The sequence below is a fragment of the Cryptosporangium japonicum genome (genome assembly GCF_039524755.1).
Lineage (GTDB): Bacteria > Actinomycetota > Actinomycetes > Mycobacteriales > Cryptosporangiaceae > Cryptosporangium > Cryptosporangium japonicum.
Genome location: NZ_BAAAGX010000021.1, coordinates 1 through 44,592 on the forward strand (window position 1 = coordinate 1; position 44,592 = coordinate 44,592).

Sequence of the window (44,592 nt, forward strand, 5' to 3'; positions counted from 1 at the left end):
ACAACTGTGCCAACGTCCCTGCACAGCACAGCTAGAGCCGGCGCAGCTGGGACGCGATCTGGGCCCGGGCCCGGCGCTGGCCGCCGCGGGCCTCGATCGCGGCCGACAGCTCACGCAGCGTGCCCGCCAGTCGGGCGCGGTCCACCGGCCAGCCGAGCCGCTCGCACTCGTCGGCCCAGTCGGCGGCTCCGCGGTGCCCGCGCGCCCGGTTGCACCGCCCGCACGCCGCGACCTCGTTCTCCAGCCACGACGGACCGCCCTTGACCCGCGGCACCAGATGATCGGTCGTCGGGCGCACCAGACGGCCGAACTCCCGGCCGCACCAGACACACGCCGCACCGTCGCGGGCCATGCGCTCGGCCAGCCGCTCCGCGCGCGCCGGCTCTCCTGAAGTACTCATCAGCTCCATTCAACGCACTCCGTGCGCACCCGCATCCCGACCTCTTGACACCGGGGCGGGCCGGATCCGACCCTGTTGCGGAGGGCGCACCGCGTTCTGCATTACGCACACCCTTCTGTACGACGCCAACCCGGAGGGGTTCGCATGATTCCCGTCTGCCCCCTGGACGACCTTCCCCCCGGCGAGAGCCACCGGCTCGACCTCACTCCCCCGATCAGCGTGTTCCGCACCGACGACGGTGAGCTCTACGCGCTCGACGACACCTGCACCCACCAGGACGCCTCGCTGGCCGACGGCTGGATCGAGGAGTGCGCGGTCGAGTGCCCGCTGCACGCGTCCCGCTTCGACCTGCGTACCGGCAAGCCGGACGGCCTGCCGGCGAAGACCGCGGTCCGCACCCATCCGGTCGTGGTCGTCGACGGCGTCATCCACGTCGTCCTCCTGAGCGCTACGGAGGCCCGGTCATGACCAGAGTGATAGTCGTCGGCGCCGGCATCGTCGGCAGCGCGATCGCCGACGAGCTGACCCAGCGCGGCTGGACCGACGTGCTCGTCCTCGACCAGGGTCCGCTCTACGCCACCGGCGGGTCGAGTTCGCACGCGCCGGGTCTGGTCTTCCAGACCAACCCGAGCAAGACGATGACGAACTTCGCCCAGTACACGGTGGAGAAACTGGGCGGCCTCGGCGAGCGGGCGTTCCGGCCGGTCGGCGGCCTCGAGGTGGCCACGACCCCGCAGCGGCTCACCGAACTGCACCGCCGCGCCGGTTTCGCGACGTCGTGGGGCCTGCCCGGCGAGGTGCTCGACCCGGAGCGGGCCGCGGCGCTCCACCCGCTGCTCACCCCGGACAAGATCCTCGGCGGTTTCCACACCCCCACCGACGGCCTGGTCGACGCGGTCGGCGCGGTGACGCTCCAGGCCGAGCGCGCGATCGCCAACGGCGCGCGGTTCCTGGGTGGTCACCGGGTCACCGCGGTGCGCCGGACGCCCGGCGGCCGGGTCGCCGGCGTCGACACCGACCGGGGCAGCTTCGACGCCGACGTCGTGATCGGCGCCGCCGGCTTCTGGGGCCCCCGGTTCGGCGCGCTGGCCGGCCTGACCGTTCCGCTGCTGCCGCTGGCCCACCAGTACGCGAAGACCGGCCCGGTGTCCGCGCTGCCCGGCACCGGCACCGCGCCGATCCTCCGTCACCAGGACGCCGACCTCTACTTCCGCGAGCACGGCGACCGCGTCGGCATCGGCTCGTACGCGCACCGGCCGATGCCGGTGGAGCGCATCCGGGACCACGACGAGTCGTCGGTGATGCCGAGCATCGAGGAGTTCACGCCCGCGGACTTCGACCCCAGCTGGGACGACGCGGTCGCGCTGCTGCCCGCGCTGGCCGAGACGAAGGTCGAGGAGGGCATCAACGGGATCTTCTCGTTCACCGCCGACGGGTTCCCGCTCCTCGGCGAGCACCGCGAGTTACCGGGGCTCTGGATCGCCGAGGCCGTCTGGGTGACGCACTCCGCCGGCGTCGCGAAGGCCGTCGCCGAGTGGATCGTGGACGGACAGCCGAGCGTCGACGTCCACGAGTGCGACCTCTACCGGTTCGACCCGGTGCAGCTCACCGACTCCTACGTGCGCACCCGCGCGGAGCGCAACTTCGTCGAGGTCTACGACATCCTGCACCCGCTCGACCCACCGGCCGACCCGCGGCCGCTGCGCGTCAGCCCGTTCCACCCGCGGCAGCGGGAACTCGGCGCGGTGTTCACCGAGGGTGCGGCCTGGGAGCGTCCGCTGTGGTTCACCGCCAACGACGGCCTGCCCGAGGCGGCGGGCGTCCCCGAGCGCGACGACTGGTCGGCCAGACACTGGTCGCCGACCGCGGGCGCCGAGGCCCTGGTCACCCGCGACCGGGTCGCGATGTACGACATGACGCCGCTGAGCCGGCTCGAGGTCACCGGCCGCGGCGCGCTGGCCTTCCTCCAGCGGATGACGACGAACAACCTCGACAAGGCACCCGGCGCGGTGACGTACACGCTGCTGCTGGACGCGACCGGGGGTGTGCGCAGCGACCTCACGGTGGCCCGGCTGGCCCCCGACCGCTTCCAGGTCGGCGTCAACGGCCCGCTCGACCTCGACCGGTTCCTGCGCCACGCCCCCGACGACGTGCACGTCCGGGACATCACCGGCGCCACCTGCTGCATCGGGCTCTGGGGTCCGCGGGCCCGTACCGTGCTCGCTCCGCTGACCCGCACCGACGTCAGCCACCAGGCGTTCGGGTACTTCAGGGCGAAGCACCTGGCCGTCGGCGACGTACCGGTCGACGCGCTGCGGCTGTCCTACGTCGGCGAGCTCGGCTGGGAGTTGTACACGTCGGCCGAGCTGGGCCTGCGGCTGTGGGACACGCTGTGGGACGCCGGTCAGCGCCACGGCGTGATCGCGGCCGGGCGCAGCGCGTTCAACAGCCTGCGGCTGGAGAAGGGCTACCGGCTCGCCGGCACCGACATGACCACCGAGCACGACCCGTACGCGGCCGGGCTCGGGTTCGCGGTCCGGACGGACAAGGACTTCATCGGACGCGACGCGCTGGACGCGCGCGGCGAACCCGCACGACGCCTCACCGTGCTGACGCTCGACGACCCCACCGCCGTGGTGCTGGGCAAGGAGCCGGTGTACCGCGACGACGCTCCGGCCGGGTACGTCACCAGCGCGTCCTACGGCTACACGATCGGGCGCTGCGTGGCGTACGCGTGGCTGCCGGCGTCGCTGCGGCCCGGGGACGCCGTGAGCATCGGCTACCTGGGCACGCGGCTGGCCGCCACGGTCGGCACCGAGCCGCTCTTCGACCCCGAGATGAAACGGATCCGGCGCTGATGACCGCTATCGACACCCCGAGTCTGATCAGCACCCTGCCCGGCCGCTACTACACCGACCCCGCGGTCTTCGCGGGCGAGCAGGAACGCATCTTCGAGACGATGTGGTTCTGCGCGGTCCGCTCCGACGACCTGCCCGGCCCCGGCTCGTTCCGCACCGTGCGCATCGGCCGGGAGAGCGTCGTCCTCGCCCGCGGCCGGGACCAGGCGATCCGCGGTTTCCTCAACGTCTGCCGGCACCGGGGCGCGCAGCTCTGCGCCGACGAGGAAGGCACGGTGGGGCGCGCGTTCCGGTGCACGTACCACGCCTGGACCTACGACCTGACCGGCAAGCTGGTCGCCGCGCCGAACCTGGCGAGCATGCCCGACCTGGACAAGAAGGCCTACGGGCTGGTCACCGTGCACACCCGCGAGTGGCTCGGCTACGTCTGGGTGTGCCTGGCCGACGAACCGCCGGACTTCGCGCACGACGTCGAGGGCGCGGTCGTCGAGCGCCTCGGCGACCTCGAGAGCCTCGACGCCTACGACGTCGCGTCGCTCAAGGTGGGGCGCCGGATCCGCTACGACGTGGCGGCCAACTGGAAGCTGATCGTCGAGAACTTCATGGAGTGCTACCACTGCGCGACGATCCACCCGGAGCTCACCGAGGTGCTGCCGGAGTTCGCCAACGGGTACGCCGCGCAGTACTACGTGGGGCACGGCGCGGAGTTCGGCGCCGACGTCCAGGGCTTCACCGTGGACGGGTCGGCCGGCCTGGACCGGATCCCGGGCGTCTCCGCGGACCAGGACCGCCGCTACTACGCGATCACGATCCGGCCGCAGGTGTTCGTCAACCTCGTGCCCGACCACGTGATCCTGCACCGGATGGTGCCGCTCGCGGCCGACCGGACGGTCGTCGAGTGCGACTGGCTGTACCTGCCGGGCGTCGTCGAGTCCGGCCGGGACGTCTCCGCGTCGGTCGAGCTGTTCCACCGCGTCAACCAGCAGGACTTCGAGGCGTGCGAACGCACGCAGCCGGGGATGAGCTCACGGGTCTACACGAACGGCGGCGTGCTGGTGCCGAGCGAGCACCACATCGCACAGTTCCACCACTGGGTGCGGGAGCGGCTGGCGTGAGAACGGGCGGAGACGGGCTCCCCCGTGGCGCCCGTCTCCGCTCGTGCCACCCGTCAAGCCACCCCTATCCATCCGCATTCGCGACGGATGCGACACCGTCATGTCGGGTACCGGACGCTTGATCGACCCCTGTCCGGTGGTCCCGCGACCGGTCGCTCCCGGTGTACAGACCGAGCAGCGACAACGCCGCCGGCAGCAGCACTCCGCGCACCACCGTGGCGTCCAGGAGGATCGCGACGGCCGCGCCGACGCCGAGCATCCGGTACTCGATCGCGCTGAGCGTGACGAAGATCGAGAACGCCGCGGTCATGATCACCGCGGCGCTGGTGACCACCCCGGCGCTGGCCGCGATCCCGCCGACGATCGACCGCCGCTCGCGGATCCGGCTCAGGATGAACAGGTGGTAGTCCATGCTCAGCCCGAACAGCAGCACGAACAGGAACAGCGGTAACCAGCTCACGATCCCGCCGTAGCCGCTCGCGTACTGGAACACGAACGTGAGGACACCGCAGGCGGCGGCGATCGAGAGCAGGTTCAGCACGATCGAGGCCACCGCCAGGCGCACCGAGCGGAACACCGCCAGGATCAGCAGGAACGCCAGCACCAGCACGAACGCCAGCACGACGGGCGCGCGCCGGGTGAGCTGGTCGGTGAAGTCGGCCGCGAACGCGGTCCGCCCGGCGACGGCGAAGCGGTACCCGCCCAGCGCCGCGGGAAGCGTGGTCGTCCGCAGTTCACGCAGCGCCCGGTTCGCGGCGTCGTCGGTTCCGCCGAGCGGTACCCGGGCCAGTACCGCGTCGCCGTAGCGGATCACCGTGACGCGGTCGAGGCCGCGCAACGCCGTGCGTACCCGTTCGAGGTCCGGTGCGCCGGTGTCCGACCAGACCACCACGCGCGCCGGCGAGGCCGCGCCCGGGAACGCCGCGTCCATCCGGGCCGCCGCGTCGATCGCCGGGACGCTACGCGGCAGGCTGTCGGTGACCGCGGCGTCCTGCAGGTGCAGCCCGGTGGCCGGGGCCGCCAGCAGCACCAGGAGCACCGCGGCGCCGCCGCCCCAGGCCAGCGGCCGCCGGGTGACCGCGGTGGCCAGCCGGGCCCAGGCCGCCGACCCGGTGCCGGCCGCCCGGCGCCGCCCGACGAACGGCATCCGTCCCCACTCGACCCGCGGGCCGAGCGCCGCGAGCACGGCCGGGAGCACGGTGAGCGCCCCGAGCACGGCGATCGCGACGACGAGCACGATGCCGACGGCGGCGCCGCGGAACACGTCGATGCCGACGAAGAACAACCCGGACAGGCACCCGATGACGATCAGGCCGGACACCAGGATCACCGAGCCCGAGGTCCGGCCGGCGATCCGCACCGCGGTGGCGGTGTCCCGCCCCGCCGCGCGTTCCTCACGCACGCGTCGCAGCGAGAACAACACGTAGTCGACGCCGACCGCGACGCCGATGAGCAGCACCATCGTCGTCGCCGCGCTGTTGACCGAGAGCCAGTGGTCGACGACCTGGAGCAGGCCGAACGTCGCCAGCAGGACAGTGGCGGTGAGCAGCACCGGGATGCTCGCGGCGACCAGGGCACCGAACACGACGAGCAGGATCGCCACGGTGAGCGGCAACGAGATCCGCTCCGACCGGCGGACGTCCGCCCCGATCGCCCGGTCGACGGCCGTGGAGAGGCTCCGGTCACCGGCCACGACGATCCGCGCGCCCGGATACCGCTGCGCGACCCGCTCGACGGTCGCGGCGACCGCGTCGGCACGGACCGCCGCCCCCTCCACCGGCCCGGCGACCTGGTAGGTGATCAGGGCGGACCCCGCGGTCAGCCGGGTGGGGTCGTCGGCCGGCGACCAGACCTGCGCGACCTCGGCCGTGCGCAGAGCGGTGACCACGGCGGTGACCGCGGTGCGGAGCTCGGCCGGGTCGTCGGACTGGACGAGGACGGACTCCTGGATGCCCTGGACGCCGTCCTGGGCGTCGAGCACCTCCTGGGCCCGCCCGGACTCCCCGGGGTCGACGCTCCGCGCCCCCGGGCCGGGGATCAGGCCGCTGACGAGGACGGCCGCGGCGACGAACCCGAGCCAGCCGAGAATCACGGCGAGCCGATGTCGCGTCGCCCAGGCGGCGAGCCGCTCGACCACGGGCACGCCGGAGACGGATTTGCGCAGACCAGGCACGACCTGGTGTCCTTTCCACGGGAGACAGCGTTCGTGAGAACTCGCCGCGAGGCGAGGAGTGCTTCTTCCGACCGGGCCACCGAGTTGCCGCTCGGTGGCCCGACCTCTACTCGACTTCGGTCAGCACCCGTTCGAGCCGGGTCATCCGGGTGCGTAAGTCGGTCAGCTGACCGGAGAGGTCGGCCAGCTGCCGGTTGGACTCCTCCTGCCCGCGCAGCACCTGCGCGGTGAGGTCGCGGTACTCGGCCTCCCTGGTCGGGGCGGCTTTCGCGCGCCAGGTGCCGAACAACTGCCAGATCAGCACCGTGACGACGACCGTGAGGAACGTCGTGATCCCAAACGCCCCCACGGCCTCCGCGAGTTCATGTCCGTCCATGGTCAAGACTCCTTCGAGTCGGGGGTGAGCGTGGGCACGGCCGCGGCGATCGTGTCCGGGGTGAGGTGGAACGCGAACTCGGTGACCTCGTAGAACCGCAGCGCTTTGCCGTCCTCGGACAGCTCGAGCTGCGAGGTGACCAGACCGGCGGCCTGGAGCTTGCGCAGGTGCACCTGGAGCAACGGCCGGCTGATGCCCAGTTCCCGGGCCAGCCGGCTGACGTACGTGCGCTCGGCGCGCAACGCCGCCACGACCCGGAGGCGATGGGGGTTGGCCAGCGTCGACAGGACCGCGACCAGCTCGTCCCCGGTGGGTGGCGAACCGTACATGCCAAAAGAAGTTAGCAGGTGCCAACCCTGACGCGCATCAGGGTTCGGCCCTAGCGCGTCACCCAGGCCGCGGCGTCCGGCGGCAGGCGGTCACCGATCAGCTCCGCGCTGGCCAGGCACACGGTCGCCCGCGGCGGCAGCGGCACGGGCGCCGCGGAGAGGTTCACCACGCTGAGGAAACCGGGCCCCCGCTCGAACGCGACGACGTCCGGGCCGAACTCGTCGCGGAACCGGAACGGCGCGGTGCGCAGTGCGGGCAGCGCGCGGCGCGTCCGCAGGGCCTCCCGGTAGAACTCCAGCATGGACGCGGGGTCGCCGGTCTGCGCCGCCGCGGTCAGCGACGCCCACGACGCCGGCTGCGGCAGCCAGGTGTCCGGCCCGGGCCCGAACCCGAACGGCGGGGCGTCGCCGGACCAGGGCAGCGGCACCCGGCACCCGTCGCGGCCGCGGTCGGTGAAGCCCGAGCGGCGCCAGGTCGGGTCGCGCAGCGCGTCCTCGGGCAGGTCCTCCACCTCGGGCAGGCCCAGCTCCTCACCCTGGTACAGGTAGACGCCGCCGGGCAGGGAGAGCGTGAGCAGCAGCGCGGCACGCACCCGGCGGGCGCCGAGCGCCAGGTCGGCCGGGCGGTCGAGCAGGTCGGTGAGCTGACGGGTGGGGCCGCTCTGGTCGGCGCGGGCGTAGCGGGACAGGTGCCGGGCCACGTCGTGGTTGGACAGCACCCAGGTCGGCGCGGCGCCGACGGCCAGGTGCTCGGCGAGCGTCCGGACGATCGTGCGGCGCAGGTCGGGCGCGCGCCAGGGTGCCGTCAGGTAGTTGAAGTTGAACGCGGTGTGCAGTTCGTCCGGGCGCAGGTACCGCGACAGCCGCTCCGGCTCGTCCACCCAGGCCTCGGCGACGAAGATCCGCGGCGGATCGTAGGCGTCGGCGACCCGGCGCCACTCGCGGTAGACCTCGTGCACCTCGTCGCGGTCCCAGTGGGGGTGCGGGTCGGGCCGGGCGGTGCCCAGGTCGGGCAGGCCGGCCTGCTTGATCAGCGAGTGCGCGACGTCGATGCGGAACCCGTCGACCCCGCGGTCGAACCAGAACCGCAGCGTGTCGACGAAGTACGCGCGCACCTCGGGGTGGTCCCAGTTCAGGTCGGGCTGCGACGGGTCGAACAGGTGCAGGTACCACTGCCCGTCGGGCACCCGCGTCCAGGCCGGCCCACCGAAGACGCTCTGCCAGTCGTTGGGGGGCTCGTCCCCGCGGCCGCCGCGGAACAGGTACCGGTCCCGCATCACCCCGCCGGCCAGCGCTTCGACGAACCACGGGTGCTCGCTCGAGGTGTGGTTGGGCACGATGTCCAGCAGCACCCGCAGCCCGCGCGCGTGGGCCTCGGCGATCAGCTTCTCGGCGTCGTCGAGGGTGCCGAAGCGCGGGTCGACGTCGCGGTAGTCGCTGACGTCGTACCCGCCGTCGGCCATCGGCGACGGGTACCACGGGTTGATCCAGATCGCGTCGACGCCGAGGTCGGCGATGTGGGCGAGCCGGTTACGCAGCCCGGTCAGGTCACCGAGCCCGTCGCCGTTCCCGTCGGCGAAGCTGCGGATGTAGACCTGGTAGATCACGGCATCGCGCCACCACATCTAATGCTCCGCCGCCCGCACCCGCACCTCTTCCTGCCCCTCCTGGGCCAGTTCGGCGGCGGCGGCCTCGTCGCGGGTCAGGTTCTCGCCGGTGCGCGGGTCGAACAGGTGCATGCGCCGGGTGTCGACCCAGAACTCGGCCTCGGTGTTCTCGCGCAGCCGGGTCATCGAGTCGATCGACGCGACGACCTGGGTGCGCAGCGCCTCGCTGTCGAGTTCGGCGGCCAGCTCGGACAGCTGCTTCGCGATCTGCTCGGGCGCTTCGAACGGCAGGTAGGCGTACTGCGAGTCGCCGAGCCACTCGGTGACGTCCACCCGCGCCCGGAACGTCGACCCGTGGTCCTTGTCCAGGCCACGGGCCGACTCGAAGTACTCCGGGCGGATGCCGGCGAGCAGCAGGTCGTGCCCGGCCACCCGGCGGGCCAGCTCGTCGTCGAGGTCGAGCTCGAAGAACGGCAACCGCAACCTCGCGCCGTCCACCACCGCGGGCAGGAAGTTCATCGGCGGCGACCCGATGAACCCGGCCACGAACAGGTTCACCGGCTGCTCGTAGAGCTCGCGCGGGCTGGCCACCTGCTGCAGGACACCCTTGCGCAGCACGGCGACCCGGTCGCCGAGCGTCATCGCCTCGGTCTGGTCGTGGGTGACGTAGACCGTCGTCGTACCCAGGCGGCGCTGCATCCGGGAGATCTCGGTGCGCATCTGGCCGCGCAGCTTCGCGTCGAGGTTGGAGAGCGGCTCGTCGAACAGGAACGCGTCGGCCTGACGCACGATCGCGCGCCCCATCGCGACCCGCTGGCGCTGCCCGCCGGACAGGTTCGCGGGTTTGCGCTGCAGGTGCTCGGTCAGTTCGAGGGTGGCCGCGGCCTCCTCCACCCGCTGCCGGATCTCCTCCTCGGGCACGCCCTTCTTCAGCCGCAGCGGGAACGCGATGTTCTCGAACACCGACAGGTGCGGGTAGAGCGCGTAGTTCTGGAACACCATCGACAGGTTGCGGTCCCGCGGGGCCTTCTCGTTCACCCGGTTGCCGCCGATGAGCATGTCCCCGCCGGTGATGTCCTCCAGCCCGACGATCATCCGCAGCAGCGTCGACTTCCCGCAGCCGGACGGCCCGACCAGGATCATGAACTCGCCGTCGGCGATGTCGATGCTGACGTCGTTCACGGCTTTGAAGCCGTCGCCGTACTCCTTGACGATGTTGCGCATCTCGATGGCGGCCATGGCGGTTATCCCTTCACTGCGCCGGCGGTGAGGCCGGCCACGATCCGACGCTGGAAGGCGAGGACGAGGATGATCACCGGGATCGTGATGATCACGGAGGCGGCGGCGATGGGTGCGGTGGGCTGCGAGAACTGCGAGGCGCCGGTGAAGAACGCGAGCGCCGCCGGCACCGGGCGGGACGCCTCGCTGGAGGTCAGCGTGATGCCGAAGATGAAGTCGTTCCAGACCGCGAAGAACGTCAGGATCGCGGCGGTGGCCACGCCGGGCGCCGCGAGCGGCACGATGACCTTGCGGAACGCCTGCCAGGCGGTGGCCCCGTCGACCTGGGCGGCCTGTTCCATCTCCCACGGGATCTCGCGGAAGAACGCGGAGAGCACGTAGACCGAGAGCGGCAGCGAGAACGACAGGTAGGGGATGATCAGCCCGATCCACGTGTCGTACAGCCCGATCGCCCGCCACATGTCGAACAGCGGCGTCGCGATCGCGATGATCGGGAACACGGTGATCGCCAGCGCGACGCCGAGCACCAGGCGTTTGCCGGGGAACTCCAGCCGGGCCACCGCGTACGCGGCGAGCGTCGCGAGCACCACCGAGATCGTGGTGGCGATCAGCGTGATGCCGATCGAGTTGCGCAGCGCGGTGGTGAACAGGTCGGAGGAGAAGACGATGTCGTAGTTCTCCCAGGTGAACGACGAGGGCAGGAACTGCCGGTTGGTGATGTCGTCGCCGCCCTTGAACGACAGCGAGACGATCCAGAGCACCGGGACGACCGCGTAGAGGATGACGGCGAGGCCGCCGACGATCCACGCGACCTCCGCGCGACGGCTGGCCTTCATCACTTGCTCCCTTGCTGCTGCGACAGGTCGGTGCGGAACACCTTGATGAACAGGAACGCGATGAGGACGACGAGCAACGCGAGGATCACGCTGACCGCCGAGCCCAGGCCGACCATCACCCGGCTGATCGTCTGCCGGTAGGCGAGGAACGAGAGCGTCTCGGTGCCCTGCGACCCGGCGGTCATGACGAAGACGTTGTCGAAGATGCGGAACGCGTCGAGCGTCCGGAAGAGCAGCGCGACCATGATCGCGGCCTTCATGTTCGGCAGGATCACCCGTTTGAGCCGCTGCCACGGGGTGGCCCCGTCGACGACGGCGGCCTCGAGGTAGTCGTTGGGGATCTGGGCCAGGCCGGCCAGCAGCAGCAGCGACATGAACGGCGTCGTCTTCCAGATCTCGGCGACGCAGATCGCGAACAGCGACGACGCGGTGCCGCCGAACCAGTCGAAGTCACCGAGCCCGAACCACGGGTTGACGAAGCCGTAGGTGTTGCTGAACGCGTACTGCCAGGAGAAGGCCGAGACGACCGTGATGATGCCGTACGGGATGAGGATCGCGGTGCGCAGCAGCGTGCGCATGTACAGCGCCCGGTGCATGACGAGCGCCAGCGCGAACCCGAGGACGAGCTCGACCGACACGGTGACGACCGTGATCAGCACGGTGACGCCGAACTGACGCCAGAACAACCCGTCGCCGAGGATCGTGCCGTAGTTGGCGAGCCAGATGAACTCCCGGCCGTCGGGATCGGTGAGGCGGTAGTCGAAGAACGAGAGCCAGAGCGCGTTGAGGATCGGGTAGCCGGTGACCGCGACCATGACGACCAGCGCGGGGCCGGCGAGCAGCCAGCCGAGCCTCCGTTCGTGGCGGGCGCGGTCGGTGAGCGGCGGCTTGCCCTTGCGGGGCTTCTCGACGGCTTCCGGGCGGGCGATCGTGGTGCTCATCAGTCGCTCCTAGATCAGCCGCTGGTTGGACAGGACGTCTTCGAGCAATCGGGCCGTGCGTTTCGCCGAGCCCTCGGTCACCTCGTCCGGCGGGTGGAAGCCGGCCTGGATCGCCGCGGTGACGTCGCCGTAGTACGGGCTGACCGGCCGGGGCGTGGCCTGGTCCATGCCTTCGCGGATCGCGTCGGCCATCGGGAACCGCTCCCGGACCTCCGGGTCGTCGAAGACCGAGCTCAGCACCGCCGGGTCGCCGGCCGTGAACATGTACTGCTTCTGGTTGGCCGGCGAGAGCACGCAGCGGATCACGTCGACCGCGAGCTCCGGGTGACGGCTGAACGCGCTGATCGAGAGCCCGAGGCCCCCCGAGGGCGGTGCGCTCTCCCGGTCGGCGAGCACCCGCGGGTAGCGGGCCCAGCCGACGTCGTCGAGGAAGTTCTTCGGCAGTTGCCCCTCGTCGATCGCGGCCTGCGCGGCGGCCCAGATGTAGGGCCAGTTGACCATGAAGCCGCCGTCCGGCCGGGCGAACGCGGCCCTGGCGTCGTCCTCGCTGCCGGTGCTGAAGCTCGGGTAGGCGGCCGAGGAGCGCGCCAGCTTCCCGATGATGCGTGCGGCCTCGCGGCCCGCGGTGCTGTCCAGACCGGATTTGACCTGGTCGGCCGGTTTGCCCTCGGAGTCCTCGGTCAGGATCGAGCCGCCGGCCGAGGCGACGAGCGCGTTCACCCAGACCATCAGGCTCTCGTTGCGCCGGCCCTGCCCGGCCACGGTCACGCCGGCCTTCTCGGCGCCGTCGATGAGCTGGTCCCAGGTCACCGGCCCCGCGCCCGGGTCGACGCCGGCCTTGGCCAGCACCGACTTGCGGTACCAGAGCAGCTGGGTGTTGCCGTTGGCGGGCGCGGAGTAGAGCTTGTCGTCGTAGAGGCCCTGGGCGACCGGCCCGTCGAGCACGCCGTCGGTGAACTGGGTGCGCTCGGCGTCGGTGAACGGCCGGAGGAACCCGGCGTTGGCGAACTCGGCCATGAACGGCGGGTCGATCGACAGGATGTCCATCCCGCGGTCCTGCGCGGCGAGCCGGCGCAGGAGCTGTTCGCGGGCGCCGCTCGCGGTGTTCGGTAAGGCCTGCAGGTCGATCCGGTAGCGACCGCCGGAATCGGCGGCGCACTTCTCGACGATGGGTTGCTGGTTCGGATTGGAACTGTAGAACGTCAGCGTGGTCGGGCCGCCGGAGTCGCCGCCACCGCACGCGGTGAGCAACGACGCCGCCAGGGCCAGCACTGCCGGGACTACGAGCTTTCGCATCGTTCCGCCTCTCCCGCCACCATTGCCGAGAAGAACGTGACCTGGATCACTTTCGGAAACGCTTCCGAAAAGAGTGGGGCCGAACGACACACTGCGTCAAGGTCTGCATCGTTTCCGTTATGGACACGGTCGGAACCGCTTCCATACACTTCTCGGCCGTGGCGGGACGGAGCAGTCTGGCCGACATCGCGCGACTGGCCGGGGTCTCCCTCGCCACCGCGTCCCGCGCGATGAGCAACTCCTACGGGGTCGCGCCGGCCACCCGCGCCCGGGTGCTGCGCATCGCCGAGGAGCTCGACTACGTCGTCTCCCCCGAGGCGTCGCGGCTGGCCCGGGGGGCGGTGGGCCGGGTCGCGCTGGTGGTGCCCCATGTGGACCGCTGGTTCTTCGGCGCGGTGATCGGCGGGCTGGAGGCCGAGCTCAGCGACGCCGGCCTGGACGTGCTGCTCTACCACGTCGGCGACGCCGACGACCGGCGCGACTTCTTCCACCGGCTGCCCGCCCGGCGCAAGGTCGACGCGGTCGTCGTCGTCGCGTTCGAGGTGGCCGACGCCGAGCGCGAACGCCTGGAGCGGATGGGCGTGCTCGTCGTCGCGGCCGGCGGACAGGACGAGGTGTACCCGGGCGTCCGCATCGACGACCGGGAGGCCGGGCGGCGGGCCGTGGACCACCTGCTGTTCCTCGGCCACCGCCGGATCGGGATGATCTCCGCGGTCGACCCGGACCAGCCGGTCGCCGCCCGCCCGCACGGGCGCGACCAGGCCTACCACGACGCACTGCGTGACGCCGGGCTGCCGATCGACGACGAATTGGTCGTGACCATCGAGTGGAGCGGTGTCGCCGCCGCCGACGCGATGGCGGCGCTGCTCAGCCTGCGTTCCCCGCCCACCGCGGTGTACTGCCACTCCGACGAGCTGGCGCTGGGGGCGATCCGCACGATCCGCCGCGCCGGGCTGCGGGTGCCCGAGGACCTGTCGGTGATCGGCGTCGACGACCATCCGCTGGCCGAGCTCACCGACCTCACCACGGTGGCCCAGCCCGCCCGCGACCAGGGTGTCCGCGCCGCCCACCTGCTGCTGGCCCGGCTGCGCGGGCAGGGGTCGCCGCAGCACGTCGTCCTGCCCACCCGGCTGGTCATCCGCCGGAGCACCGCACCCCCACGGGAGGTCTGATGCGCTACGTGTTCCGGCCGACCGCTGTCGACGCCGCCGGGCTGCTCACCCTGCCGTGGGAGCGTCCGCTCACCGAGTGGGACCCCGACCTCCTGCTGGAGATCCCCCAGCGCGGCATCTCCCGGCACGTCGTGCGGTTCGTCGCCGAGGGCGAGCAAGTCTACGCGCTCAAGGAGATCTCCGAGCGGCTGGCCCGGCACGAGTACGCGTCGCTCACCGGGTTCGAGGAAGAGGGACTACCGACGGTGACGGTGGTCGGCGTCTGCGTGGACCGCCCCGACGACCAGGACGCGATCCTGGTGACCCGGTACCTGGAGTACTCGATGTCCTACCGGTACCTGTTCAGCACCCCGCGCGGCCGGTCCTCGGTCGAGCGGCTGCTCGATCCGCTGGTCGAGCTGCTGGTGCGCCTGCACCTGGCCGGCGTGTTCTGGGGCGACTGCTCGCTGTCGAACACACTCTTCCGCCCCGATGCCGGGCACCTGGCCGCGTACCTGGTCGACGCCGAGACCGTCGAGCGGTACCCGACGCTCACCGAGGGTCAGCGCCGCTACGACGTCGACCTGGCGAGCGAGCGGGTCGGCGGCGAGTTGCTCGACCTGCGCGCCGGGAACCTGCTGCCGGACGACGTGGACCCGATCGAGGTCGCGCTCAGCCTCCCGTCGCAGTACGACGCGCTCTGGGACGAGGTCACCAGGGAGGAGGTCTTCGCCCCCGACGAGCAGCGCTTCCGCGTCGCCGAGCGGCTGCGTCGCCTCAACGACCTCGGGTTCGACGTCTCCGAGGTGGAGCTGGTGACCGAGCCGGCCGGCAGTCGCCTGCGTGTCGACGTCCGGGTCGCCGAGACCGGGCACCACCGGCACGAGCTGTTCCGGCTGACCGGCCTGGAGGTCCAGGAGGGACAGGCGCGTCGGCTGCTCAACGACATCCGCTCGTTCCGCGCCTACCTCGAGCAGCGCGACGGCCGGCCGGTGTCCGAGACCACCGCGGGCCACCGCTGGCTGAACGAGGTGTACCTCCCGGTGGTGAACGCCGTTCCGCCCGGCCCGCTGGCCCCGGCCGAGGTGTTCCACGAGGTGCTCGAACACCGGTGGTTCCTCTCCGAGCGCGCCGGACGCGACATCGGCACGACGGCTGCACTAGGCTCCTATTTGGACTCAGGTTTGCCCGCGCACTTGCCTTCGGGGGCAGAATGAACCGGTCCAGGTACAGCGAGGGGGCGTCATGCGCGGACGGATCGGGCGGTTGCTGGCGGTAACACTGTTCAGCATCACCCTGCTCACCGTTCCCACCACCGCCCACGCCCTGGACCAGGTGCCCTACATCGACCTCACCCCGAAGGGCGGCGAGAGCCGCGCGGTGGCCGTCGCGTCCGACGGCGTCGTCCTCGGCAACATTGGGTCGGCTCCGGAGAGCTCGGTCTGGCGCGCGCCCGAGTACACCGCGCAGTCGCTGGGCCCGCTCGGCCCGCACGCCGAGGCGGTCAACAACGCCGGCGACGCGGTCGGCTGCACCGCGAACGGCACCGGGCTGTACTGGCACGACGGGACGATCACCTACATCGAGCGGCCGGGCCGCACCACCTGCCTGTACGCGATAAACGACGCCGGGCAGATCGCCGGGGCCTCGGCCACGCCGACCGGCGGTGAGCAGGCGTTCCTCTGGGAGGACGGCCGGTTCACCGACCTCGGCGCGCCCGCCGACCGGGCGTCGGCCCCGATCGCGATCAACAACCGCGGCCAGATCCTCGGCCGGACCTTCGGCACCACGGCGTCGGTGCCGATGCGCGCGTTCGTCTGGGAGGACGGCACGCTCACCGACCTCGGCTCGCTCGGCGGGCCGCAGACGATCCCGACCGCGCTGGCCGAGGACGGGTCGGTCGGCGGGACGTCGAGCGTCGACGCGACGACCGCGCACCCGTTCCGCTGGGCCGGCGGCACGATGACCGACCTCCTGGCCGGCACCGGCGTGACCGACCCGAAGGCCACCGTGGCCGCGCTCAACGCCCGGGGTGACGTCGTCGGCACGGTGTCCGACCGGCCGGTGCTCTGGCACGACGGCAAGATGTCGTTCCTGGCCGACGCGGGTGAGGCCACCGCGGTCAACGCCGACGGCGTGGTGACCGGCGTGGTGCGCGCCGGCGAGACCCCGACGGTGTTCCGCTGGCGCGACGGCGGGCTCGTGCTGCTGCGCAACCCGCCCGGCACCACCTACTGCTACGCGACCGGCATCACCGCCGACGGCCGCGTGGTCGGCAACGTCTCGATCGGCGAGGTCAACCACGCGGTGGTCTGGCTCTAAGGCGGTCTGGCTCTAAGGCGCGAAGTACCCCAGCCGGCGACTGATCTCCTCGCCGGTGGCCACCACGGCCGGGGCGATCTCGTGCAGGCGCTCCTCCGGGCAGCGGTAGGCCGGCCCGGAGGCGCTGACCGCCGCCACCACCGACCCGTCCGCGCCACGCACCGGTGCGGCGACCGCGTTCAGCCCGATCTCGTACTCCTCGACCGTCACGGCGTAGCCGCGCTGCCGGACGTCGGCCAGGTGCTCGTCGAGGACGGGCACCTCGACCAGCGTGGCCGGCGTGTACGCGTCCAGCCCGCCGGCCGCGTACGCGGCCTCGCGCTCGGCCGGGGTGAGCGCGGCCAGCAGCACCTTTCCGCTGGAGGTGGCGTGCAGCGGGGTGAGCTGGCCGACCCAGTTGTGCGTGGTGACGGTCGCGCGCCCGCGGACCTGGTCGATGTTGACCGCGTAGTGCTCACGCAGCACCGCAAGGTTGACGGTCTCGCCGACGGTGTCGGCCAGCTGCTCGCACGGCGCGTGCCCCTGCTGGACGACGTCGAGGCGCGCCGACACCGCGCCGGCCAGCCGCACCACCCCGAAGCCGAGCCGGTACTTGCCCCGGTCGGCGGTCTGCTCGACCAGACTGCGGTCCTCGAGGGTTTCCAGCAGGCGGAACGCCGTCGACTTGTGCACCGCGAGCTCGGCCGCGACCTCGCTGACCCCGGCCTCGCCGCGGCGCGCCAGGATCTCCAGGACGCTGATCGCGCGGTCGACGGACTGCACTCCCCCGGACGGCGGTGGGGCCTCCTCGGTGAGCCTCTCGCTGTTCCGCATGACGCAACTCTACGCATGTGCAATCCTGTTGCCGAGGAAGGAACTCGCTTCTCCTGGCGCAACGGAGGGGTCGCATTTGTTCATCGGCGGAAATTGGATCTCCGGTTCGGGCGGCAAGTCCGACGTTCTCAACCCCTTCGACCAGAGCGTCGTCGCCCAGGTCGACCACGCCGACGTCGGTGACGTGCACGCGGCCGTCGTCGCGGCCCGGAAGGCGTTCGGCGCCTGGGCCGTCACGCCCACCCGCGACCGCGCCGCCCTGCTGACGAGGGTCGCCGACCTGCTCGCCCGCGACAAGGACACGATCGCGCGCACCGAGACGCTCGACACCGGCAAGACGCTGGTGGAGAGCGGGCTGGACGTCGACGACGTGATCGCGGTGTTCCGGTACTACGCGGCGATCGCCGACAGCGACCCCGGCCGCCTGGTCGACACGGGTCAGCCGGCCGTCGTCAGCCGGGTCGTGTACGAACCGGTCGGCGTCTGCGCGCTGATCACGCCGTGGAACTACCCGCTGCTGCAGATCGCCTGGAAGGTGGCGCCGGCGCTGGCCGCCGGCAACACCGTGGTGATCAAGCCGAGCGAGGTCACCCCACTGACCACGATCCGGCTGGTCGAGCTGCTGGCCGAGGCCGGCGTGCCGGCCGGCGTGGTCAACCTGGTGCTGGGGGCGGGCGCGGTCGGCGGGGCGCTCGTCGAGCATCCGGACGTCGACCTGGTGTCGTTCACCGGCGGGGTGGCCACCGGGAAGCGGATCCTGCGCGCGGCCGCCGACACCGTGAAACGGGTGACGGTCGAGCTCGGCGGCAAGAACCCGAACATCGTGTTCGCCGACAGCGACTTCGAGACGGTCGTGGACTACGCGCTCACCGCGGTGTTCCTGCACTCCGGGCAGGTGTGTTCGGCCGGGGCCCGGCTGCTGGTCGAGGAGCCGCTGCACGACGCGCTGGTGGCCGAGATCGCGGCGCGGGCCGAGCGGATCGTGATCGGCGACGGGCTCGACCCGGCGTCGGAGACCGGACCGCTGGTCTCGGCCGCGCACCGCGACAAGGTCGAGGCATACGTGGCCGCGGGTCTGTCCGAGGGAGCCCGGCTGGTGGCCGGGGGCCGCCGGCCGGACGACCCCGCGCTGGCGAACGGCTTCTTCTACCGGCCGACGGTGTTCGACGGGTGCCGCGCCGACATGCGTATCGTGCGCGAGGAGACGTTCGGGCCGCTGCTCACCGTCGAGACGTTCGACTCCGAGGCTTCCGCGCTGGCCTTGGCCAACGACACCGAGTACGGGCTGGCGGGCGCGGTCTGGACGTCGGACGCGGCGCGCGCCGAGCGGGTGGCCCGGGGGCTGCGTGCCGGCACGGTCTGGATCAACGACTACCACCCGTACGTGCCGCAGGCCGAGTGGGGCGGGTTCAAGCAGTCCGGCAACGGCCGGGAGCTCGGGCCGAGCGGCCTGGCCGAGTACCGCGAGGCCAAACACATCTGGCAGAACACCGCCCCGGCTCCGCAGCGGTGGTTCAAGGGATGAGCACGTTCGACTACGTGATCGTGGGCGGCGGGTCGGCGGGGTGCGTGGTCGCCGCGCGGCTCTCCGAGGACCCGTCGGTCTCGGTGTGCCTGCTCGAGGCCGGGCCGTCCGACGTCGGCGACCCGAAGATCCTGCGGCTGACCGACTGGATGTTCCTGCTGGAGTCCGGCTACGACTGGGACTACCCGGTCGAACCGCAGGAGCGGGGCAACAGCTTCCTGCGGCACTCCCGGGCGCGGGTGCTGGGCGGCTGTTCGTCGCACAACTCGTGCATCGCGTTCCATCCGGTGCGCGAAGACCTGCTGGCCTGGGACCTGCCGGGGTGGTCGCCGTCGGACTGTGCGCCCCTGGTCGAGCGCCTGCGGGCCACCGTCGAGATCCGCACCGTGCCCCCGGCCGACACGTGCGGCGCCGCGGTGCTGGCGGCGGCGGCCGCGGTGGGGTTACCCACGGTGGACTTCAACACCGGTACGACAGTGGTGAACGGCGCCGGGTGGTTCCAGATCAACGCGTCCGCGGACGGTGTGCGCAGCTCGTCGTCGCACGCGTACCTCCATCCGGTGCTCGCGCGCCCGAACCTCACCGTGGTGACCGACGCGTGGGCGTCGCGGGTGCTGTTCGACTCGTCGCGGCGGGCCACCGGGGTCGAGTACCTGGCCGCGGACCGCGTCCACCGGCTGACCGTCTCCGCCCGGCGCGAGGTCGTGCTCTCCTGCGGGGCGATCGACACCCCGAAACTGCTGATGCTCTCCGGCGTCGGACCGGCCGCGCACCTGCGCGAGGTCGGCGTGGACGTGCTCGTCGACTCCCCCGGCGTCGGCGCGAACCTCGACGACCACGTCGAGGGCCTGGTGATGTGGGACGCGGCGAAGCCGATGGTGACCGAGTCGACCCAGTGGTGGGAGATCGGGCTGTTCGCGGCCACCGTTCCCGGGCTGGACCGGCCGGACCTGATGATGCACTACGGGTCGGTGCCGTTCGACCTGAACACGGTGCGCTGGGGCTACCCGACCACCGAGAACGGCTTCTGCCTGACGCCGAACGTGACGCGGGGCCGCTCCCGGGGCACCGTGCGGCTGCGCTCGCGCGACTTCCGGGACAAGGCGCGCGTCGACCCCCGCTACTTCACCGACGCCGAGGGGCACGACGAGCGGGTGATGCTGCACGGGCTGCGCCTGGCCCGGCGGATCGCCGCCCAGCCCGCGCTGGCCGGGTGGATCGCGTCCGAGCTGGCTCCCGGGCCGGAGGCCGTCACCGACGACGAGTTGCTCGACTACGTGCGCAGGACGCACAACACCGTGTACCACCCGGCGTGCACCGCGCGGATGGGCCGGGACGACGACCCGCACGCGGTGGTGGACACGTCGTTGCGGGTGAACGGCGTGCGGGGGTTACGGGTGGCGGACGCGTCGGTGCTGCCGTCGCTGACGACCGTGAACCCCAACATCACCGTGATGATGGTGGGCGAACGCTGCGCGGACCTGCTGGCGTCCGACGGCTAGCGGGGCGCGTCTACGAGGGCGGGGTCGGGCCGGAGCGGTCGCCGGGGTACGGGGCGCCGTGCGCCGGGGCGCCCGGAGCGGCCCCGTAGGGCGGGTAGGTGCCGCCGTACGGTGGCGCCGCGGTGGGCGTCGGCCCGGGCTGGGGGTTGAGCGGGCCGGTCGGGCCGTAGGGTCCGTACGGGCCGACGCCGTAGCGGGGCGGGGCCGCCGACCCGGCCGTCACGGCCATGACTGCGGCGATCACCAGCAGCCCCAGACCGACGACCGCCATCGTCAGCGCCTTGACGCCGTTCTCGAGCCCGTAGAGGTGCCCGTCGCAGGTCGTGACCGGCCCGCCGGACGTGGCCGAACACGTCAGCTCGACCGAGCTGCTCCCGCTGTCGACGAAGATCACGCCGATCCCGACCAGCGCGATGATGGCGAGACCGACGACCGTGAAGAGCCACTGGATGCTGCGCGCGAAGGCCTGCATGGGCGCGGATGGTAGGGCATGGGCGCGAGTCCCCGGGGTCAGAACCGTGCGGGTGCCAGCTGCGGGCATTCGGCCGCGACCGCCGCCGGTGGGACCGCGGCGAGTTCGGCCAGTTGGGCCGCCGGTCCGGGCCGCCCGTAGAGCCAGCCCTGGCCCGCACCGCAGCCGTGGGCGATCAGCGCCGCGGCCTGGAACGGCTCCTCGATGCCCTCGGCGACCGTGCTCATCCCCAGCGCGTTCGCGAGCGCGACGATCGCGGTGATCACCGGCGCCACCCCGGTGTCGGGCGTGAGCGTGGTGACGAACGCGCGGTCGATCTTGAGGATGTCGACCGGCAGCCGGTCCAGCCGCGAGAGCGACGAGTACCCGGTGCCGAAGTCGTCGATCGCGATACGCACACCCTCGGCCCGGAGGGTCTCCAGCGCGGCCAGCGCCACCGGGGCGTCGGCCTCGAGCATGCTCTCGGTCACCTCCAGCACGAGCCGCGTCGGCGGGAGCCCGGTGTCGGCGAGGATGCGCCGGACGTCGGGGACGAAGTTCGGGTCGTGCAGTTGCCGCCCGGAGACGTTCACCGAGATGCGGGGGTTCTCGGTGAAGTCCCAGTCCCGGGCCTCCTGGCACGCGACCTGCAGCACCCACCGGCCCAGGTCGAGGATGAACCCGGACTCCTCGGCGAGCGGGATGAACTCGACCGGCGGGATCGACCCCCGCTCGGGGTGCGTCCACCGCAGCAGCGCCTCCGCGCCGATCACGGCACCGGTGGGCAGGTCGACGATCGGCTGGTACACGACGACGAACTCCCCGGCGGGCAGCGCGTCGACCATCTCGCGGTTCTGCGCGCCGCTGTGCACGTCGACGAACGTGCGGGCCCGGCCGGCGATCTTGGCCTGCTGCAGCGCGTTGTCGGCCCGCCCCAGCAGCAACGACGCCGAGTCGCCGACGCGCCACTCGGCGATCCCCGCGGACGTGGTCTGGTCGTCGGGCAGCGTCGCGCGCAGGGCGTCGACGATCGCCGCGCCCTCGGACGCGGTGACCCCCGGGAGCACCAGCCCGAACTCGTCGCCGCCGGAGCGGGCCAGCACCGCGCCCGGCGGCAGGATCGAACGCCAGGCCTGGCCGGTGAGGCGCAGCAGACGGTCGCCCTGGTCGTTGCCCAGGATCTCGTTGACCCGCCGGAAGTTGTCGAGGTCGAGGAACGCGACCGAGACCGGCGTGCCTTCCCGGCGGGCGGCCTCGACCGCGTTGTCCAGCGCGCGCTGCAGCCCGCGGCGGTTCGCCAGCCCGGTCAGCGTGTCGGCCTCGGCCTCGGTCGCCTCACGCACCAGCCAGCCGATGATCACCGCGACCACCGCGTTCGTGCCGATCAGCGCCACGACGACGCCGGTGGGCACGGCGTCCCAGACCGTTCGTCCGACGATCAGGGCGGCGGCGATCACGACCTGGTACAGCATGCCGATCGGCCAGCTGAAGAAGAACATCGTGAACAGCGACGCCAAGGGGTAGATCGTGGCGTAGGCCTCGTCGCCGCTGACCGCGACGAGCAGCGTGACCGACCCGATCGCGCTCCCGATGAACAGGTGGAACGCCCATCGCGGCCAGCGTCGTCCCAGGCGGCCGACGAGCAGTCCGACGCCGACCGACGCGAGCCCGAGCACGAGTTCACCGGCGACGTGGGCGCCGGAGTCCTCGAGGAGCGCGATGACCGTCGCGACGATGCTCGCGGCGATGTAACAGGTCCCGGCGACGATCGACATCAGCCGCGGCGTGGCGACGACCGGGGCCTGCCACCAGCCCGCCGGGCCGCGTAGGCCACGCAGACACCGGCTCACCGGCGCTGCACCGGCGGGCGGCCGCGTCATCCACCGCTCCTCATCGTCGGTACCTATCGACGCGGGTCGGGGGGCTGTGAGGGATTCGGTCGGGTAGTTCTGCTCAGGCGTCGGGGTGGGCGGGGGCGACACGGTGTACGCATGAACCCGGATCAGGAGTCGGCGCGGGCCGAAGCGGCGCGGCGGGAATCGGCGCGGCGGGAATCGGCGCGGGGCGAAGCGGCGCGGGGCGAAGCGGCGCGGGCCGAAGCGGCGCGGGGCGAAGCGGCGCGGGCCGAAGCGGCGCGGGGCGAAGCGGCACGGGCCGAAGCGGCGCGGCGGGAACTGGCGCGGGCCGATGTGGCGGTGGTGGTGGCGGCGCGGGCGCTGTCGGTGGCGTCGGGGCGGGCGCGGGCCGCCCGGGTCGAGGCGGACCGGGCCGAGCAGCACGCGGCGGCGGCGTACCACGCGTGGGCTGGGGCGTCGGCGCATCGCGCTCGTCTGCTCGCCCGGCCGGTGGTGGCGGGTCCTGGTCTCGCTGGGCCTGGTTTGGCTGGGCCTGGTGTGGCTGGTCCTGGTGTGGCTGGGCCTGATTTCGCTGGTCCTGGTGTGGCCGGGCCTGGCTCGGCCGGGCCTGGGTTCGCTGGGCCTGGTTCGGGTGGGTTCGGTCCGGGTGGGGCTGGTTCGGGTGGGGTGCCGCCGTGGGTGGGGCCGGTCGGGGAGCCGGTGCGTGCCGAGGCGTCGGCCTGGTCGGTGCAGACCGTGCTGCTGGCGCTCGGCGGCGCCCTGCTCGCCGTCGCCGCGATCGTGTTCACCGTGGTCGCGTGGGGCACCTTCGGCATCGGCGGCCGAGCCGTCATCCTGGCCGGCATCACCGCGGTCACGTTCGCCGTGCCCGCGCTGCTGCACCGCCGCGGCCTGGCCTCGACCGCCGAGACGATCGGCCTCCTCGGCCTGGTGCTCCTGGCCCTCGACGGCTACGCGCTCCACCACGTCGGCCTGGTGCCGCCGGGCGGCCCGCGGTACACCGGGCTGGTCCTCGGCACCGTCGCGGCGGTGGCCCTGGTCTACCCCGTGCTCGTGCCCCTGCGCACGCTCCGCCCCGCCGGGCTCGTGCTCGCGCACCCGGCCGCGGTGCTGCTCGTGAGCCCGTCCCTCGACGTCGTCGCGGCTTACGCGGCCCTGGGCCTCGCGCTGGTCGGAACCGATGTCGCCGTCCGCCGCCACGCCCACGCCCCGGTCCTGCGCGGCGCCGCCACCGGCGCGGGCGCGGTCACCGCGTTTCTCACCGTGCTGAGCGCACTGATCGCCGCCGCGGCCCCCACCGGGGCGACCGCCGCTCCGGTCCAGCGTCTCGTCGGCACCCTGGTCCTCGTCGGCCTCGCCGCCGCCGCCCTCCTGGCCGCCGAAACCGTCGGCGCTCACCCGGCGGCACACCGACCGACCGCCCCGACCAGCAACGCGCCGACGGCGGCACACGGGCCGACCGCCGAACCTGTCGCCGCACGGACGGCGGCACGCGGGCCGGCCGCCGGGACCGGCGGCGGGCCGGCGGTGACCCACGGGGCGGCCGGCGGGGCCGTTGGAGCGCGGGCGGTGGCGCGTGGGCTGGCCGCGGGGGTCGCGGTGCCGCTCGTCGTCATCGGGCCGGTGATCCAGTGGCTGCGCTTCGGCCCCGACGGCTGGGGTTCGACCGGGGTCGCGCTGGCACTCACCGCCGCCGCGGCGGTCACGCTCGCGCTGCGCACCCCGTGGCGCACCGGCACCGGAATCGCCTCCGCGGTGCTCGCGGCCGTCGCCGGGCTCTCCCCCGTCGCCGCCGTCGGGTTCACGCTCCTGGCTCCCCTGGTGAGCCCCGAACTCGTCTGGGGCGCGACCTCGGTGACCCAGCCCGTCTGGGCCGTCCCCGACACCCGCCCCAGCCCCGACCTGGTCACCGCACTGCTGGCCCTGACCGTCACCACGGCCCTGCTGCTCCTCGCCCTGGACCGCAGCGGCACATCGCGCGGCGGAGGAATCACGCGCTCGGCAGCGACCGGTGCGGCACCGCTGGGCGTCGGCGCCGTGGTCGTGCTGACCCCGGCCGCGTTCGGAGCGTCGATCTGGGCGACCCTGCTGGTCGTGGGCCTGGCGGCGGTGGCGGCCACGATCGCGGGCCTGGTCCGGCGCGAGCCGGTCCTCTCCTGGCTCGGCGGTGCACTGGCCGCGCACGCGGTCGTCGTCTCACTGGCGTCCCGCGACGCCACGCTCGTCACGCTCGGCCTCGTCGCCGCGCTCTACGCGATCGTGGCCGTGCGCGCCGACGGCACGCGCCAGGTGATCGCCACCGGACTCGCGCTCGGCACGCTCAGCGGCTGGTCCGCGGCCGTCGCGACCGCGATCGCGGCGGGCACGGTCACCGCGGGCACGATCACCGCGGGCACGGCCACGGCGGGCGCGGATCCGGCGGGCGCGGCCGGGTGGGCCGGGTGGGCCGGGGGTCCGGGGCCGGCCGGTGTCGCGGTCGGGCTGTCCGCGCTGGTCGCGCTCACGACCGCGCGGTTGACGCGCGACCGGCGCCCGTCGTCCGCCACCGTGGCCGCGATCGTCGCCGGGGTCGGCGCGTACACCGGCGCCACGCTGGCCTCCGCCGTGCCCGGTCCCGGTGGGCTGCTCGAGCTGGTCGACCGTTCAGTGCTGGCGATCCTGGCCCTGACCGCGGCCGCACTGGCCGCCACCGCCGTCCACGCCGCCCTCCCCCGCCGCGCGGACATCGCCGGGTCCCAGCCGGTCACGCCCACCGCCCCCGGTGAAGAGGCCTCCATCGCCCCGGCTGGCACCGCACCCACCCCAAGCGGGACCGCACCCACCCCAAGCGGGACCGCACCCACCCCAAGCGGGACCGCACCCACCCCAAGCGGGACCGCACCCACCCCAAGCGGGACCGCATCCACGACCCCGTGTGGGACCGCGTTCACGACCCCAGGTGGGACCGCGTTCACGACCCCAGGAGGGACCGCGTTCACGACCCCAGGAGGGACTGCGTTCACCGCCCCAGGTGGGACCGCGTCCACCGCCCCGAGGGGGAGTGCTCCCACCGCTGGTGGCGGAAGGCCCTCCGCCGCTGGAGGCGGGCTGGGCGTGGGGCCGGCCGGGCGGTCGGGGTCGGTGGCAGCGGCGGCGCCCGGGATCGCCGTCGCGGCGTTGGCGCTGGCGCCGACGGTGCTGGCCGTGGTGGTCGGCCCGCTGAGCTGGGTGACCGCCGTCTGGCGCGGCGCACCTGCCGACGCCGCTCGGCTCGGCCCGGCGCTGACCTACCCGGGCACGGTGCTCGACTCGATCGTGCTGCTGATCGCGGCGGTCGTGCTCATCGGGCTGCGGTGGCGCGTCGACCGACGCACGGCTCGATGGTTCGTCGCTCCCGCCCTGGCGCCGGCGCTCGCCACCCTGGCCCCCGCGCTGCACGCCCCTTGGCCGATCGCGCTGACCATCCTGCTGGCCCTGGCCGCCATCGGCACCGTCACCGCCTGCGTCCCCCTCCGCTTCCCCACTCCGAGATCAGCCACCCGGACCCCGACCCACGCGAACGAAGCCGCCGCGATCCCGACCACCCCTCACACAGCCAGCCCGCACACCACCCTGCCGGCCACAGCCATCCCGACCACCGTCACCCCGCACACCACCAATACGAATGTGACCACTCCGACCCCGATGACCCCGACCCCGGCCGCCCCAACCCCGGCCGCCCCAACCAACCCCGGCACCGCCATCCCGGGCACCGCCATCCCGGGCACCGCCATCCCGGGCACCGCCATCCCGGGCACCGCCCTCCCGGGCACCACCATCCCCGGCACCGCCACCTCCAACACCTCCGACCCCGCCATCCCCAACACCTCCAGCCCCGCCAGCCCTGCTGGCACCGCCAGCACCGCCAGCACCGCCAGCATCGCCAGCACCGCCAGCACCAACCCCCTCGGCACCGGCGCCCCCGGAACCGCCACCCCCAGCACCGCCACCCTGTTCGGTGACTCGAGCACCGCACGAGTGCCCCGAGGCCTGGCCGCCGGGCTCACCGCTCTTACTGGGCTCGACGGGCTCGCCTGGGCCCTCGCTGACCGCACCGCCACGCTCGTCGTGCTCAGCCTCGTGCTGGCCGCCGCCGCCACCGTCACCGCACTCGCGCGGGACACCGCACCCCGTACCGTCGGCGCGGCCACCGCCGCGGCCGCGGCGATCGCGCTGGCCTTCGCGGCCGGTGCCGCCGCCGCCGTTCCGGTCGCGTATCTGCTCGTCGGGGTCGCCACCGTGCTCGTGCTGCCCGGCGTGTTCGCCGCGCCCCGCGTCCCGGGCGACGTGCTCGACGTCGGCGCCGCTGTAGCCGGAGTCCTCGCGCTCGGGCTGAGCGCCGTCCGAACCGCGTCGGCGATGGCCGACCCGGCCACCGGCGGCACCGTGTTCACGCCGGCCACAGGCGGCACCGCGACGTTCGCGCTCACCGCCACGCTCCTCGGCGTTCCGCTCGGGCTCGCCGGGTTGCGGGCGAGCCGTCGCTGGTGCAGCCGGCTCGTTCCGGTCGTGGAGCTCGTCGCGCTGTGGGCGTGGCTCGGGCGGGCCGGGGTCAGCGTGCCGGAGGCCTACACGCAGCCAGCCGCCGCGCTGGCGGCCGCGTTCGGTCTGTACACGCTGCGCCGGCGACCCGCGGTGTCGTCCTGGCTCGCGCTCGGTCCGGCGCTCGCGGTCGCGACCGTGCCGACGCTCGCGGTCGCGCTGACCGCGGGAACGCTCGGTCTGCGCGTGCTCGCGCTGGGCCTCGCGGCGCTGGTGGTGACGCTCGCCGGGGCGGCGACCCGCCGTCAGGCCCCGTTCCTGGTGGGCGCCACCGTGCTGGGCCTGGTCACGGCACGGGCGCTCGCGCCGGTGCTGCCCGCGCTCGCCGACACCGTCCCGACCTGGGTGCCGCTCTCGCTCGCCGGCGCGCTGCTCCTCGCCGTCGGCGCCACCTACGAGCGCCGCCGCCGCGACGCCACCCGCCTGGCCGGCTTCATCCGCGCCATGCACTGACCCGCGACCCACGCTCGGGAAACCCACCTGGCCGGCCTCACCCGCACCACGCGTCGACCCCGCCCGAACGGCCCACCACACAGCGGCCCACCCCGCATAAGGCCCACCCCGCACAAGGCCCACCCCGCACAAGGCCCACCCCGCACAAGGCCCACCCCGCACCAGGCCCACGCCCAAGAACCCCCGCTGAGAAGAACCGGCCCGACAACACCGGGCCGGGCAGCGCGTCGGCCAGCGACGAGAGCATCGTGCGCACCACCGGCGTCACGTGCACCGGCAGCGACCGCGGGTCCGGCACCGCGGCGCCGCCCCGCGCCCGGGCACCCGCGCGATCACGTTGTCCCCGGCCACGGAGACCGGCACCCCGGCGTGACGCAGCAGGTCGCCCCGGTACGTCATCAGGGCGGACGTGTCGCCCGGCGGGTTCGACGTGTCCACCCGGATGAGCCGCCGCCGCAGCGCGCCCGGGTCCGGGACGGGCGTCAGACCTCCAGGAGCTCGCCGGAGTAACTTCCGGACAGCCACTCGCCCAGCAGCGCCACCCGGGCCGCGCGGCTGTCGAACCCGTGGATCACCGGGGCCTGGTTGTACGCCATCGCGTCCGAGGTCCGGCGCAGCTTCACGTACTCGCCGCACGCGTCGATCGCGTACCGCTCCATGTCGTCCTGGAGCGCGCCCACGACCGTGATGCCGCTGTCGGCGCCGATCCGCTCGAACAACGCGACCGCCTCGCGCCGGTGCTGCTTGCCGAGGTTGCGGCCCAGCTCGTCCAGCACCAGCAGCAGCGGCCGGCCGGTGCCCGACGCCAGCGCCGCCGCGCACACCAGCTTCACCGCCTTCTCGTCCATCTGCGCGGTGTTGCCGCGGCGGTCGTAGGCGACCATCGGGTTGCCCTCGGCCCGCCGCCACACCGGGGTGACCTCCCAGTTCCAGCGCTTGGTCGGGTCGGCGGGCGGTTCGGGCTCGACGAACCGCAGGCCGGCGCCGTAGCCGCCGTACGCGCGGTCGAGGTCGTCGAACTTCGCGCCGACCGCGGTGAGCCGGGCCGTGATCGCCCGGGCCAGCGACGCCCGCACCGCCGCGGCGGCCTTCGCGGCCTCCTCGTGCCCCAGCGCGGCCGCGTCCCGGGCGCGCCGCTTCTCGACCCGCTCGTCGGCGAGGCGGGCGCGTTGATGGGCGTCCTCGTGGGCTTTGAGCGTGAGGTGGTCGCGGACCGCGGCCAGCAGCGCACCGAAGGTCTGTTTCTGCCGGTCGGCCTGGCCGCGCCCGGGCGCGCCCCGCTCCTCGCCGAGCGCCGTGATCTGCGCCGGGACCGGGTCGCCGGCCCGGAAGCAGAGCGCCAGGATCGACGCGAGCACCGACTCGGCGGCCCGCCACCAGTCGTCGGAGTCGAAGAGCTGTTCGTCGTCGGACAGGTCGGCGAGGTGGTTCTGCGCGGCCTCCACGGTGCCGCCCCACTCCTTGAGCAGCGCGTCCAGGTCGACGATCCGGCGCCGGGTCTCGAGCCGGTCGCGTTCGACGCGCAGTTCCTCGCGCCCGTCCTCGACCCGGCGGCGGGTGCCGAGCAGCGCCTCGGCCTGCTGCTGCCGCCCGGTCTCGGCCAGGCGGGCCAGGTCGTACTCGTGGCGGGCCGCGGTGAGGCGGGGCGCGAGCGCGTCCTCGCGGGCGGCGACCTCGTCGAGTTCGCGCCGGTGCGCACGGATCCGCTCCCGGCGCGACGACGCGGTCACCGCCGCGCGCGCCGCGACGACCCGGCGCTCGGCGACCGCGAGCCGCCGGTCGGCGTCGGCGAGCTGCGCGGAGGCCTCGTCGAGGGCGGTCCGCGCGTCGGCGACCGAGGCCCGGGCCCGCTCGATCCGCGCGGCCCGGCCGGTGGTCGGAGCGGCGAAGCCGCCGACGACGGTCACGCCGCCCGACGTGACCGCGGCGCCCTCCACGGCCGCCCCGTCCTCCAGCCGGGCGAGGAGCGCCGCCAGGTCCGCCACCACGATCGAGCCCGGGAGCCCGGCCAGCGCCGCCGTGGCCGCCTCGAGCTCACCCGGCCCGACCACCACCGCCTCGCGGTAGGGCCAGAGCAGCGGTTCGCGCACCGCGCGCTGCGACTCGGTGATCGTGACCGCGTCCACCAGTGCCGTCGCCGCGATCCCGGCGTCGCGCAGCGCGGTCAGCTGCGCGGCCGCGACGTCGTCACCGGACTCGGCCACCCGCACCGCGGTCTGCGCGGCGGCCAGCGCGGACGCCGCGATCGCCCGGGCGCCGATCGCCGCGGTACGCACCGCCGCCGCGGCGTCCTGTTCCTCGGACGCGACCGCCTCGGACCGACCGTCCGCGTCCCGCGCCGTCGCCTCCAGCTCGTCGGCTTCCCGGCCGAGCCGCTCCAGGCTGCCGGTCAACGCCCGGCGGCGGTCACGCAGGGCCTGGTGGTCGGAGTCCACCGCGCTGAACGACTCCTCGGCGCGACGCAGCCGGTCGCGCAGCGCGACGTCGTCGCCGAGCACGTGCAGTTCCTCGGCGATCGCCGCGAGCCGCTCGCGGTGCGCGCCGTCGTCGGCGGCGATCCGCTCCAGGTCGTCCTCGATCGCCTCGAGCTCGTCGGCGGCCCGCGCGACCAGCACCGCCGCCCGCGACCGCCACCGGTCCCTCGCGGTGACGGCCAGATCACGCGCCTGTTCGCGCCGCGCGATCGCCGACTCGATGTGGTGCGCCTGCTCCTCCCACTCGACGAGCTTGCGCTCGGCGTCGGCGGCCTTCTCCAGCTCGGCGTGCTCGGTGTTGCGGTGGCGCTGCTCGTCGGCGATCTCGTGGTCGAGCCCGGTCAGCGCGGCCACCGCGGAGAAGATCCGGTCGGGCTTGAGCTCGTTGAGCGGCTGGGCCAGCAGGTTCGCGGTCGCCGACGGCCGGACCGACGTCGACAGGAACGAGACGCACCGGATGTGCTCGCCGAACAGCACCCGGGACAGGTCGCGCGCGTTGTAGTCGCGGCGGCCGGCGCGGGGTGGCAGCGCCGCCCACAGCGTGTCCGCTTCCCGCTCGCGGTCGGCCTCCGACGCACCCACCGGCACGTGCAGCCCGTCGGCCCAGCGCACCAGCACGTGCGGCGTGTCCCGGGAGATCCGCAGCCAGACCGTGAGCGCGCTCGGCCCCGGGTCCTCGGCCTCGCGGTCGGCGAACACCCCGATCACGTACCCGTGGTCGGCGCTCGCGTACTCCCGTTCCTGCGCGGCGATCTCCGCGGAGAACAGCAGGTCGGCCGACTCGCGGGCGCCGGACGCCAGCCGCCACTGCTCGTCGCCGTGCAGCAGCGTCAACGCGGCGATGAACGAGGACTTCCCGGCCCCGTTCGAGTCCTTCGGCCCCTGCCCGGCGACCGTGATCAGACAGCCCGGCAGCAGCGGCACGGGGTGCGTCGAGAGCCGCGACACCCCGATCAGCTGGATCCCGATCGCGACCCGGTCACCCACGACGTCCAGGTGGTCGTCGATCCTCACTGCTCTCCTCTGCCCGCTCGAATCGCCGCCGCCAGGGGACTCCCCGGACCGGCGGCCAGCACCAACTCCTCCTGCAGCAGCGTGCGCGCGGCCGGCGTCAGCCGATGGAACTGCGCGCCCGGCACGTAGCCCGCGGTGCGCGTCGGCCGGATCAGGTCCGCCGTGCGCAGCCGCTGCAGCGCCTCGCTGAGCTTGCCCCGCGCCAACTGCGTGTGCTCACGCAACTCGGCCATCGTGGTCGGCACCGCGGAGGCCCAGCTGTCGTCGGTGAGGTGCCCCTCCGACCGCGGGATCGCCACCGAGTGCACGAGGATCGTCGTCAGCACCGCGCGGTCGTACTCCGGCAGCGCACCCCAGCCGCGCTCGACCAGCTCGCGCCGGACGTCGTCGGCGTACCCGCTGGTCCACTGCCGCGGGGCGGCCCGCACCAGGTCGCGTCCGGTCCGCCGCAGCACGTCGCGGAGCGTCTCGCGCAGCGCCGGGTCGCGCAGCGCGGCGAACCCGACCTCCTCGACCGGTTCCCGTCCGTACTCCACCGCGGCCCAGGCGGCCACGACTTCGTCGCGTTGCCGCTCCGAGAGCGCCGCCAGCAGGTCGTCCGCCGGGTGCGTCATTCCGCCCCCTCGCCGGTGGTTCCCGTCTCTTCTCCCGACGCCGCCCCGGGAACCACCGCACGCGCCGCGGAATCCTCGTGCCGCGCCTCCGGCGACGAGCCCGAGGCCGGGATCGGAGCGGGCATCGTCCGGCACAGCTCACGCAGCGCCTCGAGTTCGGACACCGGCCACCCCGCCACCCGCGGCCCGAGCCGGATCGTCCCCGCCCGCTCGCGCCACCGCAGCCACCCGGAGTCGTGGAGCTGCCGGAACGCCTCCACCGCGAACCGGTGGTGGGTCTGCGGCAGCCGCGTCGGCAGCAAGTCGGCCAGCATCCCCAGAACCGCCGCGACCGACGTTTCCCTCCCCGGCCACGGCTCCCCGGCCAGATCGGTCCAGCAGCACCGCAGACACACCGCGAGCACCCGGCTCGCCTCGTTGCGGTGATCCAGCGCCGGCAGGCCGAGCCGCAGGTCACGCAGCGCCGCCGGGGTCACCCCGTCCGGTCCGACCGGCACCAACCAGGCGCCGGCCACGCTACCGTCCCCGAGCTCGACCAGCCGCCGGAACCCGTCCGGCGCCGCCGCCCCCGGCGCGAGCGCCAACGCCCCCTCGGCCCGCGCCCGGGCCGCCCACAACGCCGCGTCGTCCACCGCTCCTACCACTCCCGCCCCCCGACGCCGACCATCCGGAGCCGGCCGGGACGCAGCCGCGCGGGGGTGGCCGGGCCCCCCGCGGTCAGGGGCGCGCTCATCCGGCGACCAGCGCCCGGCGGAACGTGCCCTGCCCGCGCCACGACGGCACGCCCTCGGCGTCGACCAGCAGACCGTCACCCCAGACGAGCGCGTACGGCAGGGACGGGTGTTGCGCCGCGGCGGTGAGGTCGGCGAGCAGACGCCGCGCCGTCGGCCAGTCCCCCGACCCGCCGACCAGCTCCGACACCGCCACCGCTTCCCGCCCGGCGAGCGCGGCCTCGGCCCGTGCGGTCAGATCCGCGGCCTCGGCGTCGTCCGCGGTGCGCGCGGGTTCGGTGTCCACCGGCTCGTCGTCGGCCGGACGGGGCGGACGGATCCGCGCCGCGGTGGGCCGCTCGGCCTGGGCCACCGCCTCGGTGAGGTCACCCGCCGACAGCCAGGCCCGCGGCGCGTCGAACACCAGCCCGGTGAGGGGCGCGGCGAGCGCGCTCACCGACGAGCGCCGCGTGAACGTGCGCCACACCTCGGGCGGCAGCAGGTCCAACGCCCTGGTGGCGCCCACGGCCTGGGTGAGCCGGCCGGCCGCGGCCGTCGACACGTCGCGATAGGACGCGATGGCGGCACGGAGCTCGGTGCTCGGCCGGGTGAGCTCGGGCCAGCGCGACAGCAGCGTGTCGTGCATCCCGGTGGCTTCGCCGATCAACGCGTCGGCGTTCCAGAGCAGCGGCGCCTTCTCCCGGAGCGCGTCGATCGTGCCGCCCGACGTCAGCATGAACAGCTCGGTGACGATCAGCCGGAACGCCTTCGTGAGGCGCGCCGCGGCCTCGCGGGCGTCGTCCTCGGTGGCGGACGGGTCGTCGAGGTTGAGGCGTTCGAGGCTCAGCATGCGGTGCAGTTCGAGCTGGCCACCGCGGGTGAGCATGCGCCGGATGAACAGCAGCGAGACGTAGCTGGTGAAGCTCGCCCGGTAGACGTCCTGGTGCGGACGGTCGAACGCCTTCTGCACGGCGCCGAGCTCACGCAGCACCCGGACCCGCGACTGGAACACCGGCTCGGGGAAACCCCGGCACGCGTGACGCATCTGCTCCATCGTGAGGCCGTCGCTGCCGGCGCTCGAGAACGCCGCGAACAGCGCCTCGGCCAGGTCGACCAGCTCCGGGTCGCCGATCACGGACTGCGCCGAGCTGCCGAGGACCGCGAACATCTGCCGGTAGACCGCGACGATCGCGTTGTCGTGTGCGGCGCTCTCCAGCGTCAGGTCATCGGGGTCCACAGTCCGGTCACTCTAACCGGGGTGGGGCCCGGAATGGCGTAGGGCCCCGGTCGGTGACCGGGGCCCTACTGTGTGTGTGCCGTGTTCAGCCCTGGCGGGCCTTCAGCCTGGGGTTCTTCTTGTTGACGACGAGGAGCTGACCGTGGCGGCGAACCACGATCGAGCCGTCCTTCGACTTCAACGAGCGGAGCGAGTTCCTGACCTTCATGGCGGTCCGTCCTCCCTGCTTCCGATGTCCCGGAAGCCTCACGTACCCGACAACGATTTTCATCTAAGGTACATTCCCGTGTGCGGACGGGGTCGCTCCGACGATCAGGGGCCGGGCCGCCGCGGCTTCGCGGCGGGGAGTTGTCGCCGCGGCTTCGCGGCAGTGGGGGTGCCGCGGCTTCGCGGCAGTGGGGGTGCCGCGGCTTCGCGGCAGTGGCGGTGCCGCGGCTTCGCGGCAGTGGGGGCGCCGCGGCTTCGCGGCGGGGCCGGCGCTCCTCGTCGGGCGCGGCGGGGTGGTCGCGTCAGGCGGCGACGGGGGCGCTGCGACCGGGGAGCCGGTCGAGCGACGGCGTGAGGCCGTACGCGGCCTGGGCACGCATCGCCTCGCGCGTGTAGGAGTCGGCCAGCTGCCAGGCCAGGTCGTCACGGTCGTCGGCGACCGCCTCGTTGATCCGTGACGCGTACTCGTCGTGAAGTTCCTGCAGGTACTGCTCAATGCTCAGTGCCGTAGGCACGGTGACCTTCCTCAGTTCGTTCGATCGGAACACCTCTACTGTACCGATTCAGACGCCAAACGCCCACCGAATATTCCGCCCCGAACCCGCACCGCGGCACGCGTCACACCGATGACTACGCTGGGTCGGCCTCACCGCGATGACCAGTCGCGACCAGAGCGTCACCGAAGGAACAAAAGACCACTGAGGACACCGGAATATGTCCGATCGGACGAGGCGCGACCACCCACCCGGCCCCTACCGTCCGGCGCCATGACCTCCGGAACCACCCCCAGCTCCGCTGGGGTAGACAGCGCTGCGTCCGTGCCCAACCCGGAGGCCACTGTTCCGCTCGCGGAGGTCCGCACCACCAGCCCGACGGCAACGGTCCCTTTGGTCACGATCGACCCCGACGCCTCAACACCACCCGCCGAAGCCGCACCGGTTCCCAGCGACTCAGCCACCCGAGCCGCGAAGCCCACGTCGACCGAGCGCGCCCCGTCCTCGCCCGAATCGGTCCCGAAGCCCTCGGCGTCCGGCACCGCACCGGCGACCGGACAAGCCGCCGCGGCCCCCGAAACCGAAGACTCCGCGGCGGACAACGCCTCCGGCCCTCCTCCGACCCGAGCAGTCTCATCCGCCAGTGGCGACGCCTCATCCGCCAGTGGCGACGCCTCATCCGCCAGTGGCGACGCCTCATCCGCCAGTGGCGACGCCTCATCCGCCAGTGGCGACGCGGCGAGACCTCTGGTCGCGAGGCCGCCGCTTCGCGCGACCGCCGCCGAGGATCGCCGCCCGGACATGTCCACCGGCAGCCGGCCCGAGCCGACTTCCGAGCAGAGCCACCGATCGACGCCCCCCGGCGAGACGTCGGACACGGGCACCGACCGTGGCCCCACTCGCCCAGCATCACCGCCGACGGCCGCGGCAGCGCTCGCCCGGATCAGCGACCGGCGCACCCCGAGCGAAGTCGCCCGACCCGAGCCCGGCCGGGCCCGGACCCTCCAGCGCGACACCGCCTCCAGCGTGCAGCCCGACACCGCTCAAGCCGATCAGGCCGCCCCGCCCCCAACCGACAACCGCGTCCCGGCCACGTCTCCGACCAGCCCGCGCACCCCGGCCGCCGCACGTGACACGCCGTCGAACGGTGGGCGCAGCCCGGCCGGGGACACTTCTGGCGCCGCGCCGCATGGGGCCGCGCCGACCGCACGATGGGACGACTCGCGGACCGGAGCGCGAGACCTCGCTCGCGACACGCAGAGGCCATCCGAGTCCCGGGCGGGCGGCGCCGGCTCGCCCGGGTCGACCGGTCACGGGGCCGAACCGGGCGCGGGTTCGGCGAACGCTCCCGCCGCCCCCGTGAAGCCGCCGACCCGGCCGGTGGGTCGCACCTACGGCTCTCCGACACCACCACCGAGCGCAGCCCAGCCGCCGAGCGGACCGACCACGGACCACCGGTCCGGCACCCCTTCGGCGCGGCCGGTCGGCCGGACCTACTCCAGCCAGGCCTCTTCGCCCTCCACCGACCAGCAGTCCACCTCCAGCCAGGCCTCCTCACCGTCCGGCGGCCCACCGTCCGCCTCCAGCCCACCGTTCACCTCCAGCCAGCCGTTCACCTCCAGCCAGGGGTCCACCTCCAGCCAGGAGTCCGCTTCTAGCCAGGGGTTCGCCTCCAGCCAACCATCCAGTTCCGACCGGGCGCCCAGCTCCAGCCGGGCGTCCACCCCCAGCCGGGCGTCCACCCCCAGCCGGGGGTCCATCTCCGGCCAGGTGGTCTCGCCGGCGGCTGACACCACATCCGGCCGGGACGATCGGCACACGACGACCGACGCGCGACCCGGCCGGGATGACCGATCCACGAGCGCGGACACGCGGCCCGATGGTGACAGCCGGGCGGCGAGGCCGGTCGGGCGGATCTACTCCACCGGGGCGAGCGCCGATCGGGGAACTCCGGGCTCGGAGGCCGGGCGAACGTCCGGCTCGACGGCCCGGCCTACCGGGCGGACCTATTCCGGTGCGGTCCCGGCGGCTGACCGTGATCGAATGACGGCTCCGGCGCGGCCGGACGACTCTTCGCGAACGGGGAGTCGACCGCCCGGCGGCCAGCAGAGCACGCCGGCAAGCGACGATCGTGCCGCTGGAACAAGCGGAGCCGAATCCGGTGCTCGGCCGGTGGGGAGGACCTACTCGGCCACGACGTCGGCGTCAGCTCAGAGGGAAGCGGCTCAGAGGGAAGCGGCTCGGACGGAGTCCGCTCCGGCAGACGACGTGGAGTCTTCCGGGCCGAAGCAGGCTTCGGAGATCTTCAAGGTGGCGCCGGGGTCGGCGCTCGCAGCGCTGTTCGCGATGACCGACAAGTCCTCGACATCGGCGGCGGATGAGTCCGGGGGTGCGGCGGCGGCTGAGCCCTCGTCGCCCGGTGCTCCGGGTGGGCGGAAACCCGCCGCACCGGCGGCTCGGGCTCGGGTGCAGCCGGCATCATCGGCCGCTCCGGACGGTAGTTCGGCGGGCGGTGCCGAGGACGCGCCGTCCGCTCGGACGGGAACCGGCACGGCGAAGAGCGCGCGGGCCTCCGCTCAGCCGAACTCCACTCAGCCGAACTCCACTCAGCCGAACTCCACTCAGCCGAACTCCGCTCAGCCGAACTCCACTCAGCCGAACTCCGCTGCGACGAGCCCGGCCTCGACCGCCCGCGCAGGCAGGGCAGTCGAGCCGTCCGACGACGCGACGACCGGTTCCGCACCGGCGACGAGCGGCGAGAGTGGACGATCGCGACCGTCGACCTCCTCGCCCGCGGCACGGGCCGCCGATTCCGACGTGCGACCGAGGCCGGCCGGCACGGCCCGAGCGGCTGTTCCGCCCGGTGCGGCGGCGGTCGGCGGGGCATCGATCCCGCGGATCCCGACTCAGCGTGCGACCGCGCCCGTCTCCGCCCCGCCGACGAACGCCTCCCGCACGTCGCCACCGGAGTCCACCCCACCGGCCGCGCGGCCCACCGCCACGCCGGTCTCCGCGCCGCCGACGACGCCTCGGTCCCCAGCCGCACCGCAGCCCACCACGCCGCCGGCCCCCACACCGCCCGACGCCTCTACGCACGCCACCACGCCGCCGACCACAACCACCTCCGGACAGGCCACCTCCGGACAGGCCACCTCCGGGCAGGCCGCCTCTACGCCGGCAACGTTCACAGCGGGCGCCACACCACCGGAGGTCACCGCCAACCCACCGGTCTCCGCGCCCCCGCAGGCCACCCGAGCCGCGACCACCCCGCCGAACTCGGTGCCCCCGCACGCCACCCGGGCCACGGCCACCTCACCGATCTCCGGACCCCCGCAGTCCGCGCGAGCCGCGGTCACGCCACCGGTCTCCGGGCCACCGGCCGCCACCCGAGGTACCGCCGTACCGCCGACCGGTTCGTGGGGGGCGGTCGCACCACCGGTCTCGGCACCCCCGCAGTCCCCCCGAGCCACCGCCACCCCACCGATCTCCGCGCCTCCGCAAGCCACCCGAGCCGCGGCGACGCCACCGATCTCAGCGCCTCCGCAGTCCACCCGAGCCGTGGCCACGCCACCGGTCTCCGCACCACCGCACTCCGCGCGAGCCGCGGTCACGCCACCGGTCTCCGCGCCACCAGACCCCACCGCCACCCCACCGATCTCTGCGCCTCCGCAGCTCACTGCCACACCACCGGTCTCGGGGTCACTGGCGGCCACCCGAGGTGCCGCCGCCGCGCCCACCTCCGCGCCGCCGGCCGGTTCGTGGGGTGCGGGCGCACCACCGATGACGACGCGGCCCTCGGTGACCCCGCACCGGACCGCGACTCCGACCTCGGCTCCGCCCGCCACGGGACGACCTACCGCCACACCGCCCAACGCCGCCCAGTCCGCGTTCGCACGCCCCACCGGCCAAACCGCGTTCGCGCCCCCGAATACGCAAGCCGCCTACGCACCCCCGACCACGCAAGCCGCGTTCGCGCCCCAGAACGCGCAAGCCACCCACGCGCCCCCGAACGCGCAAGCCACTTACGCGCCCCCGAATACGCAAGCCGACTTCGCGCCCCCGACCGCCGCCCAAACCGCGTTCGCACCCCCGCCCGCCGCACCCCCGCCCGCCGCACCCCCGCACGCCGCGTCATCCCCCGCCGCCGCACCCCCAACCCCTGCGTCACCGCCGAGCACCTGGGGCACCTCCACGTCACCGGTCTCAGCGCCACCGACCGGCACCCGGGGCACCGCCACCCCGCCAGTCTCAGCACCACCGGCCGGCCCATGGAACGCCGCCACCCCAGCACCACCGGCCGGCCCGTGGAACACCGCCACCCCAGCACCACCGAGCGGCCCCTGGAACGCCGCCACCCCGCCGATTTCCGCCCCGCCCGCCGCGGCGCGAACGTCGGCGACCACCCACCCCGACAGCGAGCAAACACCCAACGCGTTACCCCCCAACGCCGCCGACCCCACCCTCCCCATGCACGTCCTCCCGTCCAAGCGGGAGCGGCCCGCCCGGCCGCGACCGGTCGTCGCGGCGATGGTGCTGGTCAACCTCACCGGGATCGGGCTGTTCGGGCTCTCGCTCCTGTTCGCCACGCTCGGTCCGGCCGTCTTCTTCGTGCCGCTCGCCGCGGCGGTGATGATGGGCTGGCTGGGGCGGGGCATCTGGCGCGGTAGCCGCGGGGCCTACGTGATCACGCTGGCGATCGCACTGTTCGTGGTCCTCGCCGGGTTCGCCTCGATCGGGGGCGCGTCGATTCTCGTCACCGGGCTGCAGTTGGTGTTGCCCGCGGTGCTCATCGGGCTGCTCACCGGCCGGTCCGACACCCGCGCCTACTTCTGGACGGCCCGCTGACGCGATTCCTCCCCCAGCGCGAGTCCCCGCAGCCCCACCCCGGCCACCACGGCGGCCCCGACCATCACGACCGCGGCGGCCACCCCGGCCGCGTGCATCCCGTCGACGAAGGACTCCCGGGCCAGCCGCAGCACCGCGTCGCCCACCGAGCCCGGTAGTGACGCGGCCACCGCCTGGGCGCCGCCGAGCGTCTCCCGCGCCAGGTCCAGCGCCGCGGACGGCACCCCGTCGGGCGCACCGGAGGTCACCGAGCTCCGGTAGATCGCGCTGCCCAGGCTGCCCAGCAACGCCATCCCCAGCGCGCCGCCCAGTTCGGTCGCCGATTCGAGGATCGCCGACGCCGAACCGGCCCGCTCCGGGGGCGCGACTCCGAGCGCCACTTCGGTGACCAGGGCCATCACGGTCACCAGGCCGGCCGCGTAGGTCGTCGCCACGAGGAGTACGAGCCCCAGCCCGCTGTCCGGAGTCACCCGCGTGACCAGCAGGAACCCGCACGCGGCGACCGCGAACCCGCCGGCCATGACCAGTCCGCGATCGAATCGCCGCCCGAGGGCGGTCGCCAGCGGCGCCACCCCGCCGATCACCAGCGACGGCGCGACGCTCCACAGGGCGGCACGCAGCGGGCTGAGTCCGAGCACCGACTGCAGGTACTGGGTGGCGAACAGCGCGAACCCCACGACCCCGAACATGGCGACGACGTTCAGCGCGGCCGCGCCCCCGAACGCGCGCCGCCGGAACAGCGCCACGTCGACGAGCGGCGAGGGGTGGCGCGCCTGGCGGCGGAGGAACACGAGCCCGACGGCGAGCCCGGCCACGATCGCCGCGGCCGACGACACCAGCGCGCCCGTCCGGGCGAGCTCCTTCACCCCCCAGATCACCGGCAGCACCGCCGCCAGCGACAGCAGGCCGCTGAGCCAGTCGAAGCGGCCGAGCCCGGACGCCCGGAACTCCGGCACGAGCACCGGGGCCAGCACCAGCAGCAGCACCATGAACGGCAGGTTGATCAGGAACACCGAACCCCACCAGAAGTGCTCGAGCAGCAGCCCGGAGAGCACCGGGCCGAGCGCGATGCCGGCGCTGGTGGCTCCGGTCCAGATGCCGATGGCCGTGCCGCGCTGGCGTTCGTCGTGGAACAGGTTGCGGATCAGGGCCAGCGTGGACGGCATCAGCGTGGCCCCGGCGACGCCGAGCACGGCGCGGGCCGCGATGAGCAGTTCCGCGTTGGGCGCGTACGCCGCCAGCAGCGAGGCGGCGCCGAACGCGAACGCGCCGGTCAGCAGCAGCCGGCGGCGGCCGATGCGGTCACCGAGCGCGCCCATCGGGATCAGCAGGCCGGCCAGCACGAAGCCGTAGACGTCGAAGATCCAGAGCTGCTGGGCGCTCGTCGGTTCCAGCTCGACGCTCAGGTAGGGCACGGCGAAGTACAGGACCGAGACGTCCATCGAGACGAAGAGCAGCGGGAGGAGCAGGACCGCGAGCCCGGTCCACTCCTTCCGACCGGCCCGGTGGACGGTGTACGAAGAGTTCATGATCCAGCTCCGGGAAGAGGGGACGACGGCCCCCAGTAGAGCGCACTGTTTATGGCGTACGCAAGGAACAAAACAGCAGCTCAAAGCCCATTTACCGCACTACCGACACTGCACTACCCCACCCACCTGCGACACCGCGCCCTTGAGGACGGGAACGACTGATGGTGCACTAGTACGATGACCCCCTCGGCACGCATCACCGCGGAACTTCGCGAACGGATCACGGCCGGCGATCTCGCCCCCGGCGACCGTCTCCCGTCCACCCGGCAGATCACCCGCCAGTGGGGCGTCGCGATGGCCACCGCCACCAAGGTGCTCACCGCGCTGCGTCAGGAAGGGCTGGTCGAGGCGGTGCCCGGCGTCGGCACCGTGGTCCGGTCACCCCGCGCCGACGAGCTGCCTCCCGCCGGCCTCTCCGCCGCGCCGCGGCGCCCGCGCGACGGCTCGCTCAGCCGGGAGCGGATCGTCGCCGCCGCGATCCGGATCGCCGACGCCGACGGCATGAGCGAACTGTCGATGCGCCGGGTGGCGGCCGAGCTCGGCGTCGCCACGATGGCGCTCTACCGGTACGTGCCGAGCAAAGAGGACCTGATCACGCTCATGCTCGACGCGGTCTTCGGCACCGTCGAGCTGATTCCCGAGCCGCCACCCACCGGCTGGCGCGCCCGCCTCGACTCGATCGCCCGCATCCAGTGGACCGTCTACAAACAGCACCCGTGGATGGCGGCCGCGCTGTCGTTCTCCCGGCCGCAGCTGGTGCCGCGCGGAATGGTGCACACCGAGTACGCGATGGCGACGCTGCGGGAGGCCGGGCTGGAGCCGGCCGAGTACCTCAACGGCGCGGTGAGCCTGTTCAACCACGTGCGGAGCATGGCGATGGTGTTCGCCGACGAGCAGCGCGACATCCAGGACACCGGCCTGAGCGCCGACGAGTGGATGCGGAGCAACGACCGCTTCTACGAGGAGGTCATGGCCACCGGCCGGTTCCCGACGATGGCCACGGTGTCGGCGATCCCCGACGACGTGCTCAGCATCGAGTCGCTGTTCGAGTTCGGGCTGGCCCGCTACCTCGACGGTCTGGACGTGCTGATCTCACGGCGCTAGCCAGCCGGCCGGGTCGTCGAGCACGCGGTCGAGCACCGACCAGGCCGCGCCGAGCGCCGCCGCGTCCGCCCCCAGCACCGAGGCACGCACGGCCGGCCGGGACACCGCCGCGCCGACGAGCCGCCGGGACAGCTGCGCCTCGATCGGCTCCACCAGCCAGGGCGCGAGCTCGGCGTGCGCACCGCCGAGCACGACCGCGTCGAGGTCGAGCAGGTTCAGCGCGCCGGCCAGCGCGATCCCGAGCGCCTCCCCGGCCTCCCCGAGCGCCGCCAGCATCGCCGGATCCCCGGCCGCGGCCCGCGCCGCGAACCCCGCCGGCTCCGCCGCCACCAACCCGGCCGGCTCCGCGGGCACGAAACCGGCCGGTTCCGGCGGCGCTAACGCCCGCGCGATCGCCCGCACCCCCGCATACTGCTCCAGGCACCCGTCGCTGCCGCACCCGCACGCCCGACCGCCCGGCCACACCGTGACGTGCCCGAGCTCACCGCTCCAGCCGTGGCGACCGCGGTAGACCTGGCCGTCGAGCACCAGCCCGGCGCCGATCCCCACCTCCCCCGAGACCTGCAGGAACGACCGGGGTGCCGCGGCGCCGAGCGCGCGCTGTTCGGCCCGCGCGGCGAGCGTCGCCTCGTTCTCGACCAGGATCGGTCGCCCGTCCAGCGCCGCCACCAGCGCCGAGCGCACCCCGGCCGCGTCGAGGTTCGGCGTCACGACCAGTTCGCCGGACGACGGGTCGACCAGGCCGGGCACCGCGAGCGCGGCCCCGGAGAGCGTCAGCGCCAGCGACTCGACCTCGGCGACCACCTCGCGGGTCATCGCGGCCAGCAGCTCCGCCCGGGGGACGCCACCGTCGGCGAGCGCGGCCGACCGCCGCACCCGCACCGCGCCGGTCAGGTCCGCGACGCACACCGAGACGTGTTCGACGTTCAGCTCGATGCCGAGCCCGGCCGGACCGGTGGCGTCGAGCACGAGCCCGGTGGACGGGCGCCCCACCCCGTTCCGCGTCGGCGCGCCGGTCTCGCGCACGAGACGACCGTCGATCAGCGTCTCGACCAGCGCCGACACGCTCGCGCGGGTCAACCCGGTGCGTGCGGCGACGGAGGCGCGGGAGATCGGGGCGTCGGCGAAGGCCACCGCGCGCAACACGAGCCCGAGGTTGTGGGCCCGCACCGAACCGGTGCGCGCCGGAGCGTCACCATGGTGGATGAACGGAGGTTGCACCACCCGCACCTCTCCCGTTTTTCGCCGTAGGGGGATATGTTAACCCCCTGAACTAATCAACAGCACCGCACGGAGGTAACCGCCATGGCAGCGCAGCCGACCCCCGCCGACAAGTTCACGTTCGGTCTCTGGACCATTGGCTGGGAAGCCCGCGACCCCTTCGGCGACGCGACCCGCGCCCCGATCGACCCGGTGGAGTCGGTCCACAAGCTGGCCGAGCTCGGCGCCTACGGCGTCACGTTCCACGACAACGACCTGATCCCGTTCGAGGCCGACGAGGACGCCCGGGCGAACCACATCGCGCGCTTCAAGAAGGCCCTCGAAGAGACCGGCCTGAAGGTCCCGATGGCCACCACCAACCTCTTCACCCACCCCGTCTTCAAGGACGGCGCGTTCACCAGCAACGACCGTAGTGTCCGCCGGTACGCGCTGCGCAAGACGATCCGCCAGATCGACCTGGCCGCCGAGCTCGGCGCGAACACGTTCGTCTGCTGGGGTGGCCGCGAGGGCTCGGAGACCAACGCCGCCAAGGACGTCCACGCCGCGCTCTCCCGGTACGCCGAGGCGATCGACACGCTCGTCCAGTACTCGCTCGACAAGGGCTACGACCTCAAGTTCGCGATCGAGCCGAAGCCGAACGAGCCCCGGGGCGACATCCTGCTGCCCACCGTCGGCCACGCCCTCGGTTTCATCTCGCAGCTGCAGCACGCCGACCGCGTCGGGCTCAACCCCGAGGTCGGCCACGAGCAGATGTCGAACCTGAACTTCGTCGACGCGATCAGCCAGGCGCTGTGGCAGGGCAAGCTCTTCCACATCGACCTCAACGGCCAGCACGGCCCGAAGTTCGACCAGGACCTCGTGTTCGGCCACGGCGACCTGATCAACGCGTTCTTCCTGGTCGACCTGCTCGAGCACGGCCCGCTCGGTGGCGGCCCGGTCTACGACGGCCCCCGCCACTTCGACTACAAGCCGTTCCGCAACGAGGACGCCGAGGGCGTCTGGAACTCCGCGGCGGCCAACATGCGCACGTACCTGCTGCTCAAGGAGCGCGCGCAGTCGTTCCGGGCCGACCCCGAGGTGCAGGCCGCGCTCGAGGAGCACGGCGTCACCGGTCTCGCGCAGCCCACGCTGAACGAGGGCGAGTCGATCACCGACCTGCTCGCCGACCGCAGCGCGTTCGAGGACTTCGACGTGGCCGCCGCCGCGGCGAAGGGCTCCGGCGCGATCAAGCTCGACCAGCTGGCGATCGAACACCTGCTCAACGCCAAGAACTAGGTCTACGCCTGCCGGGCGCGCGCCGGTGCCTTCCGCCTCCGACGCGCCCCGGCCACCCGCGCAAC

Annotated in this window: 37 protein-coding genes; 12 read left to right on the plus strand and 25 right to left on the minus strand. The window is 73.5% G+C overall.

All coding sequences use genetic code 11. The annotated features are described in order from the left end of the window. Nucleotides 1-31 precede the first annotated feature (31 nt). Nucleotides 32-400 carry an HNH endonuclease gene (locus ABD437_RS27090; protein ID WP_344651757.1) on the minus strand — a complete coding sequence of 123 codons (369 nt, stop codon included), beginning with the start codon at nt 398-400 and terminating at the stop codon, nt 32-34. Between the two features lie 144 nt (nt 401-544). On the opposite strand from ABD437_RS27090, the gene ABD437_RS27095 reads away from it, so the two are divergent. Genes ABD437_RS27095 through ABD437_RS27105 form a run of 3 tightly spaced genes read left to right on the plus strand, consistent with a single transcriptional unit; the run spans nt 545 to nt 4,373 of the window. Next, nucleotides 545-868, plus strand: a complete 324-nt coding sequence (locus tag ABD437_RS27095; RefSeq protein ID WP_344651758.1) for a bifunctional 3-phenylpropionate/cinnamic acid dioxygenase ferredoxin subunit — start codon at nt 545-547, stop codon at nt 866-868. Continuing rightward, the gene (locus tag ABD437_RS27100) at nt 865-3,258 is read left to right on the plus strand and encodes a GcvT family protein (protein ID WP_344651759.1); all 2,394 of its coding nucleotides are present in this window, start codon (nt 865-867) and stop codon (nt 3,256-3,258) included. Before ABD437_RS27095 ends, ABD437_RS27100 begins: the two co-directional genes overlap by 4 nt. After that, nucleotides 3,258-4,373 (plus strand): aromatic ring-hydroxylating oxygenase subunit alpha, encoded by a 1,116-nt coding sequence (locus tag ABD437_RS27105; protein WP_344651760.1) that lies wholly within the window; start codon nt 3,258-3,260, stop codon nt 4,371-4,373. The genes ABD437_RS27100 and ABD437_RS27105 overlap by 1 nt, the downstream gene beginning before the upstream one ends. Before the next feature lie 64 nt (nt 4,374-4,437). On the opposite strand, the gene ABD437_RS27110 is transcribed toward ABD437_RS27105, so the two are convergent. The 8 genes from ABD437_RS27110 to ABD437_RS27145 form a co-directional block, all read right to left on the minus strand. Continuing rightward, a complete protein-coding gene (locus tag ABD437_RS27110; RefSeq protein WP_344651761.1) occupies nt 4,438-6,546 on the minus strand; it encodes an MMPL family transporter in 2,109 nt (702 codons plus the stop codon). A gap of 106 nt (nt 6,547-6,652) precedes the next feature. Continuing rightward, nucleotides 6,653-6,922 (minus strand): hypothetical protein, encoded by a 270-nt coding sequence (locus ABD437_RS27115; RefSeq protein WP_344651762.1) that lies wholly within the window; start codon nt 6,920-6,922, stop codon nt 6,653-6,655. Between the two features lie 2 nt (nt 6,923-6,924). Beyond that, nucleotides 6,925-7,251 (minus strand): ArsR/SmtB family transcription factor, encoded by a 327-nt coding sequence (locus ABD437_RS27120; RefSeq protein WP_344651763.1) that lies wholly within the window; start codon nt 7,249-7,251, stop codon nt 6,925-6,927. A gap of 50 nt (nt 7,252-7,301) precedes the next feature. Further along, a complete protein-coding gene (locus tag ABD437_RS27125; RefSeq protein WP_344651764.1) occupies nt 7,302-8,876 on the minus strand; it encodes a glycoside hydrolase family 13 protein in 1,575 nt (524 codons plus the stop codon). Beyond that, on the minus strand, nt 8,877-10,097 hold the full coding sequence (locus tag ABD437_RS27130) for an ABC transporter ATP-binding protein (protein ID WP_344651765.1): 1,221 nt from the start codon (nt 10,095-10,097) through the stop codon (nt 8,877-8,879). 5 nt (nt 10,098-10,102) lie between these two features. Beyond that, nucleotides 10,103-10,933: a carbohydrate ABC transporter permease gene (locus tag ABD437_RS27135; protein ID WP_035856206.1), complete on the minus strand. Its 831-nt coding sequence runs from the start codon at nt 10,931-10,933 to the stop codon at nt 10,103-10,105. Next, on the minus strand, nt 10,933-11,874 hold the full coding sequence (locus tag ABD437_RS27140; protein WP_344651766.1) for a carbohydrate ABC transporter permease: 942 nt from the start codon (nt 11,872-11,874) through the stop codon (nt 10,933-10,935). Before ABD437_RS27140 ends, ABD437_RS27135 begins: the two co-directional genes overlap by 1 nt. 9 nt (nt 11,875-11,883) lie before the next feature. Continuing rightward, nucleotides 11,884-13,170 carry an extracellular solute-binding protein gene (locus ABD437_RS27145; protein ID WP_344651767.1) on the minus strand — a complete coding sequence of 429 codons (1,287 nt, stop codon included), beginning with the start codon at nt 13,168-13,170 and terminating at the stop codon, nt 11,884-11,886. Between the two features lie 158 nt (nt 13,171-13,328). On the opposite strand from ABD437_RS27145, the gene ABD437_RS27150 reads away from it, so the two are divergent. Genes ABD437_RS27150 through ABD437_RS27160 form a run of 3 tightly spaced genes read left to right on the plus strand, consistent with a single transcriptional unit; the run spans nt 13,329 to nt 16,643 of the window. Continuing rightward, nucleotides 13,329-14,342 (plus strand): LacI family DNA-binding transcriptional regulator, encoded by a 1,014-nt coding sequence (locus ABD437_RS27150; RefSeq protein ID WP_344651768.1) that lies wholly within the window; start codon nt 13,329-13,331, stop codon nt 14,340-14,342. Further along, on the plus strand, nt 14,342-15,538 hold the full coding sequence (locus ABD437_RS27155) for a DUF4032 domain-containing protein (RefSeq protein WP_344651769.1): 1,197 nt from the start codon (nt 14,342-14,344) through the stop codon (nt 15,536-15,538). Before ABD437_RS27150 ends, ABD437_RS27155 begins: the two co-directional genes overlap by 1 nt. Nucleotides 15,539-15,566: 28 nt before the next feature. Continuing rightward, nucleotides 15,567-16,643, plus strand: a complete 1,077-nt coding sequence (locus ABD437_RS27160) for a hypothetical protein (RefSeq protein ID WP_344651770.1) — start codon at nt 15,567-15,569, stop codon at nt 16,641-16,643. A 12-nt stretch (nt 16,644-16,655) separates the two neighbouring features. Here ABD437_RS27160 and ABD437_RS27165 read toward each other — a convergent pair whose 3' ends face one another. Next, nucleotides 16,656-17,456: an IclR family transcriptional regulator gene (locus tag ABD437_RS27165; RefSeq protein ID WP_344651771.1), complete on the minus strand. Its 801-nt coding sequence runs from the start codon at nt 17,454-17,456 to the stop codon at nt 16,656-16,658. On the opposite strand from ABD437_RS27165, the gene ABD437_RS27170 reads away from it, so the two are divergent. Then, nucleotides 17,455-18,981, plus strand: a complete 1,527-nt coding sequence (locus tag ABD437_RS27170; RefSeq protein WP_425558254.1) for an aldehyde dehydrogenase family protein — start codon at nt 17,455-17,457, stop codon at nt 18,979-18,981. The two genes, ABD437_RS27165 and ABD437_RS27170, sit on opposite strands and share 2 nt — an antisense overlap. Further along, nucleotides 18,978-20,483, plus strand: coding sequence for a GMC family oxidoreductase (locus ABD437_RS27175; RefSeq protein WP_344651773.1), 1,506 nt, complete (start codon nt 18,978-18,980; stop codon nt 20,481-20,483). Before ABD437_RS27170 ends, ABD437_RS27175 begins: the two co-directional genes overlap by 4 nt. 10 nt (nt 20,484-20,493) lie before the next feature. On the opposite strand, the gene ABD437_RS27180 is transcribed toward ABD437_RS27175, so the two are convergent. Continuing rightward, complete coding sequence (locus ABD437_RS27180) at nt 20,494-20,955, minus strand: hypothetical protein (RefSeq protein WP_344651774.1); 462 nt, start codon at nt 20,953-20,955, stop codon at nt 20,494-20,496. A 38-nt stretch (nt 20,956-20,993) separates the two neighbouring features. Then, a complete protein-coding gene (locus ABD437_RS27185; RefSeq protein WP_344651775.1) occupies nt 20,994-22,814 on the minus strand; it encodes a putative bifunctional diguanylate cyclase/phosphodiesterase in 1,821 nt (606 codons plus the stop codon). Between the two features lie 642 nt (nt 22,815-23,456). Between ABD437_RS27185 and ABD437_RS27190 the strand changes: the two genes are divergently transcribed. After that, on the plus strand, nt 23,457-27,803 hold the full coding sequence (locus tag ABD437_RS27190; RefSeq protein ID WP_344651776.1) for an SCO7613 C-terminal domain-containing membrane protein: 4,347 nt from the start codon (nt 23,457-23,459) through the stop codon (nt 27,801-27,803). Between the two features lie 264 nt (nt 27,804-28,067). Here the strand turns inward: ABD437_RS27190 and ABD437_RS27195 are convergent, their stop codons facing one another. From ABD437_RS27195 to ABD437_RS27240, 11 genes are all read right to left on the minus strand, one after another. Then, a complete protein-coding gene (locus tag ABD437_RS27195; protein ID WP_344651777.1) occupies nt 28,068-28,241 on the minus strand; it encodes a hypothetical protein in 174 nt (57 codons plus the stop codon). A 44-nt stretch (nt 28,242-28,285) separates the two neighbouring features. Continuing rightward, the gene (locus ABD437_RS27200) at nt 28,286-31,291 is read right to left on the minus strand and encodes a coiled-coil domain-containing protein (protein ID WP_344651778.1); all 3,006 of its coding nucleotides are present in this window, start codon (nt 31,289-31,291) and stop codon (nt 28,286-28,288) included. Beyond that, nucleotides 31,288-31,905: a hypothetical protein gene (locus ABD437_RS27205; RefSeq protein WP_344651779.1), complete on the minus strand. Its 618-nt coding sequence runs from the start codon at nt 31,903-31,905 to the stop codon at nt 31,288-31,290. Before ABD437_RS27205 ends, ABD437_RS27200 begins: the two co-directional genes overlap by 4 nt. Next, nucleotides 31,902-32,537 carry a hypothetical protein gene (locus tag ABD437_RS27210; RefSeq protein ID WP_344651780.1) on the minus strand — a complete coding sequence of 212 codons (636 nt, stop codon included), beginning with the start codon at nt 32,535-32,537 and terminating at the stop codon, nt 31,902-31,904. Before ABD437_RS27210 ends, ABD437_RS27205 begins: the two co-directional genes overlap by 4 nt. Before the next feature lie 97 nt (nt 32,538-32,634). Beyond that, the gene (locus ABD437_RS27215) at nt 32,635-33,852 is read right to left on the minus strand and encodes a hypothetical protein (RefSeq protein WP_344651781.1); all 1,218 of its coding nucleotides are present in this window, start codon (nt 33,850-33,852) and stop codon (nt 32,635-32,637) included. 85 nt (nt 33,853-33,937) lie between these two features. Further along, nucleotides 33,938-34,060 (minus strand): ribosomal protein bL36, encoded by a 123-nt coding sequence (locus ABD437_RS27220; RefSeq protein ID WP_344651782.1) that lies wholly within the window; start codon nt 34,058-34,060, stop codon nt 33,938-33,940. 301 nt (nt 34,061-34,361) lie between these two features. Further along, nucleotides 34,362-34,574, minus strand: coding sequence for a hypothetical protein (locus tag ABD437_RS27225; protein WP_344651783.1), 213 nt, complete (start codon nt 34,572-34,574; stop codon nt 34,362-34,364). Between the two features lie 161 nt (nt 34,575-34,735). Beyond that, the gene (locus ABD437_RS27230) at nt 34,736-35,431 is read right to left on the minus strand and encodes a hypothetical protein (RefSeq protein WP_344651784.1); all 696 of its coding nucleotides are present in this window, start codon (nt 35,429-35,431) and stop codon (nt 34,736-34,738) included. Nucleotides 35,432-36,046: 615 nt separating this feature from the next. Further along, nucleotides 36,047-36,424, minus strand: coding sequence for a hypothetical protein (locus ABD437_RS27235; RefSeq protein ID WP_344651785.1), 378 nt, complete (start codon nt 36,422-36,424; stop codon nt 36,047-36,049). Between the two features lie 607 nt (nt 36,425-37,031). Continuing rightward, on the minus strand, nt 37,032-37,463 hold the full coding sequence (locus tag ABD437_RS43095; RefSeq protein WP_425558257.1) for a pentapeptide repeat-containing protein: 432 nt from the start codon (nt 37,461-37,463) through the stop codon (nt 37,032-37,034). Next, a complete protein-coding gene (locus tag ABD437_RS27240) occupies nt 37,460-38,398 on the minus strand; it encodes a hypothetical protein (protein WP_344651786.1) in 939 nt (312 codons plus the stop codon). The genes ABD437_RS43095 and ABD437_RS27240 overlap by 4 nt, the downstream gene beginning before the upstream one ends. 622 nt (nt 38,399-39,020) lie before the next feature. Between ABD437_RS27240 and ABD437_RS27245 the strand changes: the two genes are divergently transcribed. Beyond that, the gene (locus ABD437_RS27245) at nt 39,021-39,398 is read left to right on the plus strand and encodes a hypothetical protein (RefSeq protein WP_344651787.1); all 378 of its coding nucleotides are present in this window, start codon (nt 39,021-39,023) and stop codon (nt 39,396-39,398) included. Here the strand turns inward: ABD437_RS27245 and ABD437_RS27250 are convergent. Then, a complete protein-coding gene (locus tag ABD437_RS27250) occupies nt 39,377-40,927 on the minus strand; it encodes an MFS transporter (RefSeq protein ID WP_344651788.1) in 1,551 nt (516 codons plus the stop codon). The genes ABD437_RS27245 and ABD437_RS27250 overlap by 22 nt on opposite strands. 177 nt (nt 40,928-41,104) lie before the next feature. Here ABD437_RS27250 and ABD437_RS27255 point away from each other — a divergent pair, with 177 nt between their 5' ends. Continuing rightward, nucleotides 41,105-42,031 carry a TetR/AcrR family transcriptional regulator C-terminal domain-containing protein gene (locus tag ABD437_RS27255; RefSeq protein ID WP_344651789.1) on the plus strand — a complete coding sequence of 309 codons (927 nt, stop codon included), beginning with the start codon at nt 41,105-41,107 and terminating at the stop codon, nt 42,029-42,031. On the opposite strand, the gene ABD437_RS27260 is transcribed toward ABD437_RS27255, so the two are convergent. Continuing rightward, entirely contained in the window at nt 42,020-43,252 is a 1,233-nt protein-coding gene (locus tag ABD437_RS27260) for an ROK family protein (RefSeq protein WP_344651790.1), read from the minus strand. The two genes, ABD437_RS27255 and ABD437_RS27260, sit on opposite strands and share 12 nt — an antisense overlap. Before the next feature lie 84 nt (nt 43,253-43,336). Between ABD437_RS27260 and xylA the strand changes: the two genes are divergently transcribed. Then, nucleotides 43,337-44,527: a xylose isomerase gene (xylA, locus tag ABD437_RS27265; RefSeq protein ID WP_344651791.1), complete on the plus strand. Its 1,191-nt coding sequence runs from the start codon at nt 43,337-43,339 to the stop codon at nt 44,525-44,527. Nucleotides 44,528-44,592: the final 65 nt, after the last annotated feature.

What these genes read in the sequence shown, in the direction of transcription:
- ABD437_RS27100 (WP_344651759.1), top strand. Translation starts at nt 865, where the DNA reads ATGACCAGAGTGATAGTCGTCGGCGCCGGCATCGTCGGCAGCGCGATC.
- ABD437_RS27170 (WP_425558254.1), top strand. Translation starts at nt 17,455, where the DNA reads ATGACGCAACTCTACGCATGTGCAATCCTGTTGCCGAGGAAGGAACTC.
- ABD437_RS27250 (WP_344651788.1), bottom strand. Translation starts at nt 40,927, where the DNA reads ATGAACTCTTCGTACACCGTCCACCGGGCCGGTCGGAAGGAGTGGACC.
- ABD437_RS27155 (WP_344651769.1), top strand. Translation starts at nt 14,342, where the DNA reads ATGCGCTACGTGTTCCGGCCGACCGCTGTCGACGCCGCCGGGCTGCTC.
- ABD437_RS27140 (WP_344651766.1), bottom strand. Translation starts at nt 11,874, where the DNA reads ATGAGCACCACGATCGCCCGCCCGGAAGCCGTCGAGAAGCCCCGCAAG.
- ABD437_RS27165 (WP_344651771.1), bottom strand. Translation starts at nt 17,456, where the DNA reads ATGCGGAACAGCGAGAGGCTCACCGAGGAGGCCCCACCGCCGTCCGGG.
- ABD437_RS27205 (WP_344651779.1), bottom strand. Translation starts at nt 31,905, where the DNA reads ATGACGCACCCGGCGGACGACCTGCTGGCGGCGCTCTCGGAGCGGCAA.
- ABD437_RS27135 (WP_035856206.1), bottom strand. Translation starts at nt 10,933, where the DNA reads ATGAAGGCCAGCCGTCGCGCGGAGGTCGCGTGGATCGTCGGCGGCCTC.
- ABD437_RS27120 (WP_344651763.1), bottom strand. Translation starts at nt 7,251, where the DNA reads ATGTACGGTTCGCCACCCACCGGGGACGAGCTGGTCGCGGTCCTGTCG.
- ABD437_RS27255 (WP_344651789.1), top strand. Translation starts at nt 41,105, where the DNA reads ATGACCCCCTCGGCACGCATCACCGCGGAACTTCGCGAACGGATCACG.
- ABD437_RS27130 (WP_344651765.1), bottom strand. Translation starts at nt 10,097, where the DNA reads ATGGCCGCCATCGAGATGCGCAACATCGTCAAGGAGTACGGCGACGGC.
- ABD437_RS27185 (WP_344651775.1), bottom strand. Translation starts at nt 22,814, where the DNA reads ATGACGCGGCCGCCCGCCGGTGCAGCGCCGGTGAGCCGGTGTCTGCGT.
- ABD437_RS27090 (WP_344651757.1), bottom strand. Translation starts at nt 400, where the DNA reads ATGAGTACTTCAGGAGAGCCGGCGCGCGCGGAGCGGCTGGCCGAGCGC.
- ABD437_RS27160 (WP_344651770.1), top strand. Translation starts at nt 15,567, where the DNA reads ATGCGCGGACGGATCGGGCGGTTGCTGGCGGTAACACTGTTCAGCATC.
- ABD437_RS27095 (WP_344651758.1), top strand. Translation starts at nt 545, where the DNA reads ATGATTCCCGTCTGCCCCCTGGACGACCTTCCCCCCGGCGAGAGCCAC.
- ABD437_RS27180 (WP_344651774.1), bottom strand. Translation starts at nt 20,955, where the DNA reads ATGCAGGCCTTCGCGCGCAGCATCCAGTGGCTCTTCACGGTCGTCGGT.
- ABD437_RS27145 (WP_344651767.1), bottom strand. Translation starts at nt 13,170, where the DNA reads ATGCGAAAGCTCGTAGTCCCGGCAGTGCTGGCCCTGGCGGCGTCGTTG.
- ABD437_RS27125 (WP_344651764.1), bottom strand. Translation starts at nt 8,876, where the DNA reads ATGTGGTGGCGCGATGCCGTGATCTACCAGGTCTACATCCGCAGCTTC.
- ABD437_RS27105 (WP_344651760.1), top strand. Translation starts at nt 3,258, where the DNA reads ATGACCGCTATCGACACCCCGAGTCTGATCAGCACCCTGCCCGGCCGC.
- ABD437_RS27175 (WP_344651773.1), top strand. Translation starts at nt 18,978, where the DNA reads ATGAGCACGTTCGACTACGTGATCGTGGGCGGCGGGTCGGCGGGGTGC.
- xylA (WP_344651791.1), top strand. Translation starts at nt 43,337, where the DNA reads ATGGCAGCGCAGCCGACCCCCGCCGACAAGTTCACGTTCGGTCTCTGG.
- ABD437_RS27115 (WP_344651762.1), bottom strand. Translation starts at nt 6,922, where the DNA reads ATGGACGGACATGAACTCGCGGAGGCCGTGGGGGCGTTTGGGATCACG.
- ABD437_RS27245 (WP_344651787.1), top strand. Translation starts at nt 39,021, where the DNA reads ATGCACGTCCTCCCGTCCAAGCGGGAGCGGCCCGCCCGGCCGCGACCG.
- ABD437_RS27220 (WP_344651782.1), bottom strand. Translation starts at nt 34,060, where the DNA reads ATGAAGGTCAGGAACTCGCTCCGCTCGTTGAAGTCGAAGGACGGCTCG.